Origin of the sequence: Ohessyouella blattaphilus (assembly GCF_024721265.1) — a bacterium.
Classification (GTDB): Bacteria; Bacillota; Clostridia; order Lachnospirales; family Lachnospiraceae; genus Aequitasia; species Aequitasia blattaphilus_A.
In genome coordinates this window covers 1-45,496 of the sequence record NZ_JAMXOC010000025.1, presented here as the reverse complement: position 1 = coordinate 45,496, position 45,496 = coordinate 1, and the positions used below count along the sequence as shown (strand labels likewise).

At 43.8% G+C, this 45,496-nt stretch carries 36 protein-coding genes and 1 pseudogene; 5 read left to right on the top strand and 32 right to left on the bottom strand.

Annotation, left to right across the window (positions count from 1 at the left end; genetic code table 11):
* Window positions 1-193: 193 nt before the first annotated feature.
* Entirely contained in the window at window positions 194-1,630 is a 1,437-nt protein-coding gene (locus tag NHH16_RS13230) for a diguanylate cyclase (protein ID WP_262070083.1), read from the bottom strand.
* On the bottom strand, window positions 1,627-2,973 hold the full coding sequence (locus tag NHH16_RS13225) for a GGDEF domain-containing protein (RefSeq protein WP_262070082.1): 1,347 nt from the start codon (window positions 2,971-2,973) through the stop codon (window positions 1,627-1,629). The genes NHH16_RS13230 and NHH16_RS13225 overlap by 4 nt, the downstream gene beginning before the upstream one ends.
* Window positions 2,974-3,253: 280 nt before the next feature.
* Here NHH16_RS13225 and NHH16_RS13220 point away from each other — a divergent pair, with 280 nt between their 5' ends.
* Window positions 3,254-3,868, top strand: coding sequence for a TetR/AcrR family transcriptional regulator (locus NHH16_RS13220; protein ID WP_262070081.1), 615 nt, complete (start codon window positions 3,254-3,256; stop codon window positions 3,866-3,868).
* A gap of 61 nt (window positions 3,869-3,929) precedes the next feature.
* Here NHH16_RS13220 and NHH16_RS13215 read toward each other — a convergent pair whose 3' ends face one another.
* The 12 genes from NHH16_RS13215 to NHH16_RS13160 form a co-directional block, all read right to left on the bottom strand.
* Entirely contained in the window at window positions 3,930-4,865 is a 936-nt protein-coding gene (locus NHH16_RS13215) for a lysophospholipase (protein WP_262070080.1), read from the bottom strand.
* Between the two features lie 157 nt (window positions 4,866-5,022).
* Entirely contained in the window at window positions 5,023-5,211 is a 189-nt protein-coding gene (locus NHH16_RS13210) for a hypothetical protein (RefSeq protein WP_262070079.1), read from the bottom strand.
* Between the two features lie 204 nt (window positions 5,212-5,415).
* Entirely contained in the window at window positions 5,416-6,036 is a 621-nt protein-coding gene (locus NHH16_RS13205; RefSeq protein WP_262070078.1) for a SipW-dependent-type signal peptide-containing protein, read from the bottom strand.
* Between the two features lie 99 nt (window positions 6,037-6,135).
* The gene (locus tag NHH16_RS13200; RefSeq protein WP_262070077.1) at window positions 6,136-6,651 is read right to left on the bottom strand and encodes a signal peptidase I; all 516 of its coding nucleotides are present in this window, start codon (window positions 6,649-6,651) and stop codon (window positions 6,136-6,138) included.
* 142 nt (window positions 6,652-6,793) lie between these two features.
* Entirely contained in the window at window positions 6,794-7,384 is a 591-nt protein-coding gene (locus NHH16_RS13195; RefSeq protein ID WP_262070076.1) for a hypothetical protein, read from the bottom strand.
* An 89-nt stretch (window positions 7,385-7,473) separates the two neighbouring features.
* The gene (locus tag NHH16_RS13190; RefSeq protein WP_262070075.1) at window positions 7,474-8,052 is read right to left on the bottom strand and encodes a hypothetical protein; all 579 of its coding nucleotides are present in this window, start codon (window positions 8,050-8,052) and stop codon (window positions 7,474-7,476) included.
* 17 nt (window positions 8,053-8,069) lie between these two features.
* Window positions 8,070-11,465: a vWA domain-containing protein gene (locus NHH16_RS13185; RefSeq protein ID WP_262070074.1), complete on the bottom strand. Its 3,396-nt coding sequence runs from the start codon at window positions 11,463-11,465 to the stop codon at window positions 8,070-8,072.
* 207 nt (window positions 11,466-11,672) lie between these two features.
* On the bottom strand, window positions 11,673-12,104 hold the full coding sequence (locus NHH16_RS13180) for a hypothetical protein (protein ID WP_262070073.1): 432 nt from the start codon (window positions 12,102-12,104) through the stop codon (window positions 11,673-11,675).
* A gap of 11 nt (window positions 12,105-12,115) precedes the next feature.
* Window positions 12,116-13,339: an AfsR/SARP family transcriptional regulator gene (locus NHH16_RS13175; protein ID WP_262070072.1), complete on the bottom strand. Its 1,224-nt coding sequence runs from the start codon at window positions 13,337-13,339 to the stop codon at window positions 12,116-12,118.
* Between the two features lie 94 nt (window positions 13,340-13,433).
* Window positions 13,434-14,405 (bottom strand): hypothetical protein, encoded by a 972-nt coding sequence (locus tag NHH16_RS13170; protein WP_262070071.1) that lies wholly within the window; start codon window positions 14,403-14,405, stop codon window positions 13,434-13,436.
* Window positions 14,405-15,091, bottom strand: a complete 687-nt coding sequence (locus NHH16_RS13165) for a COG1361 family protein (RefSeq protein WP_262070070.1) — start codon at window positions 15,089-15,091, stop codon at window positions 14,405-14,407. The genes NHH16_RS13170 and NHH16_RS13165 overlap by 1 nt, the downstream gene beginning before the upstream one ends.
* A gap of 19 nt (window positions 15,092-15,110) precedes the next feature.
* Window positions 15,111-15,830, bottom strand: coding sequence for a hypothetical protein (locus NHH16_RS13160; RefSeq protein ID WP_262070069.1), 720 nt, complete (start codon window positions 15,828-15,830; stop codon window positions 15,111-15,113).
* 232 nt (window positions 15,831-16,062) lie between these two features.
* On the opposite strand from NHH16_RS13160, the gene NHH16_RS13155 reads away from it, so the two are divergent.
* Window positions 16,063-17,772, top strand: a complete 1,710-nt coding sequence (locus tag NHH16_RS13155; RefSeq protein WP_262070068.1) for a two-component system response regulator — start codon at window positions 16,063-16,065, stop codon at window positions 17,770-17,772.
* 11 nt (window positions 17,773-17,783) lie between these two features.
* Window positions 17,784-18,122 (top strand): Hpt domain-containing protein, encoded by a 339-nt coding sequence (locus NHH16_RS13150; protein ID WP_262070067.1) that lies wholly within the window; start codon window positions 17,784-17,786, stop codon window positions 18,120-18,122.
* A 36-nt stretch (window positions 18,123-18,158) separates the two neighbouring features.
* Here the strand turns inward: NHH16_RS13150 and NHH16_RS13145 are convergent, their stop codons facing one another.
* The 5 genes from NHH16_RS13145 to nth all read right to left on the bottom strand — a co-directional run bounded on the left by NHH16_RS13145 (window position 18,159) and on the right by nth (window position 26,844).
* On the bottom strand, window positions 18,159-21,527 hold the full coding sequence (locus tag NHH16_RS13145; protein WP_262070066.1) for a response regulator: 3,369 nt from the start codon (window positions 21,525-21,527) through the stop codon (window positions 18,159-18,161).
* 71 nt (window positions 21,528-21,598) lie between these two features.
* On the bottom strand, window positions 21,599-23,398 hold the full coding sequence (locus NHH16_RS13140; protein WP_262070065.1) for an ATP-binding protein: 1,800 nt from the start codon (window positions 23,396-23,398) through the stop codon (window positions 21,599-21,601).
* Between the two features lie 28 nt (window positions 23,399-23,426).
* Complete coding sequence (locus NHH16_RS13135; protein WP_262070064.1) at window positions 23,427-25,247, bottom strand: DUF6320 domain-containing protein; 1,821 nt, start codon at window positions 25,245-25,247, stop codon at window positions 23,427-23,429.
* Window positions 25,240-26,190 (bottom strand): alpha/beta hydrolase, encoded by a 951-nt coding sequence (locus NHH16_RS13130; protein ID WP_262070063.1) that lies wholly within the window; start codon window positions 26,188-26,190, stop codon window positions 25,240-25,242. Before NHH16_RS13130 ends, NHH16_RS13135 begins: the two co-directional genes overlap by 8 nt.
* Before the next feature lie 3 nt (window positions 26,191-26,193).
* The gene (nth, locus tag NHH16_RS13125; RefSeq protein WP_262070062.1) at window positions 26,194-26,844 is read right to left on the bottom strand and encodes an endonuclease III; all 651 of its coding nucleotides are present in this window, start codon (window positions 26,842-26,844) and stop codon (window positions 26,194-26,196) included.
* Between the two features lie 80 nt (window positions 26,845-26,924).
* On the opposite strand from nth, the gene NHH16_RS13120 reads away from it, so the two are divergent.
* Entirely contained in the window at window positions 26,925-27,956 is a 1,032-nt protein-coding gene (locus NHH16_RS13120; RefSeq protein ID WP_262070061.1) for a 3-deoxy-7-phosphoheptulonate synthase, read from the top strand.
* A gap of 51 nt (window positions 27,957-28,007) precedes the next feature.
* Here the strand turns inward: NHH16_RS13120 and NHH16_RS13115 are convergent, their stop codons facing one another.
* Window positions 28,008-28,274: a kinase to dihydroxyacetone kinase gene (locus NHH16_RS13115; RefSeq protein WP_262070060.1), complete on the bottom strand. Its 267-nt coding sequence runs from the start codon at window positions 28,272-28,274 to the stop codon at window positions 28,008-28,010.
* A 206-nt stretch (window positions 28,275-28,480) separates the two neighbouring features.
* Between NHH16_RS13115 and NHH16_RS13110 the strand changes: the two genes are divergently transcribed.
* Window positions 28,481-29,998, top strand: coding sequence for a catalase (locus NHH16_RS13110; protein ID WP_262070059.1), 1,518 nt, complete (start codon window positions 28,481-28,483; stop codon window positions 29,996-29,998).
* A gap of 62 nt (window positions 29,999-30,060) precedes the next feature.
* Here the strand turns inward: NHH16_RS13110 and feoB are convergent, their stop codons facing one another.
* The 12 genes and pseudogenes from feoB to NHH16_RS13050 form a co-directional block, all read right to left on the bottom strand.
* Window positions 30,061-32,427, bottom strand: a complete 2,367-nt coding sequence (gene feoB / locus NHH16_RS13105; protein WP_262070058.1) for a ferrous iron transport protein B — start codon at window positions 32,425-32,427, stop codon at window positions 30,061-30,063.
* 161 nt (window positions 32,428-32,588) lie between these two features.
* A complete protein-coding gene (locus NHH16_RS13100; protein ID WP_262070057.1) occupies window positions 32,589-34,163 on the bottom strand; it encodes a nitrite/sulfite reductase in 1,575 nt (524 codons plus the stop codon).
* A gap of 141 nt (window positions 34,164-34,304) precedes the next feature.
* Window positions 34,305-36,764, bottom strand: a complete 2,460-nt coding sequence (locus NHH16_RS13095; protein ID WP_262070056.1) for a thiol-activated cytolysin family protein — start codon at window positions 36,762-36,764, stop codon at window positions 34,305-34,307.
* A gap of 13 nt (window positions 36,765-36,777) precedes the next feature.
* Window positions 36,778-37,356: a hypothetical protein gene (locus tag NHH16_RS13090; protein ID WP_262070055.1), complete on the bottom strand. Its 579-nt coding sequence runs from the start codon at window positions 37,354-37,356 to the stop codon at window positions 36,778-36,780.
* Between the two features lie 73 nt (window positions 37,357-37,429).
* On the bottom strand, window positions 37,430-38,236 hold the full coding sequence (locus NHH16_RS13085) for a response regulator (protein ID WP_262070054.1): 807 nt from the start codon (window positions 38,234-38,236) through the stop codon (window positions 37,430-37,432).
* A 12-nt stretch (window positions 38,237-38,248) separates the two neighbouring features.
* Window positions 38,249-40,030 (bottom strand): sensor histidine kinase, encoded by a 1,782-nt coding sequence (locus tag NHH16_RS13080; protein WP_262070053.1) that lies wholly within the window; start codon window positions 40,028-40,030, stop codon window positions 38,249-38,251.
* 97 nt (window positions 40,031-40,127) lie between these two features.
* Complete coding sequence (locus tag NHH16_RS13075; protein ID WP_316043941.1) at window positions 40,128-40,619, bottom strand: DUF6530 family protein; 492 nt, start codon at window positions 40,617-40,619, stop codon at window positions 40,128-40,130.
* Window positions 40,616-40,960, bottom strand: coding sequence for a GIY-YIG nuclease family protein (locus tag NHH16_RS13070; protein WP_262070052.1), 345 nt, complete (start codon window positions 40,958-40,960; stop codon window positions 40,616-40,618). Before NHH16_RS13070 ends, NHH16_RS13075 begins: the two co-directional genes overlap by 4 nt.
* Window positions 40,961-41,036: 76 nt before the next feature.
* Entirely contained in the window at window positions 41,037-41,429 is a 393-nt protein-coding gene (mutT, locus tag NHH16_RS13065) for an 8-oxo-dGTP diphosphatase MutT (RefSeq protein WP_262070051.1), read from the bottom strand.
* A 13-nt stretch (window positions 41,430-41,442) separates the two neighbouring features.
* Window positions 41,443-44,364, bottom strand: a complete 2,922-nt coding sequence (locus NHH16_RS13060) for a DEAD/DEAH box helicase (protein WP_316043940.1) — start codon at window positions 44,362-44,364, stop codon at window positions 41,443-41,445.
* A gap of 29 nt (window positions 44,365-44,393) precedes the next feature.
* Window positions 44,394-45,041: a hypothetical protein gene (locus NHH16_RS13055; RefSeq protein ID WP_262070050.1), complete on the bottom strand. Its 648-nt coding sequence runs from the start codon at window positions 45,039-45,041 to the stop codon at window positions 44,394-44,396.
* A gap of 236 nt (window positions 45,042-45,277) precedes the next feature.
* Window positions 45,278-45,496: pseudogene (locus NHH16_RS13050) on the bottom strand (hypothetical protein); the annotation flags it as partial.

Sequence of the window (45,496 nt, the reverse complement as noted above, 5' to 3'; positions counted from 1 at the left end):
CTACCGGGCGGATTGCGGACTTACACCGGTTAGAAACGTGCGCCGCCAGGCGCACAGCAAAAAGCAGCTCAATTATCGGGTTCCCGAAATTGACCTGCCTTTGCCGTAATCACACCAAGAATAACTTGTCCAACAAGTTAAAATAAGTATAATCCCTTTTCCCGCATTTGTCAAGACGTTCCCTTATACAGAACTAGGTTAACAAATTGGTAATCCAGTCCACCGAAGCTATCTTTCCTTCATTATAAAAATAAATCCCACCGCCACTACGCTTCGACTCGTACATCGCTTCATCAGCAGCTTTTAGAACTTCATCCGAAGTTTTTCCATCCTCGGGAAACTTAGCAATACCGATACTAAAACCTAAGTTCATTTCTTGTTCCTTAATTGACCAGATACTCCGTGAACGTTTATCAAGCTTCTTCGCAGTCTTAACCGCCACCGCTTTCGAACGATCTCGTACCACCACGATAAACTCATCACCGCCAAAGCGATAACAAGTACATTCTTCAGACACTTGCCCTTGCAAGAAATACCCGATGGTCTTTAGCACCTCATCGCCCATACGGTGGCCGTAATTATCGTTAATCTCTTTAAATTTCATCAAATCAAAGAAAATCAGATAAAACTCTTCCTTATTATCAATAAGCTCCCGGGTCTGCTCCATAAACATGCGTCTATTTGCTAGGCCAGTTAGGGGGTCACGCTCCGCAATTTTGCGGATTTTTTCTTCCACTTGCTTATCTTCCGTAATATCAATACTACTTACGATATGAGCCGTGCGACCGTCTTCCCAGTTAACCGCCACACTTAAAACCCGAAACCACGAACCATCTAACTCCCGCATATAGTCCCAGGAATAGATTTTTGTTGGGTTGCCTTCCTCATCAAGCAATTGCTTTTGCGGGCAAAAATCACACTGCTGCCGTTTCCCTTTATAGAGAGACGAATAACACTGCTTACCAATCATGGCATTCACGCCGCCATAGGGCGCTGCCATCGATTTATTGACGTATAACACCTCGTGGGTATAGAAGTCATTCACATAGATATCTACGCCCATATTATCGAGAACTGTCTTAAGCGCTTCTTCCGTTTGCTGCATGCGTCGCTGATTGATCAGTAACTTCACATGATTAGCTACTAATACCAAGATCGAAAAGGCCAGCTGCTTATTAAGTTCTCCCGTTCGCCGAACCTCCCGGCGATCCCCCATACCAATCAGGCCCACTAACTGACTATTCTCATCGAGAATTGGTAACAGCAGTAAAACCTTCGTATGAAAAAGTTCTAAGAGCCGATCATCAAGCGGAGTCGTTCGTCCCCCTTTAGTATTACAGGAAATCAGCTTTCCTCCTTTAAACGCCTGAAATAACGCTTCGCCAAGTTCCTTTTTGGCATCGATCATCTCCGGTGTCAAAGAAGAGCCCGTCGCCGGTTTGTAATACGCATCAAGAATAAGGGCTTCGTCATGATTCACATGATAGGTAAAGCTATACTCAAAGTCAAAAAATACACACATCTCATTTAACACTTCATAAAGCACCTGAGAATCAACATTTCCGTCCTCTAGCTTATCTAAGGTCTGAACCCAATATTCAGATGTTTTTTCGTCGTTAAAAAGATTCATGATTGCTCCTCTTGTCTTCTTCTATGTTTCGACTCATACATTCGCAGATCCGCTTTATGAATCAAATCAGACGTAGTCCTTGCATCATCAGGAAAACAGGTGACACCTAAGCTCGCACTAACAACAAGCTCTTGTGAGCCAAGCAAAAAGGGCTCTTTCATATCCTCTTTCACCTGTTCGATAATCTTCTCGACCTCTGCCTGATCTTTATCTAAAAATAAAAGCACAAATTCATCACCGGCATAACGATACACCCGGTCCTTCGTCTCTTTATTCTCGTTAAAATAAGCACCGATTTGACGAAGTAGTTCATCGCCCACATCGTGACCATAGGTATCATTAATCACCTTAAAGTGATTCAAATCACAAAAACCGATATACCCTTTACGCTTCTCTTTAAGCAAGGTTTCGATGCCATCGTCACAGTCTAAGAGCAGCTTATGGCGATTCCGTAGCCCTGTCAAAGCATCATACTCCGAGTAGTAACGAATCTGTTCTTCTCTTTTCACCCGTTCGGTAATATCGATACTACTTACCGATTGCGCCAGGCGGCCATCCACCCAGTAAAAAGCCGTACTGATAAAGCGACGCCACGAACCATCTTTCACCTGCATATTCCAGCTCTTTGGTCCTGAAAACTCACCCGTTTTTGTAACGAGATTTTCTTTCTTCACAAAGCCCTCTGGCGCCTTCTCCTTACCAAAGAACTCCTGCCAAGGATTATTGCCAATCTCTTCATCGCTTAAATCTAATCGCTTTCTTAAAGAAGCATTCATGTAAAGAATCGCATCCGTATAGTAATCAAGGACAAACACATCTACCCCGGTGTCATTGATAACGGTAGTCAGTACATTCTTCATCTTCTCCGCCTTCGCCGCCGATAAAAGAATACGCAAATAGTTACCAATTACCACTAGAATGTAGTGCGCAAAATTTAAATCTTGATCCCCTTCCCGGCTTTCACCACGGCGATCGGCCATGCCGATAAAAGCCATTAATTCCCCGCTTTTATCCGTTAAGGGCAATAGCAAAAGGGCCTGTGCCCGAAAGATCTCAGCCATGTGCTCATCGAGTGTGGTTTTTATCTTTAGGCGGTCATAATTTACATTCTTACATTCCAAAAGTGCTTGGTAGGATTTGGCGTCTAGACGTTCTCCCAAATCAATCGTATGATCCAAATGTTCAAAGTCTAGATAGGCTCGATGGGCAGAAAATAACGTTGCCTGTCGATTGGCATCCACCAGATAAATGAAGCTACAGCCAAAGTTAAAATAGCGACAGATGTCCCTCATCACATCGCTTATAATCATCTTACGGTCTGCACTTGAATTTAATTTATCCATGATCGACGTCCAAAAACTGGACATCATATTCGAAAAATCTTTGCTCATTACACGATCCTCAAGCTTCCAAAATTTATGTAATAATTTTACCATATATGTCAAAAAAGTTCTAGATTAAATGTATTGTATCGTTTCTTTCTGCTAATGCATATATCATATATTTAAAAAAATAACCAAAAAATCCGCTTTTCCTTGGCTATAATGCCCCTTGAATTATACAACATTTAGGTTTATATTTTGTAAGTTGCAACAATAGGCAAGATTTGGAGGTTTTTTACCTATGGGGAACACAGCAAGAGTCGAAGTAGAAATCGACCACAATTTGCGCAAGCAAATTATGGATTGCGCGGTTACGATGATTGAAGAAGAAGGTTATGCTAGCTTATCAATCAAAAAAATCGCACTGAAATTGGGGGTTTCAGTGATGCAAATTCAGTTTTTCTACAAAACGACGACACAAATTATCGCCGATATGGCCGATACACTTTATTACCAGGTTATGCTTAATTCAATCACCATTGCCAAAGACTCGCGGTTTCGCACAAGCAAAGATAAGATTCGTGAGCTAATGTTGATTTTTATTAAAAGCTTTGCCAGGGAACCGGAAATGACGAAGGCCATCATGTACAGCGGGGTCAACGAAATCTTCGCCGCCAAGAACAAGGACTGCTTTCCTTGCCACTCAGGTATGGAGCAGTATAGTGCTATTCTCGATGAGGGCATTAGAAGGGGCGAATTTACCCCTCTAGCTTCTGGCACCACTTGGATGATGCTCAGCGCGCTCTTAGGTTTTGTGATGACGGCCATTGAAAACCGCATCTACCAAACCAAAAGTTTTTCGCAAACGGCGGAACTCTATGTAGATATGCTACTAGGCGGATTAACTGTTCGCTAGACGCGCCGAAGTGCGCATCCCTAACAGAGTACCTATTACGTTAAAAGACCAGATTCGGGTTTTATCGCCCTTGTCTGGTCTTTTTTTCTAGCCAAAGATAAATGTCCTGGTATACTTCTTTCCACTTCACACCGTTTAGAATTTCGTGCCTTTCCTTCTCGTAAAGGCGTTTTTCCACATCCGTGATTCCGAGATTCTCATACGTCTTCCCAATTTTGGCCACCCCTTCACCATAAGCGCCCACCGGGTCTTCTAGCCCTGATAGCATCAATACCGAAAGGTCCCCCGGAATCCGCTTCCGGCCGGCTACGCTTTTCTCTTTAATAAAGCCATCAAAGATGTGGTAATAGCCATTGACGGTCATGGTAAAGGTGGTCAAAGGATCCCCTACATATTTATTGCGCTCTAGCTTATCCGAACATATCCACTCATAAGGGGTCTTCGCCGGTTCAAAGTCCTTATTAAAGCGACCAAGTCCCAGCTGATTGAGCTTTTCACTGCGGTAGTGGCCACCCCCTCTTTTTATTAAAACACCGGCTAATAGACGCCCCGCTAGCAGTGAGACGAACCCATACTCTCCTGGTCCTGAATAGATCACACCGGCTAACTCACTACCGTAAGACTGCACATACTGGCGCAAAAGAAAAGAGCCAAGAGAATGCCCCAGCATCACATAAGGCCTTTCCGGATACTTGTCCTTAGTCATCCGCCATAGCCGCCGGATATCACTAAGTAAAATAGCGTTTCCCTTCTTAGGAGCAAGGTATCCCAAATCTTCTTCAGAGACCACCGATTGTCCGTGCCCAAGCAAATCATGGCCCACCACCACGTAGCCTCGCTTCGCTAAGAACTTAGCAAAGCGATCATACCGGTCAACATACTCCACCATGCCGTGAATAATCTGCACCACTCCTTTGATTTCCCCATCTGGCGTCCACTCTATCCCGTGAAGCGCAGTCCTGCCATCTCTTGAACTAAATGTAAATTCTTGTTTCATCTATCCGCCTCCAATATCCTATTCTCCCTATTATACTCCATAACCGGAGAAAAGATTACTCCTTTTTTGCTTTTCTCGTTTACCTCAGTAAAGCAAAAAAAGAGAAAGAATATGGAAACGCACTGCCAAAGCAGAACGCTTCCATACTCTTTCTCTCCTAGTTCCAGGCTGAATCTTCGACTGTCTTCATAACAGAATCCATCAACCTCAAAAGCTCTAAGGTACTTCTAAAAGGAATCTTCTTTTGTTCTTGTACCCAAAGAATACTTCCCTGCCAAGTCCCTCCTTCTGTGCTTTTAACATCGATGACGAAGCTCTGGCCCCCCATCTCGACTTTCTTGTCCATAAAATCACCTTTTATGTTATCCCCATGAAGTGACATTGTTTCTAAAGTACATCCTACCACTTTTATTCGTATTTAGAAACCCCTCTTTATCCTTTTCCTTATCCCACTAATACTTTGAAACTCAAAGTATCTTTTAAAAAGAGGAGGAGCCTAGAGCTAGGCTCCTCGTTCTTATACCCATTATTGATTTCGCATAAACACCGTTTAGAATGCTGCAAGAGCCGCATCATCTGCCTCGTCGATGGTAAGTCCAGCGGCTTGGATAACAAAGCCTTGAATTATAAGGTCATCTGCAGTTACCGATTCTCCGTCTAACGTAAGACCGTCATCACCATTTTCAATGCCTCTGTTTAATTTCACAAAATCAAACACACATGTGGTAGAGACATCAGCTGCATTACTTTCAACTATGTCATTATACCGATAAAGACCATTGCCAAATTCGTCAACATCAACTGCAGTCCAGTCATCCGTATTGAAGCCTTCATTCTCGCCATACATTATCTGAATAACACCGTTAAGTCCTGTGACATTTGCATATACATAAGCATCCACACTATCTGCTAGCACCTTTACGTATGGGGCTTTATCCATCGCTACTCCTGGAACCATATCTTCATAAGTAAAGCCTTCTTCGTTGTCTACTAACCCATCTTCTCCTCCAGGAACCTTTTCCCAAGTCTCTGCCTCAACATCACCTACGGTAAATGCGTTGGTTACTGTATTCGCCGTATCTGATAAGTAGGCCAAGGTTGCACCGATACCAATAACTGCGATTAAGAAAATCGCTACAATAACACTTATTTTCTTTTTGTTCTTTACCATGTTCTCTCCTCCATAAATTCATTTTCTTGCTACAAATATACATTTTATTTTATACGTTGATTATATGGTATAGGGGTCACATATAAGTCACATATCTCTTTATTTTGCCTCTTTCTTCGGCTTTTTTTCTTCTTTTTCTCCTGCCTTCCAGATGCTCGGCAAGAAGTTAAGCAAGAGTAGGACCACCACCACAGAACAACCTACACCTATCCCTAGCGGTGTACGAATATAAAGGCTAAGCTGTCCTACGTATGGTAGATGCAATCTGACTTTTCCGATTACATTTTCAAACATAACCGGATTCGCATCTTCCGCATTGTTGTTATCTCCTTTGGTGACAATTTCTTGCTTTTCGGCATCTACCTTCACCACTCGATGAGTCACCACCGTATCTTTACTGATGTAGTAGGAAATAACATCACCCGCCTCTAACGTAGAGGGTTCCGTTTCTTTCGCTAGTACAATGGAGCCAACTGGTATATTCGGTTCCATGCTACCGCTTATAACTACCATGGATTCATAGCCTAAAAGCTTCGGAAGAAGTAAGGCCGCCGCCGCTAAAAACAGGATTGCAATAATAACTGTACTGATAAAATTACATACTTTTTCAAACATCTCTTCACTCCCTTTATGGTATTTTTACACTTCTATATATCATACCACGTATCCCCCTAATTAAGCTAATTCTCCTATTTAAAAACGAGATAGGAAGTAACTTCCTATCTCGTAATGCTTATAGAAATGCGCTTATTGAAACCTAGTTCCAGCTAGCAGCTGTATTTGCTACAACATCTGCTTCATCATCATCTACATTTTGCGCCTGTACTGCCAAGCCATTTAGTACAATATTATTCGCCGAGAAATCCTCTGTCCCGTCATTGTCAATTGAGTAGGTAATGGTATTAAATAAAGGATCTGTATCTGCTCCTGCCGCTACAACTTCCTTATAACGATAAATTCCGTCTAAAGTATCTTCTGTAGAAACCTTTACCCAAGTACCAGCATCGATAACATCTTCAATATCTGTATCAATCATACCTACAAGATCATCTAAGCCAGTAACCTTGATGTATACATAAGAAGCCACACTATCCGCTGCTAATCTCACAAATGGGTCCTTTTTTGCCTCATCTCCTGCCATTAAATCGTAAGCATTACCCTCAGCAGTTGTTGTTGTAGGATCAGTGATGTCTGTCTCCAAAATCTCTGCCCCAATAACCGCGGTGCTGTCAAATGTATTGGTAAGTGTATTGGTTTTTGTTGAAAGCAAGGCCAAGGTTGCCCCTACTCCAATTGCTGCGATTAAAACTAATGATACAATTAAACTGATTCGTTTCTTTTTACTCATACTCTTTCTCCTTTTACTTGTTTTGTTATTTTGATGATGTGCAAATTATAATATTTTTTTGTCACATCTCGGTCACATATTTTATGTTTTTACGGCGTCGGTGTGGTTTCATTATCAAATATTGCCCAAATACTTGCTGCATCTGTAACTTTTTCACCAGCCGCATTAAGTGCTAGCGTCTGTACACTCTCCTGGTAAAGGGAAATATCAAACTCTTTAAAGTTACTATAGTCTGGATTGCCCTCATCGTCTGTCTGATTCCACTGAACCTTTGTGAAAAGCGCTGTTGTTGCCGCACCAGGAGCTAGCGCTTCCTTGTAATACCAAAAGCCGTCATCCTTCTTCGTCCAGTCTTTAGTGTTATAATCTAGCGTGAATAACCCGCCGTCTCCATTGCCGTAGGCATTGTCAGGAGATATGGTAACCCTAAGACGAACATAACAATCCGCATCATCTTCATCGCCAGTATTTCTTACAACCGGCGCTTTATTCATTCCGGAAATATGCTCTTCAATCTCGCTTTCTACCGGCTTAATACGAAATGTATTCGTTAAAGCGCCAGCTTCCGTTGACATTAAGGCTAAAGTAATACCAATCGCCAGAGTAAATATCAGCAGGGCAACTAGAGCAATCATTTTATTACGTTTTGAACTTAATATTTTTTTCATCTCTTATCACCTCCGCTTTAATTTGTCGTCTCTGGTAGAACTGGAACCTTTACTACCGGACCTTTAATCGTCGTTCTAACTGGTGTAATCACCGGCTCTCCATCCACCATACGAACTTTATTCGTCACTTGGTCGGCATCCGATGAATAATATTTGTAGGTCAGATGATTAATAAAACTTACCGAACCACCCTCTTTAGTAACCGAAACAGTTATGTTGTTGTCACCTTGAAGTGTATATTGCTTTGTACGTAGCTCAGTAACCGTATATTTGCCAACGGGAAGATCAATCTCGACAGAACCTTCTAGCTTGTCATCTTCTCCGATAACAATCACACCACTGTAGACAACACCCGTCTTTTCATTCTTAGCATTAAAGGTAAAGATTGCATCGCCATATGCCTGCTCAAATTCGTTAATTGTTTTATTGATCGTAAGCTTTGCCATTTGAACTACCACATGGATGGTAAAATTATGATTCGCTTCACTGTCATTGCCAACGTGGTTGTCAGCGCAAGAAATCACCTTTGTATTTTCGATGATCGCATATCTTGTGATGTCACCCTCTGTGCCGCCTAGTTTATCCCTACGCTTAACCGTAACCGTAAAGTCTGAACACGTTTCTGGTGCGTATGTGTCCGCGCCTTCATTATTAGAACCAGCTATAAAATTAAACTCGTAATTTAATACTGGTGCAGAAGTCCGTAACTCTGGAAGCTCTGTATCTGTTGTGTCGCAGTGCCATGTAGTCTTAGTCGAATCTAGCCTCTCGCTAACCGTTGTAGAATCACCTAGATTTATCTTAGTATCGCTCACTTCAACTTTTGGTTTGTAAACGTATACTTTTCCCTCAGCCTCAGCGCTTGTACTCTGCACCCCAGGCTCACCTTCCGCTTTTGGTAACGGTTTCACGCTTGCTGTTACTGTAAAAGTTTGATTCTCCTCGAGGAGCTTGTTCTTGTCAACACTAGGATTCCATGTTCCCGTTTCCTGTCCTGGTTGCACTGTATACGTTCCTACTACATTGTCTTCTTCATCGGTAACCGTATAAACTATCGTTACAAATTCATTAGTTGCTGTTCCACCTAAGAGGTAGGGCCCATTGTTAATTTTATACGGAACACCGGCATCATCAGTAAATAAGTTGACGACTTCATCCCAGTTATCACCTACGTAGATACTATGATCTTTAACTTCAAAACCGTAAAGCAAACTTACATCCACGTCTGGCTCCGGGAAGTTTTTAACAGGATCCGTCGATGTCCCATCGGCGTATATCGCTGCCCCATTATTCGTCTCGACATCATTTCCACCGATAAAGCTTGGAGCTCGCTTTACGGTCACTTCAACCACAAGCTTCTCGCCATTTAAATCACCGGTAGTACCATTACCATCCATATCATTAGTGATAAAATTCTCCTTATAGTTAAAGTTCGTTACCGAAATCTTCTTTGTAGCAGTATCTATAGACACATATGCATCCTCAAATAGTGTTCTCTCATCCCATATTGGATTTTCATCGGCATCATAACCTGCAAAAGCTTGTGTATATACGTTCACGTCGTCTGGCGACCCACTATTTAATACAAAGTAATCGCTAATAATATCCGTTAATACCGATTTTTCATTAAGGGTTACGGTATTTGTTTGTGTGCTTTCTGCTATTTTTTGGAAAATTTCACTTAGCTCCGACGACTTCGTCGCCGTGAGATAATAACCTTTTGTATAATCTCCACCTGTTCCTGGGGCACTTAGACTAGTTGCCGCCGGATAATTTGAAGAAACGTAGTTCATATATTTATCGATATTTGTTGTTGGATCAAAACCTGGGTTTGCACCACCTAAAATACCTACGGAATAAACTGTCGCTTTTTTATCCTTTAATGACTTCGCTTGTGCAATCGCCTTGTTTGCAACTTCATCGTTGAAATCTGAACCCGTTGTGGGCACACCATCTGTAAACATTATTACAACTTGATTGCGATCTTTTCCATCTGTAGTACTAGGAGCTGCTGCCATCACGCTATTCGCCTTCGTCATACCATCACCAGAATTCGTGGCTCCCACTGCTCCTAATCTACTTACCGATGATTTAAGTGTACTTAACCCATCTGGAGTTCCTGCATCCTTCCAAGCTCTCCCATAATTATCACTTATAGTAGAACGGCCATTAAACACTCTAGCGCTGTCCGAAAAACCAACAATGGCAACACGATGATTCACACCGTTTGCTATTGCGTCTTGATTCACACTCTCCAAAAAGGTATTTACTGCATTTTTTAAAGCTGTTTGTCTTGTAGTTGTAGATAGTTGCTTGTACAAATCACCATAGTAGCGATCCCTACCATTAAGATATATATAAGCATTATCCCGGTAACTCCACTGTCTAGTTAATAGAACAAATTGACCGGTAACTAACATCCCATAGGTAGCATTATCCTGCCATTTCGTGCTTGCGATTTTCTCGTATTCAAACCGCCATGCCATACTACCAGACTCATCAAGCACTAAAACAATATCTGCCGGAACTCTTTCTTTTGTAGACGTAACAATTCCTTTGGCATAAGCATCAAGAGTAATGGTATAAGTCCCATCGTTATTTGCTTTAGCTGTTTTGTCAAGTACCAGATTCTTCGTATCCCCCGTCTCACCTGCTAGAGGTGCTACATTTAAAAACGCGCGTCCCATTTTATTGTTAGTTGTCGCTTCGTTCTCTTCTGCAGCCGGTTCTTCTGTTGACGAACCTTCTAAGCTTTCGGCTCCACTCTCAGCTTGAGGTGCCGGCGCTGGTGCCACGTAACCACTAAGAGCAAAAGTAAACGGTGCGTACCAAGAAACTGTCGCCTCGCCTTCTACTGTTTGTAAAAGACCCATGTCGAATTTTAAAGTTTTAAGAGCAGTGCTATCATAAGCAGTTGCTGCTAATGGATAGGCTCCTGTGCTCGCTTGATCATAGACAACTGCTGCCTTCGTCGCATCTAACGAGTTGACACTTGCACCGGCTTGCGCATATATGCCATCACCGAAGGTCGCCGTTACGGTATAGTTACTAACTGGGAAAAGCTCATCTACACTGCCGTCTTCTCGCCGCGTTGCCTTACCGTCTGCTCCCACTGCCGCGAAGTAAACTCTTATCTGGCCGGCGGAATCGGCTCCCACATAGACACCTGGGAAGATGCCGGCATTTTCCGCTAGATAGCTATCGTATTCTGCTTTAGAGACATCCACGCTGATGTGGGCTCCTAGGTTTCTTAGGAAGCTAGTCGTCTCCTCGTTTAACACTTGTGGTTCAAATCCCACCGTGTCATTATTAGCAAGAGAATTTAGCGTAATATTGCCAATTGCCGCTGAGACAACCATCACCAGCGCCAGTAGGCCCGCTATCATCTTTCTTTTACTACTTCTCTTTCTCATGATATTCCCCTTTCTGTATTTCGATATTTCATGTTTTGAGAATAACTCATTCCACTTTGTTACTAATCACTTTAATCATTTTTCTAATCATTTTTTGGATATTCTAATCATTTTCAAAATCAATATACCAAGATGTTGTCACATAAAGGTCACAAGAAGTATCTTTTTCGCATAAATGGCATAAAAAAATCACTGTGTAGTTTTTGGCTACACAATGACATTTTTCTCTCGCAAGATATCTGTACATTCAAGAATGGTTGCAAATTTACCCAATATATTTTTTTCTAAATCCTTCACTAGTCCTTGCCACTCGGCTCCTTGCCTAGAAGTCATTACCATCTCTATCGTGGCGTAAGCGCCAAGGCAAGCATCGATTTCCCCAGCCGTATGGTACTTCTTCGGTGCCCCTACATAAGACGTATAGCGATTTTCTTCGGTGAAGCTACGAAGAACCCGGTGTTGCTGAGGTTGTCCGATATCATTATAGGCGTCATCCACCTTGGCAATAAAGTCCAAAAGCCCTGTAAAACTAAGGGGGTCCTTCAAGGCTACGCCGCAGATTCTTCCTGTTAGCACCTCTTCCCCAGCCTCGTCAACACAAATTCGCAAGCTATTCACCGGATATTCATACCCTTTCATCGCTCCCCCTCCTAGACTGCACTTCCCTCAGGCGTACAAAGCATTTCACTAAGACCAAATTGTAGATTTACTTTTCTTCCTGCTGGTGTTTTATCGTATTCACTCATTATCCGTTCGATAACAAGATTGGCTGTCTCTTGCTGAAGGCTTGGTAGCATAATCATCAACTGCGAAGCGCTATACTGAGAGATAACATCCCCACCTCTAAGAGCTCTGATAAGTACATCTTTAAGGGCGCTTGCACCTTCTTTCACAATCCGTTTATAAGCGGCACTGTCTTTCTTAATATTCGCCTTAGGGCTAAGCGTCACTAGGATCAAATATACAGCAATACCCATGCGCGCAGAGCGTTTTCTCTCAAAGCAATAGATTTCTTTAAAAACACCGTAATCGCAAAGAAAGGCGCCTTTTTCCTTCTCTGCAATACCACCGATAATGCTCTGAATATCCGCTTCCTCTTCATGAGTCTCTTTTAATATTTCTTTATATAAATCTCGCAGTTCTTCCGAAGGCGTTACTCCCAGGTTATCATAAAGCACCGTTACCGTTTTCTGGTACTGTTCTTTCGCTAACTGATACTTCTTCTGACGAATGAGTGACTTAATAAAAAAGAAGTGAACTGTTTCCTCTAGGCTTTCTGCCTTTAAGGCTTCCGCACAAACCGCCTCCATCTCATCGTAGCGTCCAACCTGGTCTAGTTCTTTTGCAAGTTCTTTAACCGCCGAAATATATATTGAATGGTAATATGTGGACATGGCAACTACCCAATACTCTTCAATGAGCTTGGGTAGTAAAGTTCCTTTATATAGAGACACTGCCTCTTCTAAGTATTCGATACGTTTAAGGCTATCGGTTTCTTTCAAAGCCTTTTTGAAGCTTTCTTCAAAAATCGAAGCGTCCATACTTACTTCAATGTTTTCATTCCACTTGTAAGAGCCTCTGCCTGTATCTATAAATTCTAAGTCTGGCCACTTACTCTTTAGCAATGTTCGCAGCCGATAAACCAGATTTTTTAGTGCTCCCGTCGGATTATCACTGCGTTCATCCTGCCATAAGGCTTCCACTAATTCCTGAACCGTAATAACCTTTGTGCGATGGCTCAAGATATAAGCTAATAGCTTAATAAGCATATCTGAGCGCACTTCTTCCTGGTTTAACTCTTCGCCCATCCCAGAAATAGAAAACTTCCCAAATGTCTGGACATATATTTCATGTCTACATTGTGTGGTATCCATACATTTTCCCTCATTCTTCGTTAGATTACTACACAATTATACCATGAGGAAAAATAAAATAAAAGTTAAACTTTTTTGACCTACGGCATTTTTTTTATGACATTTTATTCACATTTGGCTTTTTTACCTTTAGGTAAATGATAATACCTGTTGCCAATAAAATCACTACTGCCGCTCCTAGATAGATCATCCATCCATTGGATTTCGTTGCCTTCTCTGTGGTTTCTTTTTTAATCTCTTCATCTAAAGGTACGCCGCCGTCTTCTGCCGTTACCGGCTCATCAGTAGGCGCTAGTCGCTCTTCTAAAGGAACGTCACCGTCTGCAACCGTCGTTCCTGCATCCGCTGTTGTCCCTGCAGCGGTCGCTGTTCCCGTAGCTGCTGTTCCTGTGGCAGCTGTTCCCGCAGCTGCGCCTGGCACTACCGTTGTTCCCTCAGTAATCACCGTCTCGCTAGCAGCATCATCACCTGTATTAGAAGCGTAGACAAAGGTATGTCCGATCGTCGCGTTCTTGGTCGGGGTAATTGCAACATGTTGACTACCTGTAAGCGTATACCCAGCAATCGCCGGCGCAACTAAGGTAAGGCCTGCCCCTGCCTCATGAGTACCGATCACTGGTTGAGCAATCTGTACGCCCATTCTATCTACATAAGACACTTGATAAGTGGCTTCATTGACGATTCTCGCATACTGAGGAATCACATCCGTCCTCGTCTTTACTTGAGGACTAGTAGCCGTTGCCGAGTATTCGTTTTGGGAGCCATCCGCTCCTAGATCGCCTACTACTTTCCAAGCTCTGATATAATAGCCGGCTTCTACATCTATGCCCTGAGCCACATTAGCAAGATCGATATACTTATCTACCTCGTACTCTCTCTCTTCAACTGTTTTCCCATTACTAAATTGTCCGTGTTCTCCTGATCTGAAAGTAACTATAACTTTACTTCTATCTGGCAGGTCCATCGCTTCTGCTTGGATACCGGCCACGCATACTGAAGCCACCATAAAAGTAAGGGCGAAGACAAAGGCACTAATTCGTTTTAAAATCGCTTTATTTGCTTTCATTAGCGCACCTCCTCTTCTTTTTTCTTACGTTTCATTACTACTAGAGCGATAATCACGATAAGGCTAAGAGCAACTACGCCGATAATCGCTAGACCAGCTGGATCGCCGGTGCGGATAATATTAGAAATTCTTCTAATGGTCGTATAATCATCTTTGGTCTCGGCGGTAATACCGATATCAATCTGACCGGAAGTTCGCATATAGGCATTCTCCGTAGAGCTGCCATCCACACTTAAGTTAAGCACTACCGTGGCCTTATGTCCTTTTGCTAGGGTAGCTAACAGTAATTTATTATCGGTGGTCATGGCATCTTCACCAGCAGAAACCTGGGTCTTGCCATCAGCGATAATAGCGCTAAATAAAGTGGAGCGCGCACCAGCGTTATCGATCACCTCTACACTAAAGTCCATAACTCCGTGGCTCGCTGCTGCCGCTAAGTTTTCCACCAAGTGGGTGTCTAGATAGAACTTCATCTCGGTTGCATCGTTATTAACTAAATCTACTTCAATCTGGCGATTGTCACCAGGCATCAAATTATTGAAATTCTCACCGGTATTGGCACCCACATTAAATTTCTTAGTACTGCCATCAAACTCGATCCTACGATCGGCTGCGGAAACATTTAGCACCGTTCCCATTAGCATTATCAGTACGAGAAAGGCAGTTATCATTTTGTTTTTCTTCATATTATATATACCTCCCTCTCTACTCGTACTCTAAGTCTGTAATGTTACCTGCACCATCAATCGTAGCCTTAGCACCCCATTCGGCTAGAATAGCCGCTTCGCCGTTTTGAGCTTGAACTGCTTCGGCGACAATTTCAATCCGCGGTGTCAGGCCAGAGTAGATGTTGTCATCAACATTTCTGAAATTAGGTAAGATGGTGTAACCATTAAGGAAGTTGGTGGTCACATCATCCCCTTCAATCGGCTCTGTATAGTAAGCTTCGTATAACTCAAAGCCGGCGGCGTTGTTCGCGTCCTTCTTACTATCTTGACTAACAATCCATCTGGCATCCGTGCCGTTTAGACTAATTGAATCCGAATCGAATTTACCTTCAGGAAAGTCTGTGTACACCTTACCATCTTTCTCCCAGTAACAGTACATCTTTACCCGGACATACATCGGTACCGAGTCAATCGCTTGAAGACGATAGCTATTCTCAATAAACTGTCCTGGCACTAACTTCTGATTATCACCGGCCTCGCCACCAAGAGTAATGACTGTATCGCCCTCAGCAAATCTAGGCACTTGATCTTCTACCTCGTCCAGCCCATCCCCAGCTATAATTTTCATCTCTAGCGAAGGTACGTCCATCGCTTCGGAGAAAGTCCCTCTGTCTTGTAAAGCCGCGAAGGTTCCCCCTAGTAATGCGAGAACGACTAAACTCGAAATTAAGATTAAAATCTTCTTATTCTTTTTCACGTCTCATACTCCTTTATCAATTAATTATTGTTATTAAGTTACCTGATTAGAAAATGATTATTATACATTATTTATCTGAATTATAGAACGCAGTTGTCACATATTAGTCACAAGTTAGACTTTTTCCACATTTTTTACATTTTGTAGCCCACTAGCACCTTACACTGGTTGCTTTTTTCACGATATAAGTGTAGAATTACATTTAACATTTGGAGTTATAGGGAGATTAATAATGAGAGACGGGAATTCAATTATTGAAAACAACTACGAGGCGCAGATGAAAGGGGCTACAGTCAGCAAAATTTTGATTGTAGAGGATAGTCCGATCAATCGGCAAATCCTAAAGAAAATTCTAGATGATAGCTATGAAATTCTCGAAGCCGGCAATGGGCAAGAAGCTCTTGACGTGCTAGCTGAAAATTGGGAGGATGTAGCTGTTATTCTGCTTGATTTAATGATGCCGGTGATGGATGGCTATACGTTCCTAGCAAAGGCAAAGGAGCAAAAGAACTATGCTTCTATTCCCGTTATCGTCACCACCTCAAGCGATAGCGAGAAGGATGAGGTAAAGGCTCTTAGTAGCGGGGCCACGGATTTTATCAGAAAGCCTTACCATTGGCAGATTGTTAAGCACCGGGTAAAGAGTATTATTACCCTTAGGGAAACAGCCGCCATGTTTAACTTAATCAAATACGATCAGTTAACCGGTCTCTCTAGCAAAGAGTATTTCTACAAGATGATGGACGAAACCCTTCGCGAGCATCCTGACCGAGAATATGACTTGATTAGTTGTGATATCGAGAATTTTAGCATTATTAACGACACCTTTGGCTACGATACCGGTAATGATCTGCTAAAGCTTGTCGCCGGTGTACTAACCGAGTGCTTTAGTGACTACCTTTACTGCGCTCGCTTAAATAGCGATATTTTTATCCTTTTAGTGCCACATCAGGAAAGGTATCCCGATGGCTATTTCCAACTCCCTGTGGATAAAACGAATGAGCGTTTCAAGCCTAGTAGAATTCAGATTGACTTCGGCGTATACCACGTGGTTGATGATGGTTCTACCGTGCACGTAAGTTGTAACCGCGCCCTTTCTGTAATCGAGAAGATTAAGGGAAACTTCGCCAAAAACGTTACGTATTACGATGAAGACTTTAAGAAGAGTAAAGATTTTGCTCACAAGATTACAGCCACGATGGAAAAGGCCCTGCATGAAGGTGAGTTCTTGGTTTATTATCAGCCGAAATATTCACTAGCAACGGAAGAAATCGCCGGTGCCGAAGCTTTGGTTCGCTGGATTTCTCCCGAGGAAGGGTTTATGAACCCAGGAATGTTCATTCCTCTCTTTGAGAAGAATGGTTTTATTACCGAGTTAGATAAGTATGTATGGGAGAGCGTCTGCAAGTTCCAAAGGAAAGCAAAGGACGAAGGAGTGCAGACGTATCCTATCTCTGTGAACGTTTCGCGAACGGACCTTTATAATCTAGACGTTCCCGCCTTTATGACGGAATTGATTAAAAAGTATGACTTAGAACCAGAAGACTTACACTTAGAAGTGACCGAGTCCGCCTACAGTGAGCATCCGGAGATGATTATCGAGATTACCAATCGTCTTACAGATCTCGGATTTGTGTTAGAGATGGATGACTTTGGAACGGGTTATTCTTCCCTTAACATGCTTAGCGATATGACCTTTGATATCTTGAAGCTGGATATGCGTTTTGCCCAGAATCACATGGAGAATAAGCGGCAAAACGAAGTGCTAGCCTTTATCTTGGAGCTGGCTAAGCGGATGGATTTAGGCGTTATCGCCGAAGGGGTCGAGACGAAAGAGCAAGCTGAAAATTTACGCTTTATGGGTAGTGATTTAGCCCAGGGATTTTATTTTGCCAAACCCATGCCTGAAAAGGATTTTTGGGAATTACTAAAGAACTTATAGGGAGGATATTTATGGGAGTTTTTATAGATAAACTAGAGGCGTACGGCGCCGACACCGAAGTAGGACTTGCCCGGTTTGCCGGCGATGAAGGTTTATACGAACGTTGCTTTTACATGTTAATTGACGATGAGAACTTTGCCACCTTGCAAGAGGCTGTCGCCGCCAAGAAGTACGATGAGGCCTTCAGTGCTGCTCACGCTCTAAAGGGTGTTGTTGGCAACCTAGAATTAGCACCACTATACCAAGCCGTCTCGGTTGCTGTTGAATCGCTACGCGCTTCTAAATTAGACAATATTGAGGCTGAAGTTGCGAAAGTCGCCGAAGAATACGAGAAGATTAAGGCTTTATAAACTAAAGGTCGCCACTTCAAGTGGCGACCTCTTTTTTTAAATGTATGTAAGTACGGTTTGATATAACTCATCCACCTCTACCGGCTTAGTCAAGTGGCCATTCATACCACTTCTGCGACTTTCTTCTCGGTGTTCTGGGCTAGCGTGAGCCGTGACCGCGATAATGGGTAGGTCATGATACTTCTTCTGCTTACGAATTTCTTCTGTGGCTGTAAGCCCGTCCATTCGAGGCATTTGCACATCCATCAGCACCACATCAAAGGCACTCTTCTTCAGGGCTTCTAAAGCTTCCAAGCCGTCACCGGCAGTGCTCACTTCTATACCCACCTTCTTAAGAAGCTCGACCATAATGATTTGGTTAATCATGTTATCTTCCACCACCAGCACTTTTTTTCCTGCCAGGCGTCCATAATCAGGCTTTTCTTGTTTACCAGCTAAGGCAAATGGGATCGCGACGGTAAAAATACTACCACCACCGGAACGGGAAGCATACATTATCTCACCGCCTAGCAAACTAGCAAGTGTCTTCGATAGTGCTAGTCCCATTCCCATACCTTCGCTCTTCTTATCATAAGCTGTATCCACCTGGGTTAACGGGACAAATAACTTTTCTCTACTTTCTTCACTAATGCCAACGCCAGTGTCTTCCACGGCAATTGTCAAAGTAATCCCCTTCGTCGCCGGCGAGGGCCGTTCACTTACGTGGATGGTGACACCACCTGTTCTTGTAAATTTGATTCCATTCGCCACCAAATTATAGAGAATCTGTTCTAAACGAACGCCATCACCAATTAACTTTTCAGCAATAGGCGCACCTTCATAGCGTACTTCCAAGTCAAGATCTTTAAGCTTCGCTTCCTCTTTTAGGATTTCCGCCACACTATCAATGGCCTCTCCCGGGCTAAATTCTTTCTCTACCGGCTTAATCATCCCTGCTTCTGCTTGGGAGAAGTCTAGAAGCGCATCCACCGAAGCGGCCAACAGATGGGCTGAGTGGACGCCATTTTTAAGAATTTTATTGCCTTCCTCACTCTCTTCAAGTTTAGAAGCTTCTCTTGCCATCGCCAAAATACTATTTAGCGGTGTGCGCACTTCGTGACTAATAGATGCCAAGAATTCGTTCTTTTGGCGGACATTTTCCTCAGCTAGTTCTTTAGCACGCTGCATCTCTTCCATTGACTCCCGTTCTGCAGTCAAGTCTCGCAGATGACAGATCACATTGTAACGTTCGCCATTTGGGACTCGCACCAAGGTTACCTCTGCCACTAAATCTTTGCCGTCGGCGCGCTTATGGCTCCAGCGGAAAATATCGCGGCCATCTAAGAAGGCCTTAAGCAGATGCTTTTCTCCCTCGGTTTCCCCATACTTGCCATTGTTAGAGTAAAGAAATTGCTGATAGTGTTGGATTACATCTTTTTTGTCCTTCGCGCCAAAAAAGCTTACCGCCTGTTCGTTACAATCGATCACCCGCATTTCATCGTCAATCACCATATTTACCAGGGGCATATTATCTACCATAATACGGGAGCGCTCCTCACTGACCATGAGCCGCTGACTCGCCATCACCGAGGCGAGTTGGGCGGCAATTGCTTGCACAGTCTCACCATCCCCTTCGCCTAGCTTCGATAAGAACGGCGTCTGCTCCTCCATGCGCCCTGTTACTAGGACCGCTACGGTCTCCGCACCTAGAACTATCGGCATGCTAACGAAATACCGCAGCCCGAGAAATTCCCGGATATCCTGAAGAAACTCTAGAGACGTGTCCGAATTGATAATCACTGCCCGTTTGTCTGCCAACATAACCGTAGGCAACTCTATCGCCCGGTCCGTAATTCGGTACGTTTCCTCTGGTGTAAACCCTTGAAGAATCTCCGCTTTATATTTCCCATTTTTTTGTGCCACAAAGACCACCGTCTTTTGCATATTAAGAGCCGCGTTAATTCGTCTGGTTGCCAGGCCAAAGCTTTCTTCAAAGTCCTCTGAACTATGCAGCGTTGTTGACAACTCAACTAGGAGAGAGAACCCTCGGCGTTTCTGTTCTAATTCCTGACGAATCGTGACCGATTCCGCATCTAGTTCAAGAGCCTTCGCTGCATTTGTGGAAATCAAAGCTTCTAAAGCCTCTGTCGTAGCTGGTGTCGTCACTTTTCTCCCATCTTCTTTGTCTTCCCACTCGCTGGCCACTTCCTTTTTCTTAATCGCTCCTGTTTTCTTAGAAACCAAGCACAGTACGCCTGTCCAGTCTAAGCCCCGGGACTGACCGCCAATAGGGGCGATTTCTACCCCTGTATAGAGGCCAAGAAGTGGTACTTTATCCCCGATTTCCTCTTGAATAACCACCGCGTCCTCTAGATCTTTACCACTATATCCAGCACATCTTCCGGCACAGTCTATATACAAAGCAAAAAGCGGTTCTTTCCCTTCTAGATTCTCTGGTGAAAATAGTTCCCTGACCTTGGGGCGCATATAATCTAGCTTGAGGGAGCGATACATAATTTGGAAGCGGGTCCCCTCTTGCATGTCTGGCTCAAACATGACGATTCCTGCCCGCTCTTTATCAATACCTAGGCATAGCCTTGATGCGTAATTGTTTTCATCATAAGGTGCCCAGTCCTCACCGTGATTAATACCAAAAATCAAGAAAAACGGGAACTGCTCCGCGTGAATCCGACCGCCTAAAGCCTTCTCAATAAAGGGAATGGCTGGCTCGCCGTTAATTTCTAAAATGGTCTGTTCCTCGGCCTTCGTAACGGTAAAATAGGTAGAAGCCGGCTCACAGCCATGCATAATCACATTATCAATCGCAATGTCGTCGGAGAAAGAAAGTGTCATTGCTTCACTTTCCGTAATCCGCTCTCCTAGGAACTGCTTCACCGGTGCGCACATATGATCACCTTGTAGACCGGCACCTACCAGTTCTGGCATAAAGCCTAAACCTTTTTTCAAACCTTCAAGCAAGTACGTGGCCATAATGATACCGCCTTGCTTCGCATTCACAGCATCATAAAAAAGCATTAGACTAGATTCCCTAGTAACTCCCTGCCCCCTTAATTTCTCACCTAACTCCTTGCCAACACCGGCTTCTCCTTCGGAAAGATTACCTAGGCTTAACACGTCAAGACAGGAATCCTCCAACCAAAATAAGGCAACCCCTACTTGGTTGCCTGCATAGCCGAATATATCATTTGTAATAACCCCAACCGTACCACCGCCGTATATCAAAATTTCGCCGATCGTTTCTGTGACCCCGCGTCGCACTTCCTTCTCCGTTAAGGCCGCCGTGTGAAACAATAAGGCAACATCCGGCTTTTGTACGTTTTGGCTTTTTTCTAGCGCATTTATACAAGCGGCTTTCGCCGCCTGATACCCCTCTGGATTATCTCCATAGCCAACGGCAACTCTCATAAACATCCCTTCCTAATTACGTCCTCAATATATTTCCCATATATTGTAACATTTAATAGAAAAGTTAATGATTAATTTTTTATAAACTTATTAATCTGCGCAAAGATTTCCTCGCGAAAAAGCGGCTTGCCGATATGCCCGTTCATTCCCGCGGCTTTTGCCTTCTCTACATCTTCAGGGGAGGTGTTGGCCGTCATGGCAATGATGGGAATCGTTCTGGATTTTTCAGAATCCAAATTCCGTATTTCTCTACTAGCGGTATAGCCGTCCTTTTCCGGCATATGAATATCCATGAGAATCAGATCGTAATCCTTGCTGGTGAATTTCTCGATAACCTCAATTCCGTTATAGGCAAACTCAAGCTCCGCTTCTGTCTCCTTAAGAAGAGCCGCCGTTACCTCGCGGTTGATTTCCACGTCTTCCGCAACTAAAAAACGTTTCCCTTGGTAAATTGCTTGATAAGAGGTTTCCCCATCCGTTTTTATTTCCTTTTCCTGACAAACCTTTGTCCAGATTTCAAAATAGAAACAGGACCCCTTTCCCAGTTCGGAAGTGACACCGATTTCGCCACCCATAGATTCCACAATATTTTTACTGATGGCAAGACCAAGGCCCGTGCCGCCATACTTTCTGGAAATCGAATTGTCCGCTTGTTGGAAAGGCTGAAACAGCTTGCTTTGTTGCTCTGTATCGATGCCTATGCCATTATCAATCACCTCAAAAAGTAGCTTGATTCTATCCGCTTTCTCTTCCTGGTTCGTGATTTTAATGGTTATGCTACCACCTTTGGGAGTGAATTTTATGGCATTACTTACGAGATTGGTGATTACTTGGGTTAATCGCTGGGAGTCTACCTCTATGTGCGCTGGCACATTTTCACCAATTTCCACCTTAAGGTGCTGTTCTTGCTCCAAAGTTCTAAATTCCGCCACCGTGACCACACTATTCACTACCGTCTGGAGCTTAGTGGGTTCCGGGAAAATACTGAAAGAAGAAGCCTCCCCCTTGGAAAGGTCTAGAAGATCATTAACAATGCCTAATAGGTGCTCCGAGGCTTGGGTGATCTTCTCGAGATAAGTCTTGGCTTCCACTATGTTCCCTGCGTTTTTCGCTTGATAGGTCATGCCGGTAATGGCATTAATCGGTGTGCGAATTTCATGGCTAATATTGGATAAAAACATACTCTTTGCCGCTGTCGCTGCTTCCGCTTGGCGAACCTTTTGGTAATATAAGAATAAGGAGCCTAAAGAAGCCAGAAGAACGACTAATAGAGCTGCGATCATAGCAATCCCCATATCTTTAATATCATCCCTTGCCTGATGGATATAGATATCCGGCTTATCGACGCCAGCCACGATATTGGATAGCTCACCATTTTCGTAATACACCGGCGCAAAAGCCGTTAGATAATTATCCCAGCCAACCGAGTACTCTCCTAGAGGCACCACTGTCGCCGTGCCTTCTATTGCCTTATCCGGCGCCTCCTCCCGGTCCACCTGGGGCTCTACAAGCCCTGTTTCATCACCGGGAACATTATCAATAATAAACTGCATCCTATTGGTCTCTTCATCTAAGCGCAGATAGTATGCGTAATCCAGTTCGGACGCTCTAGCAAACTCCGAGAGACGTTCTTTTAAAGCTTGATATTCGGGCTTTGCCATATCCTCGGCGTTTATAAAGGCATCGAGTTCATCCGCCGTGACCATCTCGGCCACTATTTCGGACTGGGCTAGCACCTCATTCTCCGCTGATTCTACTAACATTCCTGAGATATGCATGGACTTAGATCCAGTAAATAAAGCAATTGCAACCACCACGATGGCAGAAAGAAAATACAGTCCGATAATCTTGCCATTCTTTCTTTTCTCCATGTTTCCTCCCACTTACTCTCCTTTGTTCTTAACCATTATGTCTGGTGTGAAACTTTTTGCTCATCTCTTCCTTAAAGTCTTTCCATTTAAAAATCATTAGGACCACTACCACTAAAAAGGCAAGGGCACTAGCAATTACCGGAAAATGAAAAGTTTTTACCGCTCCTAGTAAGATAAGCACCACCGATACCGCAATGCAGTAAAACGCGGCCATCAAAAAATAAATCATATATTCTTTTGCCGTATGGGCTTGCAAGCGACTGATAATCAGCATGGATAGCAGGACCACAATGCTAATCGCCGGAAAGACGTAATCCACCGACCACCCTCTGAAGTCGTAGGCCGCATCCCAAACCATACTGCCACAGGTCAGCAGTACGTACAACCACATAACGCTTTTTAACAAATTATTCCGTTTGTAGTAGCCCACAGAGATTGTGGTCCAAAGGCAACCGATTCCCGCCACTGCCACCAGAGACCACCAACTATTGTGACCGCCTAAGAAATTCACCGTTAAGCAGATAACCGCTGCCAAGATACAGGCGAAGGAAAACCACTTATAGATGGTCAGGCTCGTTAGATTCGGGGTATCCGTCTCCGGGTACATCGGCTCTTTAACCTCTGCTTTCACTCCTTGTTCCTCTAAGAGTCGATAGAAATTTCTTTGAATATTGGTGGTATCAAACCGCGAGGTAAAGCCGAGGCTAATGTCTCCTTCGTAAGAACAGATACACAGTTCCATCTTTGGCGTACTGGTAAAGACGCCAAAGCGCTCAATATAGGGCGTGTAAACCTCTGGCATTTCGACTACACTCATATTGGAAAAGATGGCGGTAATCTCCTGCCGACGCCGTCTCGAACCGATGGCAATGCCCCAGTTCTTGATAATCAGAGGCACAAAATTACCGATAGGATGACGCTCTAGACTTAAATACTGGTTAATATGCTCCTCCATACGCTCGGCTGTCAAATGCTCGGCGTAATAAGCCTTTACAGTCGCTAAGACCGATTCAAAATCCCCCGGTTCTTCGGAAAAATTATAGCGAGGCTCGATCCACGCAAAGAAATTAAGCATAGAGGTAGAAGCGAAAAATTTTCGCAGATTTACAGGAACCATTAAGACAATGGGCTTCCTTTCCTGAAGCTTAGGCATTTCCTGGTGAATAGCACAAATCAGAAGCGCGGTAATCAGCACTGACATCGAGCAGCCAAGCTCCCTGGATCGTTTTAACAAAACATCTACATCAAGGGTCCCTTCCGATACCTGCAAGGTTTTATAACTGGGTACTATCTTCTTAAGCTGAAAGGCAATGGGGCGCTTTATTTTGCTCCCTTTACGTTTCGTATAGTACTTGGCAAAGCCATCATTTTCCTGATCCTGAAGGGTCATATCCTCTGGATGTAAGGAAACATCCGGTAACTCCTTATATCTTTCTAGCAGATATTGCTTCACTAGTTCCCGTAAGAATAAGGTCGCTCCCGTCCCGTCAGTCAACGCGTGAAACACCTCAAAATTTATCCGGTTTTTATAGTAAGTAACCTCGAAAAGCAAGGCTTTTTTATCCCTAACGTAAAGCGCTCGGCACGGTTCTTTGTACTCTTCAACCACCACCGGCTTGATATCACTGGCCTCTAAGTAGTGCCAGAAAAGCCCCGCCCGCATGGTCGCCTGAAAAATCGGATAGACCTCTAACGCCCGCTCTAAGGCTGTTTGCAGTACGTCTTCTACAATATCCTCTTTGAGCTCGCAGTAAAAGCGGAAAACCCGGGTATCTCTGATATTGTTATCTGCCGAAAAAAGCAGCGCCGCATTATCTAATTTTCGCCAACTTTTTTGTTCTTTACTCATCTGCGTACTCCTGCATAAAATGATTGATAATATCAATACTCTCCTGTACGTGCAAATACTTTATTCCTAAGGCAAAGTAGCCGTGAAGAGCGTCCTTAATGCGATGCACTTCCACCTGGTTCCCTGCTTCTGCTAAGCGCTTCCCGTAGTCTTCGCCTTCGTCTCTTAAAGGATCAAATTCCGCCGTCAAAATTAAAGTATCCGGCTGCCGTGTCAAATCCGTTTCTAGAAGGGGTGCAAAGTAAGGATTCTTCCTATCCTCTGGTTTGCTTTGGTACAAATCCATATAGTCCTCGATTTTACCGGCAGTCAGCAGATAATCGCTGCCGTTTTCCTGGACTGATAGATACGGCGAACGGGCTGAATAGTCGTTATATACTGCGGGGTAAATAAGGATTTGTCTGGCCACCGTAAACTCCCCCTTATCTCGCGCCATCAAAGACAACGCTGCCGTTAAATTGCCGCCAGCGCTATCACCGATCACGGTGATTTTATCCGGGTTAATCCTTAAGAAAAACTCATTGCTATACAAGGCTTTCGCCACACAGTAGCAGTCCATTAGCCCTGCCGGGAAGGGATGCTCCGGTGCTAGGCGATACTCTACGGCGATGACAAGATGCTTCGTCTCTTGAGCGAGTCTGGCGCATATCCGCTCGTACGTATCCACACTCTCAGTTACCCAACCGCCGCCGTGCAAGAAGAGAAAGACCGGCAAATCCGTGGTTCCTGTAGCCTTTTCGGTTGTAACTACCTCTTCTGGGAAGAACACCCGGACAGGGATCTGATGTCCGTCAGCGGTTTCCATTTTTATATCTAGGGTATTTCTAAAGATTTTTAAAGGGTCTAAGCCTTTTAAATTTGCTAACTGTCTTGATGACTTAACCTCTATCCCGTCGTAAGACAAGGACTTAAGCAGTCGTTTCATGGTGTTATTGATTGCCATATTTTATTTTCCTTTTTCTTTATAGTAGCGACAAATCGCCTGAAACGGACAGGCTTCACACTTCGGGTTCCTGGCTGTGCAGAAGTAACGACCGAAGAAAATAAACAAGTGATGAGCCCGGTTCCAGCGCTCTCTTTTTATCTTTCTTTTAAGTTTCTCTTCTACTTTTTCCACGCTGTCCTCGGGCTTTGCTAGGCACAAGCGCTTAGCTACACGGTTCACGTGGGTATCAACGGCAAAGGAGGGAATATCAAACCAAACGCTTCTCACCACATTTGCTGTCTTTCTGCCAACCCCCGCAAGGCTAGTTAAGTCCTTCATCGATGAGGGAACTTCCCCGTGAAATTCGTACTTTAGATCATGAGTCAGTTCTTTTATGTGTTTGGCCTTGCTGTGATACAGGCCAATCCGCCGAATGTACCCTTCGATATCGGCGACACTCGCCTGCTCATAAGCGTCCAAATCGGGATAGGCCGCGAAAAGTGCTGGGGTTACCTGATTTACGGAAACATCAGTAGTTTGCGCTGAAAGAACCACCGCCACAATCAGTTCCAAGGCATTTTTGTGGTTCAATTCACAGCGTGCTTCCGGAAACATTTCTTCTAGTTTGTCTAAAATCTCATCCGTGGTCATCGGTCTTTTTCCCCCTTGCATTTCCTATAGATTCATAGCATAATTATAGCACTTGTGAGAATAAGACACAACAAAACCAATTCTAGGAGGAGACATCAGCCATGGGCATGAAGTACAACAAAGACTTACCAAGTCCAAATGCGTTAAAAGAAGAATACCCTCTGTCACCGAAAGTGGCAGCGATTATAAAAGAGAAGACAAAAGAAGTATGTGATGTTTTTACGGGAAAATCCAATAAATTTGTGGTGGTTATCGGGCCGTGTTCTGCCGATAACGAGGACTCTGTCTGCGAATATGTCACCCGCTTAGCCAAAGTTAATGAGCAAGTAAAAGATAAACTCTTAATCATCCCCCGGGTCTACACCAATAAACCCAGAACCACCGGTTCCGGATATAAAGGCATGCTCCATCAACCAAACCCGGAAAAAGGCCCTGACCTTTATGAAGGCATTATCGCCATCCGGAAGATGCATCTGCGCACCATCGCCGAAAGCGGTCTCCCGGCAGCTGATGAAATGCTCTATCCGGAGAATCGCAGCTATCTAGACGATCTGCTGGTGTATGAAGCCGTCGGCGCCCGGTCCGTCGAGAACCAACAGCACCGCTTAACCGCCAGTGGCATGGATATCCCCATCGGTATGAAAAACCCCACCAGTGGCGACTATTCCGTTATGCTTAACTCGGTTACCGCCGCCCAAAATCCCCATCGCTTTATCTACCGCGGCCACGACGTAACGACGGAAGGCAACCCTCTCGCCCACGTAATCTTACGGGGCGGTGTGGATAAATATGGGGCCTCTATTCCCAACTATCACTACGAGGATTTGGTACGGTTACTAGAGATGTATTCTGCCGAAGAGTATTTGAATCCGGCAGCAATCATCGATGCGAATCATTACAACTCTAATAAGCAATATAAAGAACAGGTCCGGATTGTAAGCGAGGTCCTACACTCCCGTAATTATAACCCCGACCTAAAGAAACTCATCAAAGGCGTGATGATTGAAAGCTACCTAGAAGAAGGCACTCAAAGCATCGGCCCTGGTTCTGTCTATGGCAAATCCATTACCGACCCTTGTCTTGGCTGGACGGAAAGCGAACAGTTGCTTTATAAGATTGCCGATCAATGCTAATTGTAATTGGGGAGGTCGTTTTTTTGAAAAAAACGACCTCCCCAATTGACATTAACCTTGTAAGCCGGCCGCTTGGCGCACCATATCTTCTACCACAATATCGTAAATCTCGCCAAGGGTTGCACAGTATTTCAGAACATCCCAAGGTTCATTGGTATGGTAGTGAATCTTAATTAATTCGTCATCACCCACCGCTAAGAGGCAATCGCCTTTAAAGTTCTCTTCGAAATACTCACCAATCTCATCTTCGTCCAAATCTTCCCCCTCAATCAACAGCTGGGTATCGTATCGGTATTCTAAGGGATTTTCTTCTGACATTTTTCTTCCTCCTATTTGCAGTTCATTTTAATTTCCTCTTACTTTACTCCCAAATTCTTTTTTTGGCAAGAATTTCATAAATAATTATAAACTTTATAAACTGTCAGACACCTTTTATTTAATTTGACTTCTGTCAGTGTTCTATGATGTAATTATGTTAGCATTTATTGACTATTGCACCCATTTACGTACACTAGGAGGTATTCATGGCAAACGAAGAAAGCAAAAAACTAACTACTAGAAACGGTGCCCCCGTTGTGGATAACACCAACTCGACCACAGCTGGTGAGCGGGGACCAATGACGATGCAAAACCCTTGGTTTATTGAAAAACTAGCTCATTTTGACCGTGAGGTTATTCCTGAAAGGCGAATGCACGCCAAGGGCTCCGGTGCTTTCGGTACCTTTACGGTAACGGAGGACATCACCAAATACACAAAAGCCAACATGTTTTCGGAAATCGGTAAGAAGACGGACATGTTCGTCCGCTTTTCCACCGTTGCCGGTGAAAGAGGTGCGGCAGACGCTGAGCGCGACATTCGCGGGTTTGCTCTGAAATTTTATACAGAAGAAGGTAACTGGGACTTAGTGGGCAATAACACACCTGTCTTTTTCCTAAGAGATCCTTTACGTTTCCCTGATCTTAATCACGCAGTAAAAAGAGATCCCAAAACCAATATGCGCTCTCCCCAAAATAACTGGGACTTCTGGAGCATGCTCCCAGAGGCGCTTCACCAAGTAACCATTACCATGTCGGACCGCGGTATCCCGATTTCCTATCGGCACATGCACGGCTTTGGTAGTCATACATATAGTATGATTAACGCCGATAATAAGCGGACTTGGGTAAAATACCACTGGCGCACCCGTCAGGGAATTGAAAACCTTTCCGACGAGGAGGCGGCTAAACTTGTGGGGATGGATAGAGAAAGCCATCAACGAGATTTATTTGAATCCATCGAAAAGAAAGAGTATCCCATTTGGGACTTTTACATTCAGGTGATGACCGAAGAACAGGCCAATAACCATAAAGAAAATCCCTTCGACATCTCCAAGGTGTGGAGTAAAAAAGAGTTTCCACTTATTCCCGTTGGTTACTTCGAGCTCAACCGAAATCCAGAAAACTACTTTGCGGAAGTGGAGCAAGCCGCTTTTAACCCGGCCAATATCGTTCCGGGAATTGGACTTTCTCCCGATAAGCTTTTACAGGGTCGTCTCTTTTCATACGGCGACGCTCAGCGCTACCGTTTGGGAGTCAATCACCATTCGATTCCGGTAAATGCACCTAAGTGCCCCTTCCACTCTTATCACCGGGATGGGCAAATGCGCGTAGACGACAACTACGGCGGCACCACCCACTATCAGCCTAATAGCTATAACCAGTGGGCCGAGCAGCCGGAATATAAGGAGCCACCACTAGAGTTAACCGGTCATATGGACGCTTACGAGCCAAAGGATGATCTAACCGATAATTGCTTTTACCAGCCAGGTGACTTATATCGCCTGATGACTCCTGATAAAAAGGATCTCCTAATCGAAAACACCGTTCGCAATATGAACGGGGTTACGGAGAATATTAAGCTGCGCCACGCAGCTCACTGTTACCTCGCCGACACCGATTACGGCACGCGCTTAGCCGCAGGTCTTGAGGTGGATTTAGACGAAGTCATTCGCCTTTCCCAGATGACCCACGATGAACGAATGAAAGCGACGATGCTTGGATAAAGCCAAAAAAATCAGCTCACGACTAACTTTACGATACCAAGTTAGTCGTGAGCTTTTTTCTTTTACACAAAACCTAAAGCGAGACCGATCAGTCGCACTAAGAAGGCGCATACCCACGCGATGGCGCACTCACCTACCACCACGATTACGGCCCACTTACTTCCTAATTCCCGCTTAATAGAGGCCACCGCCGCCACGCAAGGTGTATAGAGAAGGCAGAACACCAAGAGCGACATGGCGCTAAGGGGAGTAAGTAACTCCGTCAGATTCTTGACGCTACCAAAGAGCACAGAAAGGGTCGAGACTACGCTCTCCTTCGCCATAAACCCAGCGATAAGCGAGGTGGAAATCCGCCAGTCGCCAAAACCAAGAGGGGTAAATAGCGGCGCAATAACCCCAGCCACTAGCGCTAACATACTATCCTGTGAATCCCTCACCACATCCATTCTAAAGTTAAAGGTTTGCAAGAACCAAATAACAATCGTAGCGATAAAAATAACCGTGAATGCTCTTTGCAAAAAGTCCTTCGCCTTCTCCCAAAGAAGCTGGGCAACATTTTTCACCCCTGGTAAGCGGTAATTGGGTAGCTCCATCACAAAGGGAACCGCGTCCCCTTTAAAAAAGGTTTTTTTAAAGAAAAGTGCCACTAGTACTGCGACCACAATCCCCGTAAAATAAAGGCCAACCATCACCAGTCCACCCTTTCCAGGGAAAAATGCCGCCGTAAAAAATCCGTAAATCGGCAGCTTTGCTGTACAACTCATAAAAGGTGTCAAAATGATTGTCATCTTACGATCTCGCTCGGAGGGCAACGTCCTTGAAGCCATCACTCCTGGAACCGTACATCCAAACCCGATTAGCATGGGCACCACGCTTCGACCTGAGAGACCGATTTTTCGCAAAAGTTTGTCCATAACAAAGGCCACTCTGGCCATATATCCGGTATCCTCTAAGAGAGATAAAAAGAAAAACAAGGTGACGATAATCGGGATAAAGCTAAGCACCGTGCCCACGCCATTAAAGATTCCGTCAATCAATAGGGAATGGAGAACCTCATTCACGTGCCACGTACTAAGAAGGCCGTCGACCGCATCGGTAAGAATACCGATGCCCTCTTCTAATAGCCCTTGTAAGAACGCACCGATTACATTAAAGGTTAAAAAGAAAATCGTCGCCATGATTAGCACAAACATAGGAATGGCCGTATACTTCCCAGTTAGGAGCTTATCTACCCGGCGGCTTCTGACATGCTCTTTACTTTCTTTTGGCTTAACTACCGTTTCCCGTACTAATTCTGTGATAAAGGTAAAGCGCATATCGGCAATGGCTGCTTGCCGGTCCAGCCCCCGCTCCGTCTCCATTTGTACCACAATATGCTCAAGCATCTCTTCTTCGTTCTCCGAAAGGGCCAGTTGACCAATGACCATTTGATCCCCTTCCACCACCTTGGTGGCGGCAAAACGCAGAGGAATGCCCGCAGCAACTGCATGGTCTTCTATGAGCGGCATAATCCCGTGAAGAGCCCTGTGAACCGCACCACCGTGGTCTTTTTGATCGCAAAAGTCCAAACGCCCCGGACGCTCCCGATACTTCGCCACGTGCAGAGCGTGGGTCACTAGCTCCTGAATGCCCTCGCCTTTAACTGCCGAAATCGGCACCACCGGAATTCCTAGGCGGGTTTCCATCTCGTTAATATATACTGTCCCTTTATTGCCCGTTAGCTCGTCCATCATGTTAAGGGCTAACACCATCGGCACATCTAGTTCCATCAACTGCATCGTTAGGAAGAGATTTCTCTCAATATTCGTCGCATCCACAATATTAATAATGCAGGTTGGTTTTTCCGAAATAATAAACTCCCGAGAGACGATTTCCTCCTTGCTGTAAGGAGAGAGGGAATAGATTCCGGGAAGGTCGGTAACTAAGGTATTAGGATACCCCTTAATAGAGCCGGTTTTGCGATCTACCGTTACCCCTGGGAAGTTACCCACATGCTGGTTGGCTCCCGTTAGTTGATTAAAAAGGGTCGTCTTCCCACAGTTCTGGTTACCTGCTAAGGCAAACGTCAGCTTCTCATTATCTGGCAGTGGCTCTTTTTCGCCTCGTACTTGAAAGGCTTCACTCTCACCGATACGAGGATGAATCGTCATCTTCGCCTCCCGCTTCGCTTCCCTGCTAAGAGGCTCTGTCACTGTCGCCTCGCCTAGTGCTAACTCCACCTCAATTTGCTCCGCATCTGCTAGGCGTAAGGTAAGGGCATAGCCATGTAGCTGTAACTCCATGGGATCTCCCATAGGCGCATACTTTTCTACCTCTACTTCAATTCCGGGAATGACACCCATATCTAAAAAATGCTGGCGCAGCGCCCCGCTGCCACCGACAGTTTTAATAATCGCCTTTTGGCCAATCTCCAAATCTTTTAAGGTCATCCAAATCACCCTCTCTCATTGTACTTTGCTTTTTGATACTCAGCTATCATTATAGCAGAAGTCCGCAAAAACAGCCACCCAAGGTCTCCTACTCGGATTCTCCTGACTGGCTGTTCTTTCTCTATCTTTTAAAACTCCCGGTTACACACTAACTGTGTAACTTATTGTGACTTCTGGGCGTTATATTCGGCGAGGATTGCTTTCGCCGCTTCTCCCTTAACGCATTCTGCAAATGACTTGCCTGACGAAACCACAAGCTGGGCAAGCTTATATAGTACCATCGGTAATTCCTTGGCTAAATACACACCCACATCCTCACCGAATCTTGTCTCTTTCGTATCCACGCTACCACCAATACTCATGAAATAAGCGCTAAAAACTTCACCTTCAATCTTCTGGCGCATACCGTATAAGCCGATACCGCCCACTTGTTGGCCCCCGCAAGAATTGCGGCAACCAGAGATACGGATTACCGGCAGCGCATTCATAAGCGCCGGATCGGCTCCCTTTTCTCTAAAGTATCGACTAATCTCCTTAGCCATCTGCTGGGCATCCTCTAAGCCCACCTGGCAAATCGTTGAGCCAATGCAGGCGATGGTGCTTTCAATCTTACTATTCACACTAACCTTATCTGCTAGGGCTAGCACCGCTGGCAATTCGTCCTTGTCAACATCGAGAATATAGAGACTCTCTTCTAGACTCAGACGGAGCTGTGGCTTTGCTAAGCCCTTTACACAGTGAATAATCTGGTCTAATTCCTGATGCCCGAACACGCCACCTTCTGGATGGATTCGCACCCCGTAAAGACCGGCTTGTTTTTGCCAAATGATTCTTTCATCAAGGAGATCGGTTTTCTCGCCGCCTTCCCGGTGGATAATAGCATCTGGGTACAAATCTCTTCCACCCTTTGCCAGCTCTTTTTCCACATAGGACATGAAAAGCTTAGCGAAACCTTCCTCGCCAAATTCATCTACGAGATAACGGATTCTCGCTCTTGCAGGAGTGTCATAATGCCCTTTATCAATAAATAAATTAAGCATCCCATCAATATAATACAAACACTGGCTCGCTGGAACATCTTCCTTTACCTTAAAGGCTGTCTTTCCAATGGGACCTAGGCCGCCGCCAATATAAACGTCAAAGAATGGTTCTCCTTCTTTTTCCTTAGCTACAAAGCCCACTTCCTGAATCGTACTCTGGCCAAGACCGGCTGGCGAACTAGAAAATGATACCTTGTATTTTCGGGGAAGCTTAAGGGTCAGCATTCTTTCATAGTAATGATGATCCGCCGCTATCGCATAGGGCGCTACGTCAAAAGCACTATCCTCGCTAAAGCCTGATAGCGCATCGTTCAAAACATTTCTCGGGAAATTACCGCCCCCACCACGAATATAAATGTCGTGAGTAATCGCCACTTCCATTAATTCTAAAAGCTGATCCACACTTAGGTTATAAACCTGGGTCGCTTGCCGCGTGGTAAAATGCAGATAGGCTTCAGGCTTATCGGCAATCATTTCCTTGATTAGCTCCAAGTGAGACAGGCGTATCACCCCAGAAGGCACCCTTAAGCGTAACATAAAGTGCTTTCCGTCGCGCATCGCATAGACACCCATCCCCCCGGATATCTTCTTATACTCTAGCTTTGTTAGCTCTCCGTCTACGAACTTCTGGGTCTGTTCTCTAAAGCGGGGAAGCTCTGCTAATAATTCCTGCTTGTACTGCTCTATACTAAACATATCGTCTCCTCCATCAGCCGTAATTATAGCACTTTAATCTCACTAGTAAAGGAGTTTTACACTAATTTAATCTTTTTTTAATATCAGCGCAAAACTTAAGGGTCCTCGCTCATTAACGGGGACCCTTAAGCTATCTACCGATTACAAATCTTCTTGGACAATTTTTTGACCGTCAAGCCTAATTACAATACTCGAATCAAGAGAATAACCATTTGTAACCACCGCATACGATCTTCCCACCTTGTGAAGCCACTTGCTAAAAGGCCAAGTCGAACCAGCTTTTATATCAAAGCCAACGTACACATCACCGATATTCGCTGGCATGTTCCAGTTCTCCCAGTCAGATCCTACATGCACTTTATTAATAACTACTACTTCCTCGCCAAGGATTTCGCTGCCGTCATCACGGTAACCGATAATAGGTTTGTATCTAACACTGTAAACTGCATAATATTTACCATCATTACTAATCCCCATTTTCGAAGATTTAAATACTTCTGTGGTGGTTTCCACGTATTCTGTCGTTCCTGTTACCTCACCTTTGTGATTATCCTTAATAAAAATTGGTTGATAAGCAAGAGGTGCTGCTGGTGTGTCTTTGCCAAATTTAGACTCCCGTACGATTAGCTCTTGTACTTCCTTTAAATTATCGTGAGTAGCGTAACGTCCGGCAGCACCGGCGCTACCACCAAATACGTAACTGCTAAAGCTGGTATTTTTGAGGATTTCCGCATATTTGGAATTTGCATCAATGGATTTGCCACTCATAGCTGCTTCAAAGGCTAGCTTAACTTCGGTCTCAGAGCTACTGGTCTCTAGCTTGACCACAATACTTCTTCCATAAGCCACAGAGCCCACGATTACTGGTGGATTCTTGGCATCCATCTTACCTTTTAATTCATCAGCATTGGTTTTTTGACCAAAATAATCGGCTGGGTTCGCTTGATTCTCAATAAGGATCTGGGCGGTATAATAAGTCTGATGGAAATTAGCAAGCATTACCTTTTTCTCGCCTTTTGCTAGCATATCGAAGTCTAGGTTGAACTTATTTACGGCCTCGTATTGGAGTCCTAAGTGAGCCTCTAGTTGCTTCTTACTGTAAATCATCGTCTTCTCAGTTGACATATTAGCTGGTACATCTCTTCCCGTCTTATAGAACTCATCTAGGATAGAGTTAATGGCACCATTGATAGTGGCGGCATTAGGATTCTTGACTTCACGAGTACTTTGCTCGGCACTTAATCCTGGTAGATTAATGTGAACGCTGATCGGATTGCGCTCAGATACGCTAATCATCGTACCTTTGCCATCCACAAGGTTTGAGTTGGCTTGGAACATCGCTCCTGGATAAATATCGGAAGTGTTAATAGCGATGGCTGCCACATCGGCGTTGCGTTGGTTGATAGACTTTTTCTCCCGTTTAGAAACTACCCATTCGCTACCCTTCATCGTACCGTCTTTTTTCTTATAAGTCTCAATGCTCTCCCCTTTTCTTGCTAAGGCAGCTTTATCATCATAATCCAGACCCTTTACGTATTCATTAATGGCTTTCTTTCTGGCCTCTTCTTTCCTCCGTTCTTCCTCTTTCTTCTTATCGTCTCTACGTCCGACGGTCTCATACTTTATATCAGACAAGCCGTAATCGACGGTTTCGCCTTCTGTCGTCTCGCCTAGTCCGGCAAGTCCACCCTCTACGTAATTAGCATCTACTACCGCTTGTAGCTCAGCTAGCTCTTCTGGTGTTTTTTCGTCGCTTTCTTCACCAAGCTTTAAGAGCTCTTGATTAATGTAGCCCTGCTCGCTCTCTGGCCAAGTATTCGATGCGTAGTTACTCAGTTGATGAGCGTATTGAGCGATGGCGTTTAGCCCATTCGTAGCGTCTTCATTCTCCCCTTCCGTTTGTAGCATATCGAGATAAGCTAGTTTACTTAAGGTAAAGCTCCGAGTCAATTCACCGATATAAGCGATCCGCACATTCGACTGTAACTGACCTTGTTCTTCTTCGCTTTTTCCTGAAGCGGCAATCACCTGGTCGACTTTTACAAATAAGTCTTCGTTAACTAATCTATCAGCAAAAATAAAGCTGTGTTCCATTGGACTATTCGTTAGGTTAATTACGGACTCTCGGTATTCAGTGAGGATTGCTTGCTTTTCAGAAGCGCTACCGGCACTTTCTAGGCGATTCCAATACTGAGAAGAAACTTCTCGGCTTGAATCAAAAAGGGTAACCACGTCTAAGCTATCACCGAGGATCTCTTGTCCCTCATTTAGCACTTCATTAGCAGCTGCACCTAATTCGTTTACATTTTCTATCGTAGTACTTACTTTCTCAGAATCCTCGACGCTACCAAGCATATCCAGCACCTTACCTTGTTCCCAGTCCGGCGTTGTGGCTAAATCATCCATCGCCATCCGGCCAAGAGCGATGTTTAGATAATCGTAATCGGTACGTTCATATTTAACTTCTACGTGTTCTCCCTGGTCTTGCTCTTCTTCAGCGGCCTTCGTAACCATTTGTACCGTAGATAGTGGCACCATCGTCATAGTTATTACCCCAAGAAGCATACTTGCTAAAAATCTCTTTATCTTTTGATTCTTCATCGTCTCGTCCTCCTTACTTCATTGCTAGCGAGCCCTCAATAAGGGTCTGCAAACAGCTATTATACGTTTCTTCATCGACACCTTGGCCACTCATCGAAAAGCTATATTCGCCTACCGACCACCAGGAACTACGAAGCTTTTCTTTCTGGTCTTCGCCGGTATGAATGGTAATGCCGTCTTTTTCCTCTTCTTTGTCGTAATTTACCTTTTTATATGACACCGGGGCTTCGTCGCCCGGTGCAGTGCGAACCGAAATCATATTCTGTTCGCTCCCGTCTTTACTGTAGAAGACCTCTGCCACTCCTTCTGTGGATACGGACATGTTGTGAATATTATCGATATTCGCATAGCCCGTCGTCGCCGGTAAGACCAGAACCTTAAAACCGATGGCCTCTTCTAGCTCAAGCTGAGTGTCGTAGTAATCGATGATGTTAAAATCTTCATCGTACGCGGCCAGCTCTTTCGCCTTCGTCTCTTGGTTCGTGGTCTCCTTAGTCGGCGACTCTTTGTTGCCCCCCTTTGCTCCACAGCCTGCTAAAACCAGGCTCGCAATACAGATAGTTGCTATAGTTGTGATGTTCTTTCTTTTCATATATATACCTCCGTTTTTTCTTCTGACTGATTTCTTCTGTTCATTTGTTAACGTCAGTATATTCTCCCCCCCGTTACCAATCCGTAACCGCATCAATATAGTTTTGAATGCTCACATTGGTATCCTCTGCCCATGCATATTCTTCCATATAATAACCGTCGTATTTCTCGATTCGCTCAGGCGCGCCGGCCATCAATTCATAGTAATCACAGGCAAAGCTCGACACATCCACCGCTCGAAGCGCTGGGTCTTCCTGCAAAATATAGCGAATGCCCTTTTCTTCTAAAAAGTCATAGAGCCTTTTTACCGTTACCCGGAAAAGGCTTTTGGTCTTCTCATCTTCTGGCCTGTCCTCCCATAAGGCAGCGATTCCGTAACCGGTAGTCAGAGTCGTCCCCTGACGATCCACCATCACCGCTAAAAGCTCCTTCACTTTTTGCCGGGAAAACTTAAGGGGTGTCCCGTCGACAAACACCTCGAATCTAGGCATCGTCTGAATGTACACACTATTTTCCCGAACGTTCTGAATACGCATCGCTTTATCAAGCTCTTTCATTAGCCCTTCGTAGCCATAAGGCTTTACTAAGTATCCACTAGCATCTACGCCAAAAGCATCTAAGGCATACTCCCCATAGGCCGTGGTGTAAATAATACGAATATTCTGATTGATTTCTTTGCACTTACGCCCTAGTTCGATGCCGTTCATCTCGGGCATCTCAATATCAAAGATCGCCACGTCCACCGAGTGTTCCTTAACGTAGTCAAGGGCTTCCCCTGAGTCGTTAAAAAAGACGACCTGCTCATAGATCCCCGCCTTTTTCGCATAATTCTTAAACTTTACGTGGGCCATTTTTTCATCATCTACAAAGATTATCTGCATTTGCTTCTCCTCTTACTCATCTTTTGCTAACGGAATTCTTACGGTTACCTGGGTGCCTGCTCCCGGAGTACTTACCACCAGTAGCTCCCCTTGGCAAGATATGCTTATCCGGGTCCGAATATTGCGCATGCCCACCGATTCTTCCTTTTTACTAGCCTCTTCCGTGTCAAAGCCCACACCATTATCGGTGATCGTAATCACGGCAAAGCCATCCGCTTGCTCTGTCCGCATAATAATTTTACCGCCGGATTTTTTCTTTACTAAGCCATGCTTAATGGCGTTCTCAACAATTGGCTGAAGGCTTAGCATGGGTACTTTGAAATCTGTAAACTCTATCTCATACTCCACCGCGATTCGCTCGTCAAAACGCAGCTTCTCGATGGCGACGTAATTCTCAATAATCTCTAACTCCTGAGGAAAAGGAATCATCTTCGGCCCTTCTAGCACCGTGATATTCGCCCGCAGGTATTTTGAAAACTGAACAATCGCCTCGTCTGCTCGAATAGGGTCTTCTAAGCAAAGAGCGGAAATAGCATTTAAGGTGTTAAAAATAAAGTGGGGTCGAATCTGGGAAATCATCAGCTGAGTCCTGGCTTCGCTTAGTTCTAGCTCAAGGTCCCTCGCCTGCTGGGCTTCCCGTAGTTTTTTCCGTAGGTAATATAAGATAAAGGCTAACTGCATACAGGCAAAGATAAAGAAGCCTAGATCATACAACATGTCGTTTTGGGGCATCACAAACAAGAACTCCATCACGCCTAAGACGATAAAAAAGAGGAGCACAGCTGCCGAGAGTAGACGATAGCGGGCCATTTTCTCTTTTGTAATCACCGCTTCATAGATAAGACTGCCCTCTGCCAGGACAATCAGTACCAGGATCAGTAGGACCGTCTTTGATAAGAAGGCAAACCCATCCAGTATCCCTAAGCCTTGCAACAGCATCGAGACCACCAACATAAGAATAACCACGTATTCTAAAGCCTTATTTAAAAGCCCTGCCCGAGACTTAAGAATACTGCTTAAGTAACGGAACATAAGCGCCGCCATCAAAAAGGATAGCACGTGTTCAAGAGACATAATGAGACCGTTATCCGTCGTTAGCATGGAGAGGAAGTAGCCGTTCACTAGCATCCACAGTCCCATTGCCAGAAATAAATAGGCACCGTTAAAGACGCTTGGACCCACCTCAAGCTTAGCTCTTTTTAAAGCCAGCGCCCCAAACCAAATCACAATACTATTGGTAATAAAGAATAGCGCGAGCAGCAAATGAGGAATATTATCCACCAGAATTGCTCGCATAAACTGAGACCAGCTTCCTACGTATAAATTATCAAAAAAGTATTCATACCGACCAGTACTAGAAAATACCAGCGTCTGGGCCGGAGCGCTTAAGCGAAACTCCACCTCGTCCTCTGGGGAAATCCCCTCTTTAAGAGTGTAACCTGTCCACAAATCACCGAGAGAAGGATAACCTGCTGCCGGCACGGTGCCGTAAGCAAAAATCTCTGTCTCGTTTTGATAGACCTGCACGCCAATGTGAAAGATTCTCATAAAGAGCACCGAGCCTGCTTCTACCTCTTTCGTAACGTGACCCTTAATAATTAGGACCTCGCCCGCTTTTTCTCCGCCTTCACGGGAGTCCTCCACAAACTGGACTTTTTCAAAACCAGCATCCGCCGCCTGTTCCCCGCCAAGACCTTTGCTGCCACTACTCCACCAAAAAAAACCTAGGCAAAGTACGACTAAGCCTAGGTATATGAATCTATTGTATTTACTTTCTCTTTTCCCCATCCTCATCCGTTATCCCTTCTACGTTTTATCGACCAATTATAAGTAAAATTCTAACTACCTTCACTTAAAATGTCAATATTGCTGGGAAATTCGGATTGGGTAATTAACAGCTCAATTCTTCCATAATCTTCATCAGTACCCGGAGACGCTCACCGGTCAAATCACCAAGATCAATGAGCGCTTGCGAGAATTCCTGAAGATCTTCATCAATTTTTTCATTACTGATATCGACAGCCACCGGCACGGACCCTCCTTGAACATCGATTCGCGCCACCTCAGGATGCTCCGCGTCATAGAGCGCTGGCAACCGATAGGCTTCACGAAAGTGCCGCAGAGTTTGCATAAAAAAGATCATCATGTCAAGCACTTGATGGATCGGTAATTCTGTCTCCATATACAGCTCGCCTTTTTCATCCTCTCGCCAAATCTGAATGGCAATTTTCTCATTTTCGTTCTCTTTACGCGTTGGTTTACCGATGGTCATCTTCTTTACCTGAGAGTGAAAGGCATTTTGCCCGTCGATTCGCTCATAGCCATCGGCAACCATTACCCCTTTATATGCTATTTCTTTATTTGACATTTCTTGATTAATCACTTCCAAATCCTCCTAGCTTCTTTATTTTCTTCCAAATGCTGTTCTAGCATTTCTTCTAGCTCCTGTGTATAATCTGCCTTCGCGTCCTCATAGTCTAATACCTCTACTACAGAAAGCGTAAACCCGGCCTCACCGTACTGCTGCCACAACTCCCGCAAGCTTCGATTAGGATGGCTCCCTGTCTCTAGCTTAAAGCGCAGGCCGTTAAGACTGGCCTTTGTATCGTTCGACGTTCCTAAAAACACATCGCCCGTCGCCTCACATGCAAGAGAGATAATCCCCATCTCTGGCTTCCGATTGGCGTACTCTGCTAATAATTGTTTTCTTCTGCTTATTTCCATAATCTTTTCACCTCAGGTTAATTGTAGCACCAAAAAAAGAATACACAATCTACGCTTCGTAGACTGTGTATCTCTTCTAGTTCAAATACTTCTCTTTCAAAATTTCAATGACCGGGGCATCAGCCGGTAACCAATCGACGCTATCAATATCTGACTTAGACAACCACCTAGCCGCCGTATGCTCGGTAAGTGTTAGATTACCGCTAACTATCTGACACAGATAGCAATGCATGGTAAGGTGGAACTTAGGATAATCGTACTCCACTGTATGAACCAACTCACCAACTCTTACTTGCGTTTCAAGCTCCTCTTCAATCTCACGCACTAAAGCCTCTTCAGGGCTTTCGCCAGTTTCCATTTTTCCACCAGGGAATTCCCAGCCCCCCCTAAAATCCCCATAGCCTCGCTGGGTAGCGAAAATCTTATTATCTTCTTTAATAATTGCTGCAACCACTTCAATTGCTTTCATTTAAACTGCCCTCCTAGGAAACAATATAATCATAAATATCCTCTCGTACCGGAACCTCCAACTTATAAGTAATCTCAACGGCATCTTTATCCGTGTTTCGCATTATTACTGGTTGTGGCTCACCAACAGCACTAATTTCGCCTAAAAAATAAAACTCTTTAGAAACAGCATCATCTTTATTTTTTCTAACAAAAAGATAAATTTTTGTTCCATGTTCTTTCGCTTGATAAATTTGCTGCACATCCTTAGATTCCGGTGTACGCGATTGTTTAGACAAGGCAATCATTGTTCCTTCATCAACAAAGCGATCCTCATAACGAATGCTATCACTTATATTCTCGTCCTTATTATAATTGATAAATACCGGAAATGTATTTGTATCTTTATCATACTTATAACCACCTATATTCAGTGCCACTTCATTTCTGCTCCAATTCAGGAGTTTACACACATCCTCATACGTATATTTCTGATAAAGAACGAAGTCTGTTTCTTTATATTTATTACTATAATATAATTTATTCTGACGAACCCCATATTCTACTAATTCGCTCACCTCGTGGTAAAAATTAGCATCATCCAGTTTAGCTAATATTTTCTCAGAGAACTGAATATTTCCTTGCTTTTCTTCAGCGAAAATACTATTTTGATATTTTCTCTTATTATTTTCGTTGCTTGCAAACTCATTACACAATACTTGAATTGCATTACTGCTTTTGTATCTCTCTAACCATTTTTCAAGTTCAATATCACTACCACTGTGTTTTTTGTACTGAAGCATTCTCTCTATAAAATCCAATTCAGCAAAGCGTTTTCCATTTGCAACCTTTTCCGATATAAAACGTAGCAATTCTTCTTGCAGCGAATCAAAGTAAATGCAATAATCATCTTCATATTTCTTTAAAAAGGCATAGTAAGATCCTAAATTACTATTCTCAAAGAAAAGTGAAACATCTATCGCACCATATTCTTCGAAATCTCGATAACTAGGAATATGTCCCACCTTATTCTTAAGATTTTTATACTCTTCTTTTAAAAATTTAATCGAATTCGGTTTTGCCGTATCAATGGAGTCGAAAATTCTCTTCTTAGAAATCTCATCAAAGTGAATGGAAGAGCTTCCTGGCATAATTCGATTCCCTTCAATCACATAGCGTCGCATATTATCTTTATTGTAAGTACGATCACCAAAAAGAGCGATGGGAATCATAAAGTTATTCGTATAGTTTCCTATGAAATCAAGAACCACCACAAATTCTTTTCCTTCTCTTTTCCGAAGCCCTCTTCCTAATTGTTGAACAAATACAATCGGAGACTGGGTCGGACGTAGCATAATCACTTGGTTCACTTCCGGAATATCCACACCTTCATTAAAAATATCAACCGTAAAAATATAATCAAGGAAGTCATCACTTTCTGCGTCCTCATTAGCCAAGCGCTCGATTGCCCCTTCCCTTTTTCGTTGGTCATCATCTCCGCTCAGATAAACGGTACGGTAAAGACGATCTCCGCAATATCTTTCATTAAACTTTTTGGAAAGGATTTCCGCTTCTGCTTTGGTACTGCAAAACACTAATCCTTTCACACGTTCTCCGCTATATCCATAGTAACTCGCTTGCTCAATTATATTGTCTACCCGTTCATCAGCTACTAATAGACTAAATTTTTTTGCACTAGATTCATCATCAAAAGTTTCACCATCAATGGAAATATCTGTGATTCCAAAATACTGAAACGGACATAAGAGATTACTTTCTAACGCTTTCTGAAGTCGAATTTCATAAGCAATATTGTGGTCAAATAAGTCATAGATATCAAATCCGTCCGGGCGGTCAGGACTAGCCGTCATTCCTAACCACAAAGATGGCTTGAAATATTCCATTATTCGTTGATAACTCTCGGCCCCTGCACGGTGTACTTCATCCACCACAATAATCTGGAACTCATCAGGATTAAACTTGGAATATATATCTTTTTTTGACATCATCTGCATTGTAGAAAATAGATAATCCGCATTATAATCTTTATGTGACCCTGACAGTAATCCATAAGATACCGTATCGCCAAATACATCTTTATAACTTTTTATAGCTTGCTTTGCAATTTGTTCTCTATGGACTAAAAATAAGGCTTTTCGGGGTTTCTCTTCTCGCAATGCAAATGCCGAAGCATAAGTTTTACCCGTCCCTGTGGCTGAAATTAACAATGCTTTATTTTGATTTTTCGCCCTAATTTCTTTCAGATTTTTGATAAACGCTAACTGCATTTTGTTGGGTTCTAACTTATACTGTTTAATCGTTGGAATCTGAGTCTGCCTGAGAATGTCCTTTTTAGACTTGTAAATTTCACTATATGTATCAATTATGTCACTGATATCGCTTGACTCAGCCCACAGGTACTCAAATTCATCAAGAATTTCTTCGGCAAACTCACCCTTAACTGTACTGACCAACTTCGCATTCCATTCTTTATTAACCGTCAAAGCACTTAATGTCATATTTGAACTGCCTATAATCAAACTATAGATTTCCTCTTTTTTGAACATGTACCCCTTAGTATGAAAACCTTGGTGATTCTTTTCATTTGCACCATACATTCTCAGTTCAATGTTCTTCAAACTATTCAACTTCATCAGTGCCTTAGGATCACTAAAGGCCAGATAGTCCGTGGTCAATATCTGACCTGGAATATTTTTCTTCTCCAACTCCTTTAAGATCATTAATAATGGCGTCACACCACTCTCCGTAATAAACGCCACACTAATCTTAAACTCATCACAATCTTTTAGCTCATTCTCTATCGTCGTCAAGACTTTACGTCCGCTCTTTTCATCATTTGAGACAAAGTGCGGCTTAAACGCCAAATTGGAGCTATTATTGCTATTAATAAAGGCTGTTTCCATTCCTTCATATATTTTCTTATTCATGTCTTTCATACACAGCTCCCTCTATATCGACTTTTAACTTATCGTCCTCTCATCTCCGTCATCGTATACCCGCGATTAAGGACAGACCGCGTATTGTTCCATACTTCCACTAGGATCTTAGCCAACTTCTCCACTTCCTTTTCCGAGTTCAGCACTAGCTCTAAGGAATCGAATAACTCGAAAATATCCTCAATCTCGCCGCCAAGAGAAATCTCTTTTTGAACTTGGGCGCTAATTACCGTTGCAAGTTTTTCGTCTAGTTCATAGGCCCTTTTTAGGAAAGAAATTAATCTTTGAATCTGGATATTTCGAGAAAAGAAGCCTTGCTCTTGGTAGTCCTTAAGCTCCATCAGGGTTGGGATATAATATTCCATATCGCCTTGGTACTCTAACAACTCTTTATACATGCTTTCTTCAAAATACTCTTCCCCGCCAAAAAGTCCTAAGCGCTTCTTATACACCACGTCATTAGCTGGCATTTTATCAAAGTAAGCCATTACCGAGGCCGCATCAAAAGTAAGCCCTTTGCCACGCTCTAATAACTTAAGAAGTACTTCTACCGGAAAGACGCCATATAAATCTGTAGCTACCGCTAGACACATGCATAGCCAACTGGTATGGGCGCATCTTTCCTGAAACACTGGGGTATTGATACTATTATAGATCTCAATCACATCAAAGGGCATGCAGATCAACCGTCGTCTCTAAGACCAACGTAGCCCTCTCCTGCTAAAGGCAAATATAGATAACCTTCGTCTGGTTGCGGGTAATGAATAACCAACTCCCAATGCCTATGCTTGGAAGCGGTATCTTGCGCACTGAAGTGCGAACAAGGATGTAAGTCTTTGACTTACTTTACTAGCCGTAACACTTTCGTCTTTCGAACCTGTACGTACAGGCTGTTCGTGCCATGAAGGCAGTCTCATGCTGCCACTATCCGTTTGACCGGAATACTTTTACAGTTTAAATCTCGAAGATTAATAACCTTAGGCGATTCTAATGCTTCTCTTTTTATCTCTAGAGAAGATGTTGGAATCGCTTTTCTCATTATGTTAGCCGCTGCGTTTACATCTGCATTTAAAACGACACCTGACCCAGAAGCATATAAACCTCTTTTGATTCGATTGCCGCTAAAAATCGG

Bases quoted from the DNA above. Each gene is read 5' to 3' on its own strand.
- NHH16_RS13080 (WP_262070053.1), bottom strand. From the start codon at position 40,030: ATGAGGATGGGGAAAAGAGAAAGTAAATACAATAGATTCATATACCTA.
- NHH16_RS13220 (WP_262070081.1), top strand. From the start codon at position 3,254: ATGGGGAACACAGCAAGAGTCGAAGTAGAAATCGACCACAATTTGCGC.
- NHH16_RS13095 (WP_262070056.1), bottom strand. From the start codon at position 36,764: ATGAAGAATCAAAAGATAAAGAGATTTTTAGCAAGTATGCTTCTTGGG.
- NHH16_RS13195 (WP_262070076.1), bottom strand. From the start codon at position 7,384: ATGAGTAAAAAGAAACGAATCAGTTTAATTGTATCATTAGTTTTAATC.
- NHH16_RS13230 (WP_262070083.1), bottom strand. From the start codon at position 1,630: ATGAATCTTTTTAACGACGAAAAAACATCTGAATATTGGGTTCAGACC.
- NHH16_RS13090 (WP_262070055.1), bottom strand. From the start codon at position 37,356: ATGAAAAGAAAGAACATCACAACTATAGCAACTATCTGTATTGCGAGC.
- NHH16_RS13210 (WP_262070079.1), bottom strand. From the start codon at position 5,211: ATGGACAAGAAAGTCGAGATGGGGGGCCAGAGCTTCGTCATCGATGTT.
- NHH16_RS13175 (WP_262070072.1), bottom strand. From the start codon at position 13,339: ATGGATACCACACAATGTAGACATGAAATATATGTCCAGACATTTGGG.
- NHH16_RS13165 (WP_262070070.1), bottom strand. From the start codon at position 15,091: ATGAAGAAAAACAAAATGATAACTGCCTTTCTCGTACTGATAATGCTA.
- NHH16_RS13140 (WP_262070065.1), bottom strand. From the start codon at position 23,398: ATGGAGAAAAGAAAGAATGGCAAGATTATCGGACTGTATTTTCTTTCT.
- NHH16_RS13225 (WP_262070082.1), bottom strand. From the start codon at position 2,973: ATGGATAAATTAAATTCAAGTGCAGACCGTAAGATGATTATAAGCGAT.
- NHH16_RS13085 (WP_262070054.1), bottom strand. From the start codon at position 38,236: ATGCAGATAATCTTTGTAGATGATGAAAAAATGGCCCACGTAAAGTTT.
- NHH16_RS13205 (WP_262070078.1), bottom strand. From the start codon at position 6,036: ATGGTAAAGAACAAAAAGAAAATAAGTGTTATTGTAGCGATTTTCTTA.
- NHH16_RS13185 (WP_262070074.1), bottom strand. From the start codon at position 11,465: ATGAGAAAGAGAAGTAGTAAAAGAAAGATGATAGCGGGCCTACTGGCG.
- NHH16_RS13060 (WP_316043940.1), bottom strand. From the start codon at position 44,364: ATGAAAGACATGAATAAGAAAATATATGAAGGAATGGAAACAGCCTTT.
- mutT (WP_262070051.1), bottom strand. From the start codon at position 41,429: ATGAAAGCAATTGAAGTGGTTGCAGCAATTATTAAAGAAGATAATAAG.
- nth (WP_262070062.1), bottom strand. From the start codon at position 26,844: ATGCAAGGGGGAAAAAGACCGATGACCACGGATGAGATTTTAGACAAA.
- NHH16_RS13120 (WP_262070061.1), top strand. From the start codon at position 26,925: ATGGGCATGAAGTACAACAAAGACTTACCAAGTCCAAATGCGTTAAAA.
- NHH16_RS13215 (WP_262070080.1), bottom strand. From the start codon at position 4,865: ATGAAACAAGAATTTACATTTAGTTCAAGAGATGGCAGGACTGCGCTT.
- NHH16_RS13190 (WP_262070075.1), bottom strand. From the start codon at position 8,052: ATGAAAAAAATATTAAGTTCAAAACGTAATAAAATGATTGCTCTAGTT.
- NHH16_RS13150 (WP_262070067.1), top strand. From the start codon at position 17,784: ATGGGAGTTTTTATAGATAAACTAGAGGCGTACGGCGCCGACACCGAA.
- NHH16_RS13070 (WP_262070052.1), bottom strand. From the start codon at position 40,960: ATGGAAATAAGCAGAAGAAAACAATTATTAGCAGAGTACGCCAATCGG.
- NHH16_RS13200 (WP_262070077.1), bottom strand. From the start codon at position 6,651: ATGTTTGAAAAAGTATGTAATTTTATCAGTACAGTTATTATTGCAATC.
- NHH16_RS13055 (WP_262070050.1), bottom strand. From the start codon at position 45,041: ATGCCCTTTGATGTGATTGAGATCTATAATAGTATCAATACCCCAGTG.
- NHH16_RS13145 (WP_262070066.1), bottom strand. From the start codon at position 21,527: ATGAGAGTTGCCGTTGGCTATGGAGATAATCCAGAGGGGTATCAGGCG.
- NHH16_RS13115 (WP_262070060.1), bottom strand. From the start codon at position 28,274: ATGTCAGAAGAAAATCCCTTAGAATACCGATACGATACCCAGCTGTTG.
- NHH16_RS13170 (WP_262070071.1), bottom strand. From the start codon at position 14,405: ATGAAAGCAAATAAAGCGATTTTAAAACGAATTAGTGCCTTTGTCTTC.
- NHH16_RS13180 (WP_262070073.1), bottom strand. From the start codon at position 12,104: ATGAAAGGGTATGAATATCCGGTGAATAGCTTGCGAATTTGTGTTGAC.
- NHH16_RS13135 (WP_262070064.1), bottom strand. From the start codon at position 25,247: ATGAGTAAAGAACAAAAAAGTTGGCGAAAATTAGATAATGCGGCGCTG.
- NHH16_RS13130 (WP_262070063.1), bottom strand. From the start codon at position 26,190: ATGGCAATCAATAACACCATGAAACGACTGCTTAAGTCCTTGTCTTAC.
- NHH16_RS13100 (WP_262070057.1), bottom strand. From the start codon at position 34,163: ATGTTTAGTATAGAGCAGTACAAGCAGGAATTATTAGCAGAGCTTCCC.
- feoB (WP_262070058.1), bottom strand. From the start codon at position 32,427: ATGACCTTAAAAGATTTGGAGATTGGCCAAAAGGCGATTATTAAAACT.
- NHH16_RS13155 (WP_262070068.1), top strand. From the start codon at position 16,063: ATGAGAGACGGGAATTCAATTATTGAAAACAACTACGAGGCGCAGATG.
- NHH16_RS13110 (WP_262070059.1), top strand. From the start codon at position 28,481: ATGGCAAACGAAGAAAGCAAAAAACTAACTACTAGAAACGGTGCCCCC.